Raw genomic sequence first — 56,115 nt, forward strand, 5'->3', positions numbered from 1 at the left:
TCTACGGCGACTTGGCGTTGGACGCGGTGGAGGCGTTCACCGAGTCGTCGCCGTACCGGCCGCGCACCCCCTACAACGCGAGCAAGGCCGGTGCGGACCACGCGGTCCGGGCGTACGCCGAGACGTTCGGGCTGCCGGTGACGATCACCAACTGCGCCAACAACTACGGGTCGCACCAGTTCCCGGAGAAGGTGTTGCCGCTGTTCACCACGTCGGCGCTGGACGGGCGGGAGTTGCCGGTCTACGCGTCGAAGGACAACCGCCGCGAGTGGGTCCACGCGCTCGACCACTGCCGGGCGATCGACGCGGTGATCCGGCGGGGACGGGTCGGGGAGACCTACCACGTGGGCACCGGGGACGAGGCGAGCGTCGAGCGGATCGCGGACCTGGTGCTGGACGAGCTCGGCTTGTCGCAGGGGTTGAAGACCACCGTGCCGGACCGGCCGGGGCACGACCGGCGCTACCTGCTGGACTCCACGAAGATCCGGCGCGAGCTCGGGTGGGGGCCGTCGATCGGGTTCGAGGACGGGATGCGCGAGACGATCCGCTGGTACGCCGCGAACCGGGCGTGGTGGGAGCCGTTGCGGGACCGCAGCCCGGTGTCCGAGCGGAGCGCCTGGGCGGAGTAGCGGAAGGGCCCCTGCGGGGGAGACGCCCGCAGGGGCCCTTTCGGTGTTGCAGGGTGTGGCTCGTGTTGCGGTCTTGCCAGGGTGTAGCCGGTGTTGCAGGGTGTTGCGGGTGTGGCTACTTCAGGCCGTTGCCCATGGCGGTGATCAGCTCACCGTTGGTGGTGTCGCCGGTCAGTTCCCAGAAGAACGCGCCGCCGAGGTTCTGCTGCTTGGTCCACTGCATCTTGCTGTTGATGGTCGCCGGGGTGTCGTAGCTCCACCACTGGTTGCCGCAGTGGGCGTACGCGGTGCCCGCGATGGTGCCGGTGGCCGGGCACTTGGTCTTGAGGATCTTGTAGTCCTCGATGCCCTTCTCGTACGTGCCCGGCGCGCCGTCGGTCGCCGTGCCGCCCGGGGTGGACTGCGTGACGCCGGTCCAGCCCCGGCCGTAGAAGCCGATGCCGAGCAGCAGCTTGGACGCCGGGACGCCCTTGCCCTTCAACTTCTGGATCGCCGCCTCGGTGGTGAAGCCCTGCGTCGGGATGCCCGCGTAGGAGGTGAGCGGGGAGTGCGGGGCCGTCGGGCCCTGCGCCGCCCAGGCGCCGAAGAAGTCGTAGGTCATGACGTTGTACCAGTCGAAGTACTGCGCCGCGCCGCCGTAGTCGGCAACGTCGAGCTTGCCGCCGTCACTGCCGTCCGCGCTGATCGCGGCGGTCACCAGGTTGCTGGAGCCGAACCGCGAGCGCAGCGCCTGGGCCACGTTCTTCAGCGCAGCCGGGCCGCTGGTGTCGCAGGTCAGACCACAGGCGTTCGGGTACTCCCAGTCGATGTCGATGCCGTCGAACACGTCCGCCCAGCGCGGGTCCTCGACCAGCTTGTAGCAGGACTCGGCGAACGCGGCCGGGTTCTGCGACGCCTGGCCGAAGCCGCCGGACCAGGTCCAGCCGCCGAACGACCACAGCACCTTGATGTGCGGGTACATCTTCTTCAGCTTGCGCAGCTGGTTGAAGTTGCCGCGCAGGGCGCCCGCGTCCCACGAGTCCGACGTGCCGTCGACGCTGGTGTCCGCGCCGTAGAACTTGTCGTAGTCGGCGTAGGTGTCGTCGTTCGCGGTGCACTTGCCGCCGGTCACGTTGCCGAACGCGTAGTTGATGTGCGTCAGCTTCGAGGCCGAGCCGGAGGTGTGGATGTTCTTGACGTGGTAGTTGCGGCCGTAGACGCCCCACTGCACGAAGTAGCCGAGGTTCTTGTAGCCGCTCGGCGGGGTCGTGGTGGTGGTGGAGGTCGTGGGCGTCGTCGTGGTGGTGCTGGTGCTGGTGCTCGTGCTGGTCGACGTCGTGGTCGTGGTCGTCGTCGTGGTGGTGGTCGTGGTCCCGCCGGCGTCACAGGACGCGCCGTTCAGCTTGCAGTTCGCGGGACCGGAGAACGCACCCGAGTAGGCGACGTTGAAGCCGAAGCTCAGCGAGGCACCGACGGCGAGGCTGCCGTTCCAGGTGTTCTTCACCGTGACGTGCTGGCCACTGGTGGTGTAGCTGCCGTCCCACAGGGAGGCGACCTTGTGCCCGGCGGGCAGGTCGAACTCCACCGTCCAGCTGGAGATGGCCGCCGCGGAGGCGTTGCGGATCGTGTACTTGCCCTCGTAACCGGCGCCCCAGTCCGAGCCCTTGGTGAAGGTGGCCGACAGACCACCCGCGCCGCTCGCGGCGGGCACCAGGACCAAACCGAGGACCATTGTGGCGACCGCCACGAACAGCGCTGTGAGATGCCATCGGATCTTCGACATCGTGCTCCTCGTCAGGGAAGGAGTGCAGGGTTGAGAAGAACATGTGGTTCAGACCACTTGACGGTCAAGGTCTAGACCACTGCGTCACTCGAACGGACTAGTGGATCGGGCCCTGGGAGCGGTTCCAACCGGGTCCGACCACTAGGGGTGCGCAACGCCGTAAGTCAACGTCCGCGTCACCCCTGAGATGGTCGCCGGACCACCCGCGGACTGACCAGACTCGGGTTCCTCGACGTCCGAGAGGGAGGAAGCGTTGATGCGCAAGAGGGGAATCGCGTTAGCCGCGGTCGTGGGGCTGACGGCGCTGGGGATGGGCGGAACGGCGGTCGCGGAGCCCACCGGCTCCGCCGGCCGCATCGACCGCGAGGTCGTGCAGCAGGCGCTGGACAAGCTGACCGGTGAGGGCGGCGCGGCGGGGGTGCAGGTCCGGATCACCGACGGGCGGCGGCAGTTCACCGCGCGCAGCGGTGTCGCGGAGGTGGGCAGGACCGAACCGGTGCCGCTGGACGGCCGGTTCCGGATCGGCAGCATCACCAAGACGTTCGTCTCGACCGTCGTGCTGCAGCTGGTGGGCGAGGGCCGGGTCGGGCTGGACGACCCGGTGGACCGGTACCTGCCGGGCCTGCTGCCGGACGGCGACGAGATCACCGTGCGGATGCTGTTGCAGCACACCAGCGGTCTGTTCAACTACACGCGGGCGCTGCCCCTGGACCCGGCCGGGTTCGAGGGCATCCGGTTCAAGCACTGGGAGCCGCGCGAGCTGGTGGGGATCTCCACGGCCGAGCCGCTGGACTTCCCGCCCGGCACGTCCTGGAGCTACTCCAACACCAACTTCGTGGTGGCCGGCCTGCTGGTCGAGAAGGTCACCGGGCGGCCGTACGAGGTGGCGGTGAACCGGCGCATCCTGCGCCCGCTGGGGCTGCGCGACACCTCGGTGCCCGGAGACCGGGTGGACGTCCCCGGCCCGCACGCCCACGGCTACTACAGCGTGGACGGCAAGGCCGTGGACGTCACCAGGCTGAACCCGTCGGTCGCCCACGCCGCCGGGGAGATGATCTCCACGACGGCCGACCTGGACCGGTTCGTCGACGCCCTGCTGGACGGCCGCCTGCTGGCGCCGGCGCAGCAGGCGGAACTGACCAGGACCCTGCCGTTCACCGAGGGGTACGGGCTGGGCTTCCAGTCGACCGAACTGCCCTGCGGTGTGACCGTGTACGGCCACGGCGGCGGCATCCCGGGCTACACCAGCTACCTGGGCAGCACGAAGGACACGAAGACCCGCCTGGAGGGCTCGTTCACCTCCTCGCCCGCCGGGGGCACCGGCGCCGGGCTGGAGGAACTGCTGAACGAGGTGTTCTGCTGACCCGACCCGTCCGACGAGGGGGCTTCCCGGGTTCCGGGGAGCCCCCTCACCGCTTCAGGAACAGCTCCAACTGCGCCACCACGAACGCGTGGTCCTCGGCCTGCGGGAGGCCCGACACCCCGACGGTGCCGACCATGCCCACGCCGGCCACGTTCACCGGGAACACGCCGCCGTGCGCCGCGTACACGCGCGGGTCCAACCGCGAGTCGTTCTCGAAAGTCTGACCGCGCGACCGGAACGTCTCGCCGACCCGGAAGGAGCTGCGCCCGTACCGGTCCACCACGCGGCTCTTCCGGTCGATCCACTCGTCGTTGTCGGCGGACGTCCCCGGCAACGCGGCGTGGAACAGGCGCTGCTGCCCCCGCCGCACGGACACCACCAAGGGCAAATACTGCTCGCGTGCCGCGTCGAGCAGGAAAGCGCCCAGCGCCAACGCGTCCTCGTTGGTGAACGACCGGAACACCAACCGCGCTTCCTGCTCGGCCAACGTCTCCAACAGACTCATACCGCCACCACCTGTCCGGTCCGGGCGGACGTGAAGGCCGCCTCGATCACTTCCGGCGCGCGCACCGCCGACTCCGGGTCGACGGGCACGGGGCCGCCGGCAGTCAGAGCTTCCACCAGGAGCCGGTAGAACACCGAATGCGCGCCGGGGACGCCCGGCACCGACTCGAACCCGGTGACCTCCCCGGGTGAACCGTCGTCCAGATGTGATTTCACAGTCAAGAAGTCGCCGTCCCGTCGACGGTTCCGGAAAACTGTCAATGGAACACCCCGATATCGCGCCGCTTTCACCACGCGCCGGGCGTCGGCGGACGTCCCGGCGATCGGCTTGTCCGCCACGACCGGAATGCCGGCCTCGATCGCGGTGAGCGCCGACGGCACGTGGGTGCGGTTCGGGGTGGCCGCCACGAGCAGGCCCAAGTCCAGCTCGAACAACTCCTTCACCGAGTTGACCAGCGAAGACGTCAGATGTTCCGCGTGCGCGCGGTCCCGGCGGGACGGGTCGCCGGTGACGATGGCGGTCAGGTCCAGGCCCGGCGTGGCGGTGATCAGCGGGGCGTGGAACACGCGGCCGGCGATGCCGTAACCGGGCAGTCCGGTGCGGAGAACCGTGCCGAACATTAAAGCAACGTCGTTTAGTAAACACTGCTCGTGCCATCATGCGGAAGTGCCGAACTTGCGCTTCCTGCGCGGATACAACGACGCGGTGGTGTTGGGCCTGGCCAGGTCCGGCGCCGTCACCAGGGTCGACCTCGCCGAGCGCAGCGGGCTGACACCGCAGGCGGTGTCCAAGGTGGTCGGCAGGCTGATCGCGGACGGCCTGCTGGTCGAGTGCGGCACCCGCAACGTCGGCGTCGGCAAGCCGCGCACCCTGCTCAAGCTGGTCGCCGACAGCCGGCTCGCGCTCGGGGCCCAGGTCGAGCGGGACGAGTTGCGGGTCGTGCTCACCGACCTCGCGGGCGACGTGCTGGACCGCGCGGTCGCCCCGCTGCCGCCCGACTTCGACCCCGCCACGTTCGTCGCCGAGCTGACCCGGCTGGTGGACGGGATGCGCACCGAGCGGCTGCTCGGCGTCGGCATCGGGTTCGTCGGGCCGCTGGACCACCGGACCGGCGTGGTGCACGACGCGACGGCGCTGGCGAAGTGGCACGACGTGCCGCTGCGCGAACTCGCCGAGCAGCACCTCGGCCTGCCGGTCGTGGTCGACAAGGACACCAACACCGCGATCGTCGCCGAGTCCTGGCGGCGCGGCGAGCAGCTGCGCAACGCCGTGCTCGTCCTGGTCGGCACCGGCCTGGGCGTGGGGCTGCTGCTGGACGGGCAGGTCTACCGGGGCGCGCGGACCAACGCGGGCGAGTTCGGGCACACCACCATCCAGCTCGACGGGCCGCGCTGCGTGTGCGGGCGGACCGGGTGCGTGGAGGCCGTGCACAACGCCGCCGCACGGGCCGGCGACCTCGCCGCCGCCACCTCCATCGTGGGCACGGCGGTGTCGGACCTGGTGCAGCTGCTGGACGTGGACCACGTGGTGCTGGCCGGTCGGGCGGTGCTCGCCGCACCCGACGAGTACCTGGCCGGCGTGCGCGCGAAGCTGCCCACCGCGGACTGGCTGCCGGTCGACGTGGTGATCACCCCGCTGACCGACGACGTGGTCGCCGCGGGCGCCGCGATGCTCGTGCTGAGCGAGTTCTACGGGCGTCCCCGGTAGCCGATTTGGACAGCGCCGCTCCCCGGCACCCGTGCGGGTGATTCACTATCCGGCATGTATGCGCTCCGCCACGCCGTCGGGACCGACCCCGGCCAGCGCCGTGAGGCGAACGAGGACTCGGTGTTCTTCAGCGAGCGCCTGTACGCCGTCGCCGACGGCATGGGCGGCCACGCGTACGGGGAGGTGGCCAGTTCCATCGCGGTGGCGGTGCTGGCCGAGCTGGACGTCGACGCCGACGACCCGCTGTCCGCGCTGGCCGGCGCCACCAGGGAGATCGCCGTCCGGCTGACCGACCTGGCCGAGGAGAACTTCGACATGCGCGGCATGGGCACCACGCTCACCGCGCTGCTCTGGGACGGCGAGCGGTTCGCCGTCGGGCACATCGGCGACTCGCGCTGCTACCTGGTGCGCGACGGCGAGCTGACCCAGATCACCCGCGACCACACCATGGTGCAGGCGCTGGTGGACGAAGGGCGGATGGCCGCCGAGCAGGCCGCCGAGCACCCCGGCCGGTCCATGCTGATGCGGGCCTTGCAGGCGGGCAGCGCACACGACCCCGACCTGTTCTTCCAGGACGTCGAAGCCGGCGACCGGTACCTGATCTGCTCCGACGGGCTGTCCGACGTGGTGACCGCCGAGGAGATCGCCGAACTGCTCACCGCGGACCCGGACGGCGACCAGACGGTGCGGGCGCTCATCGCGGCGGCCAACGCGCGGGGCGGACCGGACAACATCACCTGCGTGCTCGTCGACGTGGTGCCGGCGGGCAACGCGTCGTGGCTGCCGACGTGGCTACAGCCCTGAGATCCCCAGCAGGTCCTCCAGTGCCCGCTCGCCGGCCGGCGTGACCTTGACGGCGCGCCCGGTGCCGACCTTGCGGACCCAACCCTGCGCGTGCAGGTGGGCGCAGATGTGCGCGCCGGCCGCTCCGGCGAGGTGGGAGCGGCGTTCGGTCCAGTCCAGGCACGCCTTGCCGATCGGGCGGCGGGTCGTGGAGAAGTCGGCGTGCAGGTGGTCCGCCAGCCAACCGATGCCTTCGTCGGTGACCAGGAGGTCGGCGTCGAGCAGGTTCCGGCCGGCCATGGCGTCGGTGATGGCCACCCCCAGGCGTCCGGCGAGGTGGTCGTAGCAGGTGCGGCCCCTGGCCAGCGCGGTGGAGGCGGTGGACGCCTTGAGCGACCGCCCGGGCGTGGTCGGGCCGACGTAGCCGAGCAGGTGTTCCAGCAGGTCGGCTACCCGGGGACCGGCCAGTTGGAGGTAGCGGTGACGGCCCTGCCGGCGTTCCCCGAGCAGACCGCCGGCCACCAGGCGGGTCAGGTGCTCGCTGGCCGTGGCGGGGGAGACCCTCGCGACCTCGGCCAGTTCGCCCGCCGTCCACGCGCGGCCGTCCATCAGGGACAGGCAGAACTGGGCGCGGCTGCGGTCGGCGAGCAGCGCGGCGAGTCTCGCTAGTTCGTCTGCGGCCATACCGCCATTGTGCGCTCCGGACACTTCGGCGCACACCGAAGTGTCCGGCGTCTAGCGTCTGCCGCATGGATCACGACGTGCTGCTCGACCCGGCTTACCCGGTTCCCGCCGTGCCGTTCGCCGCGCGGGGGATGGCTTGGCTGCGTTGCCACGTGGCGCGGTTCAGCGAGGGCGCGGACCACGTGCGTCGACGTGCGCTGGCGATGGAGCAGTTGTCTACTGTGGACATTGCTGTGTTGCGGCGGCCGGGGAACGCGGTCGCGAAGCTGGCTGCTGCCTTGGGGCTGCCCCGGGACGTCGTCGCGGACGTGTCGGTGATCGCCCGGTCCTACCCGCCGCACACGGCCGTCACCGAGGAGGCGGACGAAGCGGTCGCCCGACTCGTCACGGCGTGCGGCGGCACGTGGGACGAGTCGGCAGCCGCCCGCATCGGCCTGCTCGTGCAGGCCAGTGCCTCCACCGACGCCATGATCGCCGGACGCGTCCCGCCGGTACCGACGACCCGGCGGATCGCCCCTGACGGCTCGCTGGTGGAGGTCCCGCTGGACGCGGTGCCGTTCGGCGCGGGACGTCACGAATGCCCCGGCCGCTCCCACGCCGAGGCGATGGCCCAAGGAACCTTCCACCGCCTGCACCACGCCCCGGAACCGCTGCTGCTGCCCAACGCCTGGGACTTCGCATCGGCCGCCGCCCTGGTGGACGCCGGTTTCCAGGCGATCGGCACCACCAGCCTGGGTGTCGCGGCGGCCGGCGGAACCCCGGACGCGGCAGGGCTGGCACGGGAGGAAACCCTCGCGCTGGCCCGGAAGCTGGTCCGGCTGCCGGCGGCGGTGACCGTGGACGTCGAAGCCGGGTTCGGCGACGTTCGCGGCCTCGCGGCGGAACTGGCCGACCTCGGCATCGCGGGCGTGAACATCGAGGACGGCCGGGGCGAAGGGCTGGCCGACCCGGCGGAGCAGGCGGCCCTGGTGCGAACGTTCAAGGAGACCGCGCCGCACCTGTTCGTCAACGCCCGTGTCGATACCCATTGGCTGCACGTCGACCAGGACAGCACGGTCGAGCGGGCACTGCGGTACGTGGACGCGGGCGCGGACGGCATCTTCGTCCCCGGCCTCCCGCTGGACCGGATCGCCGGGGTGGTCGAGGCAGTGCCGGTGCCGCTGAATGTGCTGGCACAGCATGACATCAACACGTTGGCCGACCTCGGTGTGCGACGCGTCAGCACCGGTTCGCTGCTGTTCCGGGCGGCACTCCAGGCGACCGTCGCAACCGCCCGCGCGGTGCGTGACGGTCGGCCTGTGGGTGAGGTGCCGGACTACGACGCCGTGCAGGACCTGGTGGCGCGGCACCCAACGGTGACCCGGTGAGGTCGGCGCACGACCGTTGCGTTTCCACACCAACCAGGCGTCTCACCCGCCCGGACCGGCTACCGGGTCGATCCTCCGAGGCGCGCTACCAGGCGGCTCCTGATCCGACCTCCGGACTCGCAACGCGTAGGGCAGCACCAGCGCGAAAGCCAGGATCACCACGGACACCAGCGACAGTCCGCCGAACACCCAGGCCGCGTACACGCCATAGGCCGCGACCTCGCTGCCCAAGCCCGCGACCGACGTGACGGTGGCCCGTGCCGAGCCGGTGATCCTTTCCTGCAGACGGGTTTCCGCCACGACGAGCACCAACCGGTAGAGCCCGTAGAAGACGGCGACCGCCGCCAGCCCGGCCGGGTGGCGGAGCAGACCCGCCGCTCCCAGCAGCAGCGCCGACGCGGCGAGCAGTCCGCCGAGGGGCAGTCTCGTCCCGCCCAACGCCGCGCCCGCCGCACCGGCCAGCGGAATCGCCAGCACGGCCAGCGGCACGAGCGCCACCGGCACGTCCCAATCCCGTGCCAGCAAGGGGAAGTACTCCTCCAAGGCGTCCAGGCCGGCCAGCACGGCGACCGCCGGCACGGCCCGGCGCACGGCAGGAACGGCCGCCGTCTCGGCCAAGCCCGAACGCAGAGTGGCGAAGTAGTCCTCCGGATCACCGCGCGGGGTTTCCGGCAGTCGCAGGGCCATCAGCGCCGAACCCAGGCACGTCGCCACGCTCACCCATCCGACCAGGGCGTAGCCACCGGTCGAGAACAGGAAGGTCGCCGCCACGGCGGACGGGATCTGGCCCAGCAGCCCGACCGCCGTCACCCGGCCGAGCACGGTGCCGAAGTGGTCGGCGGCACCGACCGCCGTCAGCCCGTCGTGCAGCAGGGCTTCCAGGGCGCCGGAGACGAGCGCGCCACCCAGGCCCCACAGCACGAAGCCGCCGGCGAACGACCAGAAGCCGGGCGACGCCGTCCACAGCGCGTAACCCAAGGCCTGCAACAGACCCGCGGCGACCAGCGACCACCGGCGGGAGAACCGGTCGGCGAGCGCGCCGAACGGCACCTCGGCCACGACGGCGACCGTCGACCAGATGGCGAACAGCGCGGAGATCTGCCCGTCCGACATCCCGTTGTCCGCGAACAGCAGCGCGTACATCGGGTAGAGGGGCACGACGTCGGCCAGCAGCGCCCACCCGACGGCGAGTCGGGACAGCGGCCGAGCCGGGGGCGGTACAGGGCGTCAACCGAAAGGCATGGCCCAGACTAACCCCATCCGGCCCGGCCGCTCCGCTGATTTCCGGGGCACGGGGCACGCGGCGCCACCACGACGAGCAGTACTTCTCCCTCTACGAGGTCGGCGAACGCTCCACCTCCCGGCGCGCCACCACCCCGGCCGGGGTGGTGGCCGCGGAGGAAGTCGGGACTGCGGGGAGTGCCCCACCGACCGGGTTCTGCGACGGGATCCCGTCCGGCTACGGCTGCCGCGCCGCATCGGACCCGGCGCCGAGGTGGCCCGAGCCGGCGGACCTCTGCCGCAGCGCCTGCGCGGTCCCGGCGTCGGCCGGGTAGAACGCCTCGACGGTGAGTTCGGCGAGGACGACGTCCAGGGCGGTGCCGAACGTGGTGATGGTGCTGAGGAAGCTGAGCACCCGCTCGCCGTCGCGGATGCGGATCGGCAGCGCGATCTCGTGCGTCGGGTCGTGCCGCGCTCCGTCGGACGACGTGCGCGCGGCGCCGTACCGGGACAGTTCCCGGTGCAGGTCGGCCAGGTCGGTGTCGGCGGTGTAGGACGCCTCCCGGGCCAGCCGCTGGAGCAGGTGGTCGCGCACCTCGTCGAGGTTGACCAGCCTGGGGGCGAGCCCGTGCGGGTGCAGGGCCAGCCGCAGCACGTTGACCGGTGGGCGCAGCAGTTCCGGCGCGGCGCCTTCGAGGAGCAGGTCCGCGGCCGGGTTGGCCAGGAGCAGGTCCCACCGCCGGTCCACGACGAGGGCGGGATTGGGCTGGTGGCCGGTCAGGACGGCGTCGAGCACGTCCCGGGCGGGACGCATCCGCGGGGAGTCCAGCGACCGCTCCGGGTGGACCGGCGCGTAGCCGGCCGCCAGCAGCAGGTGGTTGCGCTCGCGCAGCGGCACGTCGAGCCGGTCGGCCAGGCGCAGCGCCATGTCCCGGCTGGGCCGGGCGCGGCCCGTCTCCAGGAAGCTCAGGTGCCGGGCGGAGATGCCGGCCTCCACGGCCAGTTCGAGCTGGCTGTAGCGGCGCTGCCGCCGCCAGTGGCGCAGCAGGTCCCCGAACGGGCGGATGGCGGTGTCCACGTTCTTCCTCACGGGTTCCGCCGGGACCGCGGCACGGTCCCGGCGTTCGTCCCCCCTCACAGCTTGCCGTAGAGCTCTCGCACCTTGTCCGGACCGGCGATCAGCGGCAACGTGTCGAACGAGAGCGTCCAGCCGTGCCGGCCGTCGAACCGCTCGATGATCCCGAAGGAGGTCGGGGTCGGGCGCTGCGGGGTCGTCATCGTGCCGTACCACTCCTGGTAGGTGGCCTCCCCGGTCCGGACGGTCTGCCCCGGCCGCAGGTCCAGGCTGTCGACCTTGTCGAACAACCGCTGCAGGTAGTCGGCCTTGCCCTTGGGCGTGCGCAACCGGCCGTCGCCCAGGCCGGTGCCGGTCAGCGGGACGCCACCGGTGGGCGCGACCAGGGCGGCGGCGTCCTGGCCGTTCCAGGCCGCGGCGCGGGCCTTCAGGTCGTGCCACCGGCCGCCCGGAGCGGTGACCTTCCCGGCCGTGTCGCGCACACCGTCGAACACGTCCTCCAAGCCGGGGTCGAGTTCGGCGAACCAGGTGTAGCGGTCGTAGTAGCGCCGCCCTTGGATCACCCGACCGTCGTCGCCGAGCACCACCCGGTAGATCGCCGGGTAGCTGAGCGTGGTCCCGTGGACCTCGACCTCGTTGTGCGCGCCGTACATGACGACGTTGCCGTCCACCGCGACCCGCGTCGGGTGCATCCGGAACGAGGGGAGCTTGTTCAACGTGCCCGCGATGGCGGCGCGGATCGCCTCGCGGCCCTGGATCACCGATCCCGCGGCCTCCCAGAGCGTGGCGTGCTCGTCGAAGATCTCCTCGGCGTAGAAGTCGATCCGCTCGGGCCCGGTCCGCATCGCGCCGAACCGGGTCTGCCGGTCGATGAACGCCCGGGCGTTCGGCGACACCTCGCCCTCCACCCCGGACCCGGCCGGTGCCGGTTGTGCGGGCGCGTCCGTGACGCCCGTCCCCAGCATCGTCGCGACGCCGACCAGCACGCCCAGCGCCTTCAGCACCTGGTTCTTCAACTTCGCTCCTCGTGGAGGTGGGTGATGTGATCACCTTCTCCCGACGGCGTAGTGCTGTCGATTACCTCACGGGTAAAGCCGGCTGACCGGAGCCCGGACCGGTCGGGGCCGGACGACATCCGGTCAGCCGCCCCGTACCGGCCCATTCCGCTGAGAAAACCGAATTCGGCGGTCGTCGACCACATGACGACCGGTCGACGTCCAAAGGGGTATCGAGTGGTGAACCGTCACGTGATCCCAGGCGGAATGTTTCCGTGAAATCGCGTGACGAAATCAGTGCGGTGTCGATCGTCGCCGGCGGAATCGCCGGACCTGCCGCCACCGCGCCGGCACTGCGCGAAGCCGGTCAGTTGTAGGGCATTCCGCCGAACGGGCCGGATGCCACCTGGGCGGCGGTGGTGAAGAAGGCCACCAGCAGGACGGCGATGAGTACTCGTCCGATTCGCATGTGCGCTCCAGTCACGGGAGATCGGAGGGAATTCAGGCAAATTCGGCGCCGACGGATACGGTGGCAGCAGCGGGTGAAACGCGGCGGTGATTCCGGTGAACAACCGGCGAACTGTCCGAACGTGGCGTCAATTCGAAATACCGAAACACCTTGTTAACCTGCTGTTGGCCTTGTATTCTCTCGGTGTGCGCGCCGTCACCCTGCGTCTCGTTGGCCGCGAGCGTGAGCTGGCCCGCCTCCTGGACCGGGTCGACGCCTTGGCCGAGGGGCGGGGCACCGCGCTGGTGGTCGAGGGCGAGCCGGGGATCGGCAAGACCGCGCTGGTCAGGGTCGTGTGCGAGGCCGCCGCCGAGCGCGGGTTCCGGGTCTGCAAGGGCACGGGGGACGAACTGGGCCGCTCGCTGCCGCTGTTGCCGCTGCTCGACGCGCTGTCCACGGCCCGCTCCGACCCCGGCGCGACGGCCACCGCCGAACGCCTGCTGGCCCGCGTGGACGATTTCTGCGCCGTCGGCCCGGTGCTCCTGGTGCTGGACGACCTGCACTGGGCGGACGCCGCCAGCGTGGCGGTGTGGAAACGGCTCGCCCGGCTCGTGCCGCAACTCCCGCTGCTGTTGATCGGCGTGCTGCGGCCGTTGCCGCGCCGGGACGACCTCTCCGCGCTGCGCAACGGCGTCGAACGCCTCACCGTGCCGAAGCTCGCGGACGCGGCGGTGGCCGAACTGGTGGGCCTGCTGGCGGGCGGCACCCCGGACGACGCGCTCGTCGCGCTCGCCGCCGACGCCGGCGGCAACCCGCTGTACCTGGTCGAACTGGTGGAAGCCCTGGTGCGCGGCAACGCGGTCGAGGTGGACGCCACCGGCACCGCCCGGCTCACCGAGGCGGACCTGCCCGCGTCGCTGTCCGCCGCCATCGCCGACCGGATCGGCTTCCTCAGCGACGACGTGCGCCGCGTGCTGGTCGCCGCCGCGCTGCTCGGCGTGGGCTTCCCGGTCGCCGACTTGGCCGCCGTGCTCGGCCGCCGGGTGGTCGACCTGCTGCCCGCGTTGCAGGACGCGACCGTCGCCGGCGTGCTGGAGGACCGTCCGGCGGGCCTGAGCTTCCGCCACCCGCTGGTCCGCGCGGCGCTGTACGACGAGGTGCCCGAATCCGCCCGCGGCGCGTGGCACGGCGAGGCCGCGCGGGCGCTGGCCGAGAGCGGCGCGGGCGTGGACCGGGTGACCCGGCAGCTGCTGGCCGCCGACGACCGCGTGCCCGACTGGGTGGGCGGCTGGCTCGACGAGCACGGCGCGACGCTGGTCGCGCACGCCCCCGAAGCCGCCGTGGACCTGCTCGGCCGGGTTGTCGTCACGCCCGGCGCCACCACCCGGCGCGGTGTGCTGCTCTCCCACCTGGCCGAAGCCCGGTTCCGGCTCGGCGACCACCACGGCGCGGAAGCCGTGGCGCTGGCCGGGCTGGAACACGGCACCCTGGTGGACCTGCACTGGACCCTCGCCCAGTGCCGTTCGATGACCGGCCGGTCCGCCGAGACGCTGGTCGAGCTTGACCGCACCCTGGCCGCGCCCGACCTCACCGAAGGCGACCGCGCCCGGCTGCTGGTGCTCGCCGCCCGCGCGCACTGGGACGTGGGCGAACTCGACGCCGCCGAACAGCTCGCCGACACCGCGCTGCGGATCGGCGACCGCGGGGCGACCAGCTGGGCGCTGCACGTCCGCACCATCGTGGCCATGGCACGCGGCCGGATGGCCGAGGCGCTCCCGCTGTTCGACCGGGCGCTGGCGGTCGCGATGGGCGACCCCGCGACCGCGGACCTCCGACTGCTGCTGCAGATCAACCAGGCCGTGACGCTGGGCGAGCTGGACCGGGGCGAGGAGGCCATCGCGTCCGCCAGCGTGGTCCGGCACGCCGCCGACCAGACGGGCAACATCGTGCGGCTCGCCCAGGCGCAGAGCGCGCTGGGGCAGCTGCTGCTGGACGCGGGCCGGTGGGACGAGTCGCTGGTCGACGTGGACCTGCTCGCGGACGACCTCAAGCACCCCATGGTGTCCCGCTGCGACCACGGCGTGGCGGCGCTGATCCGCCTGCACCGGGGCGACGTCGAAGGTGCGCGCCGGGACCTGGACGCGGCCGGCGCGGGGGTGCGGGGGCACGTCGTGGGGCCGTTGGCGTCGGCGACCAGCCTGGAGCTGGAGCAGGCGGGACGGCGGTCCGAGGCGCTGGCCGTGCTGGTCGACGGGTTCGAGTCGGTGGAGGACCTGCTGCCCGACGCCGTGCGGCTGGCCGTGGAGCTGGGTGCGGACCCGTCGGCGGCGGTGGCCCGTGCCGAGCGGCTGGTCGCGGAGCTGGACGTCCCGCACCGCCGCGCGTCCGCCGCGTACTGCCGTTCGCTGGTGGCCGGCGACCCGGTCGGGCTGCTGCACGCCGCCGAGGAGTACCGGGCGGCGGGGCGTCCGCTGTTCCGGGCCAAGGCGCTCGCGGCGGCGGCCGTCGCCTTCGCGTCGGCGGGCGACGGCACCTCGGCCCGTGCCGCGCTGAGCCACGCGGTGGACGTCTACACGGCGCTGGGTGCGGACTGGGACGTGACGCTGCTGCTGGCCCGGATGCGGGAACTGGGCATCCGGCGCGGCCCGCACGCCAAGCACCGGCGGGCCACGCACGGCTGGGAGAGCCTCACCCCGATGGAACTCAAGGTCACCGAACTGGTGGTGACCGGCCTGTCCAACCGGCAGATCGGCGAACGCCTGTTCCTGTCCGGTCGGACGGTGGCCACCCACGTGTCACACGTGCTGGCGAAGCTCGGCGTCCGGTCGCGCACCGACATCGCCCGGGAAGCGGTCCGGCACCGGGTGGGCTGACCGCGCGCGGTAGCGCAGCGGCAGCACGAACCACCAGAAGCCGAACCACAGCACCAGCCCCGTGGTGATCCACACCGCCGGCCACAGGCCCAGCACCACGTCCAGGATCAGCAGCAGGGCGGTGGCCAGGGCCAGCTTCAGCAGCACCAGACCGGCCAGCAGCAGCCGGCTGGACGTGCGCACCAGCTCGTCCTTCAGCCGGCGGCGGAACACCAGCCGGTGGAACGGCGCGGGCGCGATCAGCAGGGCGGTGGCGGTGGCACCCAGGACCAGGCTCAGCACGTAGACCTGGAGCTGGAACGCGCTGAGCGTGCCGAACCGGGGCGTGAAGGCCAGCGTCAGCAGGAACGCCAGCAGTAGCTGCACGCCCGTCTGGGCGACCCTCATCTCCTGGAGGATCTCCGCGTAGTTCCGGTCGTTGCGCTGGGCCGGGGTCTCGTTGCGAGCCCGGGCGTTCCACTGGTCGTCGGTCATGGTCCTACCGTGCTCTCCGCACTGGTGCGGAGACATCGGTCGGCATACCGAGGTTGTCCGCGATGTTGGTACCGGACGTGGACCTGCGCACCTGGGTGACGGACGTGGCTGTGGAGACGGTGCCGCCGTCCGGAACCCAGGCGAGTCCGCCGGACCCGGCGACGACGTTGGTGTTCTGCTCGGCCGCCGAGGAGGCGTTCGTGGTGGGCCCGCAGACCCGCGGCAAGTACTTCCGAGGGGCCGAAGCGCACCGGTTGAAGGTGCGGCTGCGTCCGGGCCGGGCGCGGGCGGTGCTGGGGGTGGCGGCGCACGAGTTGGTGGACCGGGTCGTGCCGCTGCGGGACCTGTGGGGATCGGCGGTCGCGCCGGGGGAGCTCCGCCGGGTCCTGGCCGAGCGGCTCGCGGCCGTCGACCCGCAGCGGGACGCGTTGGTCACCGAGGCCGTGCGGACCGTGCCGTCGTCGGGGGTCGCGGCCACCGCGCGGGCGTTGCACGTCAGCGAGCGGCACCTGCGCACGTTGTTCAACGACGCGGTCGGGTTGTCCCCCAAGCAGTTCACGCGGGTCGAACGGGTGCGGCGGGTGGTGGCGTCGGGGAAGCCCGGCTCGTGGGCGCGGTTGGCGACCGAGTTGGGCTACTACGACCAGTCCCACCTGAGCGCCGAGTTCCGGGCGACGATGGGAGTCGCGCCGGGAGCCTTCGCGGCCGGGCGGTTCCCCGAGGCGCAGCCCTGTTAGAGGGGCTTCGCCAGGTACAGCGCCACCTCGCCCTCGGCCGGCGTGCCCCGGTAGAGGGTGGTGTCCAGACCGGCGAGCGCGAACCCCATCCGCTGGTAGGCGCGGATCGCGGGCACGTTGACGTTGGAGGTCTCCAGCCAAACCGTGCGAGCGCCGTTGTCGCGCCCGTGGTCCAGTGCCAGTTCCATCAGCCTCCGGCCGACGCCTCGGCCGCGGTGGCTCGGCGCGACCGTGAGCTGCCGGACGACCAGCCGGCGGTGCCAGTCGGCGATCTCCACCGAGATGAAGCCGCGGAGTTCGTCGTCCACCGCCACGAAACCGTCCGCGGGCGGATCGTCGTCGTCCGGGGGGAAGACCTTGCGGAGGGGCGGGTCGACGGGGGTGGGTTCGAGCTGGAAGCCGAGTGGGGCCGAGCGGACCTCGAAGACGGTGTCGGTGGTGAACGAGTCGTCCAGCGTCAGGTCGTCGGCGGGGCTGATCGGGCGGTAGTGAAGATCCACACCGTCGATGGTGCCCGAGGCTCCCGGGCTCGGGCTTGAGGGCCCGGTCCCGGGATTCAGCCGCAGGCGGCGGCGCGGTCCAGCAGGAGGGTGCGTTCGCGCTCGTTGCGGGTCATGGTGGCGGCGCGTTCGAACTCCGCGCGGGCCTCCGCGGCGCGGCCCAGTCTGGCCAGGAGGTCACCGCGCACGCTGGGCAGCAGGTGGTAGCCCTTCAGCGCGGGCTCGTCCACGAGTTCGTCCACCAGCTCCAGGGCCACGGCGGGGCCGAACGCCATGCTGGTCGCCACCGCGTGGTTCAGGTCGACGATCGGGGACGGGGCGACCAGCGACAACGCCTCGTAGTACCCGACGATCCGGGTCCAGTCGGTCTCCTCGGGCGTGCGGGCGCGGGCGTGGCAGGCGGCGATCCGCGCCTGCAACGAGTACGGACCGCCGCCCGCCTTCTCCAGGGCCGCCAGGCCGCGCCGGATGAGCAGCTGGTCCCACCGCGCCCGGTTCTGCTCCAGCAGCAGCACCGGTTCGCCGTTGGGGCCGATCCGGGCGCGCGAGCGGGACGCCTGGATCTCCAGCAGCGCGACCAGGCCGTGCACCTCGGGTTCGCGGGGCATCAGGCCGGCCAGCACGCGGGCCAGGCGCAGCGCGTCCGCGCACAGCGCCGGGCGCATCCAGTCGTCGCCGGCGGTGGCCGAGTAGCCCTCGTTGAAGATCAGGTAGATGACGCCCAGCACGGACGCCAGGCGGGCGTCGCGCTCGTCCTCGGCGGGCACCTCGAACGGCACGCCCGCCTTGGCCAGGGTCTTCTTCGCCCGCACGATCCGCTGCGCCACGGTCGACTCGGCGACCAGGAACGCCCGCGCGATCTCGTCGGTGGACAGCCCGCCCAGCATCCGCAGGGTCAGCGCGACCTGCGCCTCGGTGGAGAGCACCGGGTGGCAGGCGGTGAACACCAGGCGCAGCAGGTCGTCGTCGATGTCGCCGACGGACGAGCCCGCGTCGGGCGCGTGGTCCTGCTCCTGGTCGCGGCCGATCTCCGCGAGCTTGCGCTGGTAGTTCCGGCTGCGCCGGATCTGGTCGACGGCCCGGTTCTTCGCGGCGGTCATCAGCCACGCGCCCGGGTTCCGCGGGATGCCGGTCCCCGGCCACTGCTCCAGGGCGCTGACCATCGCGTCCTGGGCGAGTTCCTCGGCCAGGCCCACATCGCGCACCACCCGGGCGAGGCCCGCGATCAGCCGTGCCGACTCGATCCGCCAGACCGCCTCGACAGCACGACGCGCATCGGAAGCTGTCACGACCTGGGATCAGATCAGCTTCCGATGCGCGTCGGCAAGGCGGGGTCGGTCCCCGGGTGTTCCCCCGGGGTAGGCGCCCGGCGTGGGGTTACTTGTCCGCCTGCTGGGCGGCGATCTGCTGGCGCAGGCTCTCCTCGTGGTCCAGGACGTCCTGAGGGGCCTCGAAGTCCTCCGCCGAGAACACCTGGCGGATCTCGATCTGCGACTCCTCGCCGGTGGGGTTCGGCACCCGCTTCACCCACTCGACGGCCTCCTCCAAGGACTTCAGCTCCAGCAGCCAGTAGCCCGCGATGAGCTCCTTGGTCTCGGCGAACGGCCCGTCCACCACGGTGCGCTGGTCACCGTTGAAGTACACCCGCGCACCCTTCGCGCTGGGGTGCAGGCCTTCGCCGGCGAGCAGGACGCCGGCCTTCACCAGCTCCTCGTTGAACCTGCCCATCTCGCGGAGCACCTCTTCGCTGGGCATTGCGCCGGCTTCGGATTCCTGCGTGGCCTTGACGATCACCATGAAACGCATCTTCGTAGTCCCTTTCGGAGTGTTGACGTGCTCATCTTCGCTTGCGGGCGGGTGGGGTCACCGTGCGGTGGGGGTCGGGGAGCGTGTGGGTCGGGAGGTAGGTGGTGGGTCGGGAGGGGAGGTGGGTGGTGGGTCGGGCGAGGAGGCGGGTGGCTCGGGTCAGCGGCGGAACGCGCGGCTCAGCGTGAACGAGCCGGGTCCGAGCACCGCGATCAGCAGGAACGCCCAGCTGTAGATGGCGGCCAGTTCACCCATGTTGTGCATCGGCAGCAGAGCGGTCGGCTGGTGCACCACGAAGTAGGCGAACGCCATCGCGCCGGAGCACAGCACCGCCGCGGGCCGGGCCGCGACGCCGACCAGCACCAGGACCGAGCCGACGAGTTCGATCACGCTGCCCCACCAGCCGGGGAAGGAGCCGAACGGGACCGCCGTGCCCTGCCCGTCGATGCCGCCGAGCAGGCCGAACCCCTGGAGGCCGTGGCAGGCGAACAGGAAGGACACCACGATCCGGAAGGCGGCGAGCACGAGGTCGTTGCGCTTGGCGGTGGCGCTCTTGGTGGTGGCGGTCGTGGTGGTCTGCGGAGCGGTGGTGGTCATCTCTGCGGTCCCTTCTCGGTCGTCTTGCTTACGCGACGATCGGGGGTGGCACCGGATCGACACGGACCTCGAAGTTTTTTCGAGAATTTTGTTTCCGCAGGTCAGGCCGGGTGAGGGGGATGAGGTTGGGTGGATGAGGCGGGATGGGGGGTGGGTGGATGAGGCGTAGGGGTGGGTGGACGAGACGGGATGGGGGTGGGCGGATGCGGACGAACGTCGGAACCGGCAGCGCCCTGCGGGTGATCGTGTGCGGCCGGTGGGCGGACTTACAGTGACGCGTGAACGGCCATCTGTGGGTACGTGCTCGCTCCGTGCCCGACCACGCCCGCCTGCTCCGCAAGCTCGACCTGCCCCGTGTGCTGGCGGTGGTCGACGCGCACGCGGAGCCGGGTAGCCCGTACGCGGCGACGGGCGCGTTGCTCAGAGCCGTGGGGTCGGATCTCGCCGACCTGTCGTCCGCGGCGTTGGAGGAACCTTCCCGGGTCGCCCACTTCCTGGCGGGACTGCTCCGGGTCGAGGCGCCGTGCGCGGTGGTGGTGGAGAACGCCCAGCACGCCGATGTGGCGGACGCCGAGGTGCTCGCGGTGTTGCTGCACCGGGATGACGTGAGGCTGGTCGTGTGCACGGGGATGGAGCCGGTGTTCGATCCGCCTGGTGGGCTGCCCGCGGTGTCGTTCCGGGGTGCGTTGGCGTCGAGGACCGTGCTGGTCGAAGGGATCTGAACCACGGCCGGACCGGCCACGGATATTCCCGCCGCACGCGGAGATTCCTGACCCTTCCCACAGGATGGTCGACCCTGTGACCCGGTTCCCCGCTGCCGCAGAATCCGAAGGAGGTCGAAGGGAGTCGGGACATGGGAACTGGTCTGCACCTCGCCGTGGCGTTGGAGGGCACCGGGTGGCATCCCGTGACGCCGCCCGACGACGCGCGGTTCACGCCGGGGTACTGGGTCGACCTGGTGCGGGAGGCCGAGCGCGGCCTGCTGGACTTCGTCACGTTCGAGGACGACCTGGGTCCGGTCGGGCGGTTGGACTCGGTGCTGGTCGCGTCCCGGGTGGCGCCGCTGACCTCGCACATCGGGCTGATCCCGACCGCGGTCTCGTCGTTCACCGAGCCGTTCCACCTGTCCAAGGCCATCGCGACGCTGGACTACCTCAGCACCGGCCGCGCGGGCGTCCGGGTGCGGGGCTCCTGGTCGAACGAGCACGCCCGGCACTTCGGCCGGCGGACGTTCCCGGAAACCCCGGACGGCGTGCTGCCGGACGCCGCGGTGCAGGACGATCTGGTGGACGAGACCGCCGACTACGTGGAGGTGCTGCGCCGGCTGTGGGACAGCTGGGAGGACGACGCCGAGATCCGCGACGTCGCCACCGGGCGGTTCATCGACCGGGACAAGCTGCACTACATCGACTTCGCGGGCAACTGGTTCAGCGTCAAGGGGCCGTCGATCACCCCACGGCCACCGCAAGGTCAACCGCCGGTCGCCGTGCTGTCGCACGCATCCCGGATCCACGGCCTGGCCCGTCGCTCGGCGGACCTGGTGTTCACCACGCCGCACAGCGTGGACGACGTGCGGTCGATCGGCGCGGAAGTGCAAGGCCTGCACCACTTCGCGGATGTGGTGGTGTTCCTGGGCGCCGACGGGAAGGCGCGGGTGGAGGCGTTCGAAGGGCTGTGGTCGGACGCGCTGGTGTTCGGCGGGACGGCGGCGGAGTTGGCCGACTTCCTCTTGGAGTGGCACGAGGCCGGCGTGTCCGGGTTCCGGCTGAGGCCCGCCGCGTTGCCGGACGACCTGGTGGCGGTCACGTCGGAGCTGGTGCCCGAGTTGCAGCGGCGTGGCGTTTTCCGCACCGCGTACGAGGCTTCCACGTTGCGGGGGCACCTGGGTCTGCCCCGACCGGCCAACCGCTACGCCGCCTGAACCGCCCGAGAGGACGCGAGATGAAGCAGATCCACCTGGCCGCGCACTTCCCGGGCGTCAACAACACCACCGTGTGGAGCGACCCCCGAGCCGGCAGCCACATCGAGTTCTCGTCGTTCGTCCACTTCGCACAGACGGCGGAGCGGGCGAAGTTCGACTTCTTCTTCCTGGCCGAGGGTCTGCGGCTGCGGGAGCAGAACGGGCTGATCTACGACCTGGACGTGGTGGGACGGCCGGACACGTTCACCGTGCTGGCCGGGTTGGCGGCGGTGACGTCCCACCTGGGACTGGCGGGGACGATCAACTCGACGTTCAACGAACCGTTCGAGGTGGCGCGGCAGTTCACCTCGCTGGACCACCTGTCGGAAGGGCGGGCGGCGTGGAACGTGGTGACGTCGTGGGACGCGTTCACCGGGGAGAACTTCCGGCGGGGCGGCTACCTGCCCGAGTCGCAGCGGTACGAGCGGGCGAAGCGGTTCCTCGACGCGGCGACCGCGCTGTTCGACTCGTGGCGGGAAGGCGGGGCTTTCTCGTACCGTGACGAGTTCTTCGACATCGCGGGGAAGTTCGACCTGCCCCGATCACCGCAGGGGCGGCCGGTGATCCTGCAGGCGGGGGACTCGGACGAGGGGCGGGAGTTCGCCGCGGCGAAGGCGGATGCGATCTTCAGCCGGCACGCCACCCTGGCCGAGGGGCAGGCGTTCTACCGGGACGTGAAGGGGCGGCTGGCCAAGTACGGGCGTACGCCGGACCAGCTGGTGGTGCTGCCCGCGGCCACGTTCGTGCTGGGGGACAGCGACTCGGAGGCCCAGGAGCTGGCGCACGAGGTGCGGCGTCAGCAGGTGAGCGGGCAGACGGCGATCAAGTTCCTGGAGCAGCTGTGGAACCGTGACCTGTCTTCGTACGACCCGGACGGGCCGTTGCCGGAGATCGATCCGGTGGTGGGGGAGAACACGATCGCCCGTGGGCGGGCCAGTGTGCGGCAGTACCGGGATCCGTTGGGCAAGGCGCGGGAGTGGCGTGAGTTGGCGGCGGCGAAGAAGCTGTCGATCCGGGAGCTGGTGATCGAGACCACGGCCCGGCAGACGTTCATCGGGTCTGCTTCGACGGTGGCGACGCAGATCAACGAGCTGGTGCAGGCGGATGCCAGTGACGGGTTCATCTTGGTGCCGCACGTCACGCCGGGTGGGTTTGATGCCTTCGCGGATGCGGTGGTGCCGTTGTTGCAGGAGGGTGGGGTGTTTCGGTCGGAGTATGTGGGGTCCAGTTTGCGGGATCATCTGGGGGTGGGGCAGGGGTGAGGGTGGGGCGGGGGTGAGGGGGTAGCAGCGTCCTGCTGGGCGGGTGGCCTCGCCGGACGGGGCCTCGTCTGAAGGGCGTAAGGGCGTCCTCGCCGGACGGGCAGACCGCCAAGGATCCCTACAAGAGCCCTGCAAAGCTCTTCGAGCTTTGGAGGGCGGTGGGTCTGCGTGTCATCCCCGTATGGCCAGGTCAAAGACAACCACATGCGTCAAGGGCAGATCGATCATGTGTGTGCGGTGGTCGCGGGTGTCGATCTGCCCTTGACACATGCGGTTCCCTGCGGGCAGGCCATACGGGGATGACACGCAGGCGGAGAGGTGTGCGCTGCGCGCGGGTTAGGCGTTCGGGTGGCGTGTGGTGGCTTGTGTCGAGGAGTGTCGCGGGGAACCTGTGGTAGGTCCCGCGACACTCCTCTCCGTACCTCATTGGCTCCAGTCGCCGATGACGGGCGGGGCGGTGGTGCCGGGGGTGCCGAATACCTCGTCGGGGTCGGGTTCGACCAGGTAGGACGGGGTTTCGTGCTCGATGTCCTCTTCGCCGCGCGCACCGGTTGGTCCGACGCCGGGCATGCCGGGCATTCCGCCTGGTCCGGTGGTGCCGCGTCCGGTGGCTGCGGTGGTGCCGGGGCCGGTCGGTCCGCTGCGGGGTGCGCCTGGCGTTGCTGCTCCGGGGTTTCCGGCTGCGCCGCCGGGTGGTGTGCCGGTACCTGGCGGGAACCCGGCTGCGCCTCCGGTGCCGAAGGCCCTGGCTGCTGCGGCGCCGCCGGGTAGGCCTCCTGGTCTGCTGCCGGGGGTGCTTGGCCTGGCGGCCGGTGTGTTGCTTCGGCCGGGTGGATGGCCTGTGCCGCTTGGGGTTCTGCCTGGCGCTCCACCGATGACGGGTAGTGGGCCGGTGCCGGGGCCGTTCTTCGGGTTCTGCACCGGGGCGTAGGTCGGGGTGAGGGAGGCTCCGCTGGTTTGCGTCGAGCCGCCCGGGGTGTTGGCCGATTGGCTGCTGGGATCGGCCTTCGGGATGCTGGGCTGCGCGGTGGCGGTCGAGGTTTCCGTGGTGCCGTTGACAGTGGGGGTCGGTGTGCGGCCGGGTGGGGTTTCCGGGGTTGGTCGGGGGGCCGGGGTCGGGTCGACGCGTTCCTTCGGCGGGGTGGGAGCGGGGGCGAATGCGGGTTGGGCCGCTGAGGTCTGGGCTACCGTGCGGTCGTAGGTTTCTACTACGCGGGCGGCTTCCTGGTGGTCCTTCTGCTGTTGTTCGAAGGCTGCGCGGTCGGCGGCGGCCTGTTGGGCCAGTTGGATCGGGTCGGTGATGGACAGGAGCCTGTCGTTGGCCGCTCGCACGTCGAACGGTTCGGCCGGTGGTGGGGGCACGGTGTTCTTGGCGTCTGCCAGCGCTCTTGACTGTTGGGTGAACAGGGTTCCGGCCAGTTGCGCCGAGACACCCGTCTCGCCGGCGCGGTTCCCCATGTCCGCCAACGCCTGTCGTGCGCCGTTGCCGGCCTCGCCCACCCAGTCGGCCTCGCTGTTGCCGATCGCGGTGGCGATGGCCTGGTGGAAGGTGGCCAGTTTGTTGCCCAGCTCGGTCCAGTCGGTGCCCATGTCGCCCACCCGCCCCGGATCCACGCCCTCGTGCACGCTGTCGTACAGCCGCTGGTGCGGGATCCCCAGGTAGAAGACGCCGGGGTCGGCCGGTGCGGAGCGGGTGAGCACGCCGTCTTTCAGTTGCGCTGCTTGACGGTCCAGCAGGTCGTCGACGCGGCCGGGGTCGACCAGACCACCGATGTAGGGACCGAACGGTCCGTACTCCGTCTTGTACTCGCGGTCGACGCGCTGCTGCAACTCCTCGCCCGTGCTGCTCTCGGAGTGGTGGTCCAGGCGGTAGCGGCGGTACACGTCTGATGGCTGCCCGGGAGCCCCGTGCGTCATCGCTCTGTCCTCTCCCTGCCGGTCACGGCAGTCTCGGCTCGACCAGCTCCGCTATCCGCAACGCGAGTGGACACGGGTCCTGGCCGGTCGCGTTCAGCACTACGTCCACGCGCGAGGAATCGGTGACGCCCAAATAGATCCCGCAACTGCCGGTCGCACCGAGCAGTTCTTTCGCGGCGCGGTCGCCGACCTTGATGTCCTTGATCACGCCCCCGTTGGGCTGCACGCCGGACAGTCCCACGTTGGTGCGGATACCGACCGCGAACGTGGCCGGCTTGGGCGCGAACACGCAGGACCTCGCCGTGCCGATCACCTCCTTGGTCGGCTCCTTGCGCAGCGCTCCCAACGCGTCGGTCACCTCGTCGGTGGTGACCAGGGTGCAGGGATCGGTGTCCTCCAGGGAAACCGGTGAGCCGGCGTTGCCCGACGGGCTCGCCGAGGTGCTGCCGGACGGGCTGGGCGAGGTGCTGCTGCCCGCGGTGCTCGCACCGGACGCGGGTCGGGCGTCCCCGGAGACCGGCCCACCGCAGGCGGCGACGGCGAGCAGTGCGGTCAGCAGGACGGCCAGGCTGGTTCGAGAGTTCACGGGTGCTCCCCGGTCGGTTAGGCGCTGAGGGTCGAGCCGCCGATGTTCTGCAGGCCTTGCGCGCGGTCGTCGTCGGTGGACCGGTAGCTGCCCATCGCCTGCTCCACGTTGGTGCGCAGTCGTGCCAGGTCTTCCTTGAACTTGTCGATCGCCGGTATGAAGCCCTGCGCGGGATCGGTGGCGATGGACGCCAGGAACGGCTTGTAGACCTGTGCCGCCGGTGTCGTGCCGAGCGGGGGTTCCTGGGCGAGCATCTCGGCACGCATCAGCGTTTCCTCAGCGGCCTGGATCATGTCGTCGATCGCGTTGAGCAGTGCCTGGCCGCCTGACTGGCTGATGGTGAACCCGGCCGCCGTGGCGGCCTGGAATCCGGCGACCGCGTGGGACATCCCGCTGAGGCCGGCGATCACGCCGTCTACCGCCATGCTGTTCTCACTCCCCTGGAGGACACCTGATCTGACGCTCGGTACAGTCTTTGTGACAAAGAGTGATGGCACGATCCGGTGGGTCGGACGCGCGGTTCGCGGAGTCGGTGCCGGGTCATCCGGGTGAATCCAGCAGACGGGTCAGCCGGCGGCTCAACGTCGCCTGGTCGGCCGGCGTGTAGGTGGCGGACGGCGGCCCGTTGCGCTCGGCGCCGGGGATCACGGCGTACCGGCCGACGTCGGTGTCCAGGTAGCCCACGGTGCCGAGGTCGGTGCCGTTCGACGTGACCGCCGTGAAGTAGCCCGCGCCCAGCCTCGGGCGGCGCAGGATCTCCTCCACCACCGCGCGCGACGACGGCGCCGCGGGCTTGAGCCTGGTGGTGAAGCGGAACTCGGAGAAGTCCTCGTCCACCGGGCGGATCGGTGCCGAAGTGTCCGTGACGGTGACCGACGAGCCGGGGCCCGGGCGGACGGCGGGGAGCAGGTCGACCAGCGCCCGCACGACGGTGTCCGGGTGGCGCGGCTGGAACTCGACGGACTCGCCGTGCTGCACCGCGAGCACGCCGGCCCGTCGGTCGCGCACGGCCAGCGCCACCGGACGGCTGTCCCCGGACGTGCCGACCAGCGCGACGGCCGCACGCCCCCCGGCGAACAGGCGCAGCGGTTCGACCAGCTCGGGCGCGAACTCGTCCCCCCGGACGAGGTCGCGCGCCGTCAGGGAGCGGTGCACCGCGGCCACCACGGCCAACCGCTCCTCGCGGGTCGAGCCGTGGTGGCCGATGGTGAACGGGAAGCGCCGCACGTTGATCCGCAGCGCCTCGCCGAGTGCGTCCAATTCGGCGAATGAGCACACGATCCCCGTCGCCACGCGGAAACCCCACCCTTCCCCCTTCGGCCGTGGGCCATACTGGCAGGGCGGGTGTCGAAACCACGTGCGACAAATGCGGATTTCACTCGAAGCCTAACCGTTCGGGCGAACGTCTCAGGCTTCAATCACTCTGTGTCGGGTGTGATTGCCGGGATAACCCACGGTCCTCATCTTCGCAGGCCACCGACTGGCGCGTCACTCCTTCGGATGCCACCAGGACGGGTGACGGCAGGTCGGCGCCATTCCGGGCGACTATGACGACGGATGGCTCGGCCGAGGTCGAGAGGGGCGTTGCGGCAATACGAGTTTCCGTCAATTCCAGGCGAATGTGGAACGTTGTCCCAACACGGTTTGTTCGTCGCATCAACAGTCGAGGCGGCGAGTGGCACCTGTGAGCACGCACCACGTCGCGGGCGGCTAGGGGTAGTAGCCCTCCACGGGCACGCGGGCCTCGTCGAAGAGCGCGGGGCCCTCGGTGGGCACCTCGGGGAAGCCGCCGGAGGTCTTCAGGCTGTTGAGCTGCTCGGTGGACAGCGCGAACACCACCCGCCCCAGCCCGGAACGCGCCAACGCGCCCGCGCACATCCCGCACGGCTCGCAGCTGGTGTACATCGTGGTGCCGGCGGCGGTCTCGGCGTCGAGTTCGCGTGCCGCCCAACGGGCCAGCTTCAGCTCCGGGTGGGCGGTGATGTCGTCGTCGGTGAGGCTGGAGTTGCGCTCCTCCGCCAGGACCGTCCCGTCCGGCCCCACGAGCAACGACCCGAACGGCGGGTTCCCGCCCGCGCGGGCTTCGGCGGCGAGTGCCACGGCACGGCGCAAGTGCTGGTCGTTCAACGGAATTCCTTTCGTACGGTGGCAAGTGCGTGCCACGCCTGTTCGGGATGCCGGGTCTCCTCCGGATCGCCCGCGAACGGATCCAGCACCACGGCCTGCGCGCCCTGTGCGCGCAGCTCTGCCAAGTCGGCGACCACCTGCTCGACGGACCCCTCGCCCATCCGGCGGTCCGCCAACGGCTCGTCGGTGATCCGCAGCAGGATTCGGGGAGCCAAGGCGGGCAACGGTTTCTGCTCCTCCTCGGCGATGACTTCCAGCCGTGCCAACGCGGTCCGCCACGCGGTGTGCGTGAGTCGCAGGCTGTGCCAGGCGTCGCCGTGCCGGACCGCGCGGCGCAGTGCCGCGTCGCTGTGGCCGCCGACCCAGATCGGGATCCGTCCCGGCCCGTAGTCGGCTTCGTCCTGCCACGCCCCGCGCACCGCCACGATGAGTTCCTCGGTGAGCTTCCCCCTTCGCGCGTAAGGGACTCCGAGCGCCTCGAACTCCTGCCGGGCCCACCCGACGCCGACGCCCAGCACGAACCGGCCACCGCTGAGCTGCGAGAGGTTCGCCGCCATCCGGGCGACCAGCAGCGGGTGCCGGTACGGCGCGATCAGCACCGTGGTGCCCAACGTGATCCGCTCGGTCACCCCGGCCAGCCACGACAGCGTCGTGAACGGCTCGTAGAACGGAGCGGGGTACTGCTCCGCGACGTCCGGCGTCACCGCCACGTGGTCGGACACCATCAGCAGGTCGAACCCGAGCCCCTCCACGGTCCGGGCCCAGTCGCGCAGCACGGCCGGTGAGGTGCCGGGGCCGAAGTTGGGGACGTTCACACCGATCAGCACGTGATCAAGGCTATGCGTCGGCGCACGATTCCTGAAGGGGCTCCTCACGGCGTTGACCGGCCAAGACCGTGGATTCCCCGGTAGATTGACCGGATGACCGAGACCCTGGACGCGACCGACTGGGCGATCCTGGCCGAGCTGCAACGGGACGGCCGGATCGCGCTCACCGAGTTGGGTCGCCGGGTCAACCTCAGCGCGTCGGCCACCACCGAACGCGTCAAGCGGCTGGAGTCGGCGGGCGTCATCACGGGCTACCGCGCCGCCGTCGACCTGGACAAGGTCGGGTTCACCGTGCTGGCCGTGGTGCGCCTGAAGTACCCGGGCAACCAGCACCAGCCGCTGAGGAAGCTGCTGGGCGAGCGCACCGAGATCCTGGAGTGCCTGCGCACCACGGGCGAGGACTGCTACACGCTGAAGATCGCCGCCACCTCGATGCCACACCTGGAGCGGGTGGTCAACGAGCTGACGGCGTTCGGCAGCACCACGACCAACATCGTCTACAGCCAGACGTTGCCGTACCGGGGTGTGGCCGGAAGGCCGCCGGAGCGGCCTTCCTGACCGGTCACCGCCAGCGGGTCGCCGGCGCGCAGGTCGCCGGGTCGGCCCCGTTCGACCCGCTGTGGATCACCTTCCGGTCCTCCGGCGTGACGAAGCACCGGCCGTTCAGGTCGTTGCTGGAGCCGAGCTGCCTGCCCACCGAGTCGTACGCGCGGATCTCGCCCATGGTGTCGTCCTCCGGGATGGCCCACGTGGTCGGGTGCACGATCCGCGCCACGTAAGTGCCGTTGGCGACGGTGGCTTCCACGGTCCGGCCGTCGTTGGTGTACGTCACCCGGGCCACCTCCGGAGAGACCCGCCCGGACACCGCGCGCCAACCGTGCTGTCCCCGGTAGACGCTCTTGTTCCCCGGCACGTCGCCGCCGGCCATGCCGCTGTTGTGGTCCACCGAGAAGTGGCCCGGCAGCCAGTCGAGGGCGAGCCCGGCGGCGAGCCCGGAGTTGAACGGCATCGCGGGACCGTCGATCGTGCAGTCCAGCGCGGTGTCCCGCGTGTAGAGCAGACCGAACTTGCCCGCCTCGTCCTCGACGTACTGGTACAGGGTGGCCTGCCCCTGCACGCCCGCGACGGTCGGGCAGCCTTCCTCGATCTCCACGACCCGCTGCGGCGACAGTCCGGGGATGACCGGCCTTGTCTGCGCGGGCGTGGTCGCCGACGCGGTGCCGGTGGTGCTCTGGGCAGGGGCGACGGTGTTGTTCCGCTGCCACGGCGCGAGGAACGCGACGGCGGCGACCACCGCGACCACGGCGACCGTGGCGGTGATCAAAGGCGCGTAACGGAAAGCCCGGCGGGCGGTGACGGCGCGTTCGAGCTGAGCGCGGATCTCGGCCTGACGACCGGGCGGCAGGTCCCGGGCCGGGGGCAGTGTGCGGTTCATCGGTCCTCCACGGGGATCGCGGTGAGCGGGACGACCTCGCGCTGCGCGTCGAGCAGCTTGCCGAGCCGGGCCTTGGCCTTGCTGACCCGCGCCCGCACGCTGCCTTCCGCGATGCCGAGCACGGCCGCCGCGTCGGCGTACGACACACCCGACCACACGCACATCGCCAGCGCCTCGCGTTCGTTGCGCGGCAACCGGTTCACCGCGCCCAACAGCTCCTCCATCCGCCGTTGGTCGTCCACCCTGGCCGCCACCTGGTCCGCGTGGTCGGGGATCGGCTGTTCCACCGGCACGCGGTGGAACAGCCGCAGCCGGCGCGCCACCGTGCGCCGGTCGCTGCGCACCACGTTGGTGGCCACGGCCAGCAGCCACGGCAGCGCGGAGTCGCGCTCCAACCGCAGCCGGTCCCGCTTGCGCCACGCCACCAGGAACGTGTTCTGCAAGTGGTCCTCGGCGGCGGACCAGGACGCGGTGAGCCGGAAGCAGTGGTTGTAGACCGCCTTCGCGTGCCGGTCGAACAGCACCCCGAAGGCGAACCCGCTGCCCCCCGCTGCCTGGGACCACAGCGCGCGGTCGTCAGGGTCTTCGGTCGTCATGCCTGTTCGTGTCCACCCGGAGCGGAAGTGTTGCCTGGATATCGCCGAAATCCCAGGCTACTGCGCCGCTGCCACCAGCGCGGACCCGGAGACGTCCTCTTGACCTGCGGGGAAGCGCTCTCATGAAGGTCTTGACCGAAACAGTCCACGCGAAGAGGATCGGCACGACAACGCCGTCGCTCCCCGCCGAGGAACGGACCAGCAGATGTCCCGCAGACACCTGAGCACCGCACTCGCCGCCCTGCTCGCCACCGGTTTGCTCACCGGGGCCGCCGGCGCCGCACCCGACCCGTCACCCCGCCGCCCGGTCATCGGCGAGCCCCGCACCGAACACGGCTGCGCGCGGATCGAGAAGACCCTGCCCACCCTGGCCGACTGGCCACAGGTCCGCAGCCGGGTGCGGTCCACCCCGGCCGACGAACGGCGCATCCGCCGCATCGTCGAGTCGATGACCCTGGCCGAGAAGGTCGGCCAGATGACCCAGCCGGAGATCGCCGCCATCACCCCGGACGAGGTCCGCGAGTACGGCATCGGCTCCGTGCTCAACGGCGGCGGCTCGTGGCCCGGCCGCGACAAGCACGCCGCGCCACAGGCCTGGCTGGACCTCGCCGACGCCTACTGGGACGCCTCCAGGGCCACCCGCACCCAAGTCCCGGTGATCTGGGGCATCGACGCCGTGCACGGCAACAACAACGTCTTCGGCGCGACGGTCTTCCCGCACAACATCGGCCTGGGCGCGGCCCACGACCCGTGCCTGGTCCGCGACGTCAACGAGGCGACCGCCGAGCAACTCCGCGCCACCGGCCAGGACTGGGCGTTCGCGCCGACCCTGGCCGTGGTCCGCGACGACCGCTGGGGCCGCACCTACGAGGGCTTCTCCGAGGACTCGAGGATCACCCGCGCCTACGGGTACGAGGCGGTCAAGGGCCTCCAGGGCGAGGGCCGCCGCCGGGTGGACGTGCTGGCCACGGCCAAGCACTTCATCGGCGACGGCGGCACGACCGGCGGCAGGGACCAGGGTGTCAACGCGTCCTCCGAAGCCGAGATGATCAACCTCCACGGGCAGGGCTACTACGGCGCGCTGGCCGCCGGCGCGCAGACCGTCATGGTGTCGTTCAACAGTTGGAAGAACGACGATCTGGGCATCGACGAAGGCAAGCTGCACGGCAGCAAGCTCGCCCTCGACGACATCCTCAAGGGCAAGATCGGCTTCGACGGCCTGGTGGTGTCGGACTGGAACGGCATCGGCCAGGTCGCCGGCTGCACCAACGCGAGCTGCCCGCAGGCCGTCAACGCCGGCATCGACGTGGTGATGGTGCCCAACGACTGGAAGGCTTTCATCGCCAACACCACCGCGCAGGTGGAGAGCGGCCAGATCCCGATGGCCCGCATCGACGACGCGGTGACCCGCATCCTGCGCGTGAAGCTGCGCAGCGGCGTGCTGGACGGCAGGAAGCCCTCCGAACGCGAGCACGCCGGTTCGGCGCAGGCGTTGGAGGCCCGGGAGCTGGCCCGTGAAGCGGTGCGCAAGTCGCAGGTGCTGCTGAAGAACGACAACCACGTGCTGCCGCTCAAGCCCCGCTCCAAGGTGCTGGTGGTCGGCAAGAGCGCGGACAGCCTCCAGAACCAGACCGGCGGCTGGACGTTGACCTGGCAGGGCACCGGCAACACCAACGCGGACTTCCCCGACGGCACCACCATCCTCGGCGGCCTGCGCGAAGCGTTGGGGGACGGCGACGTCGTGTTCTCGGAGACCGGCGACGTCGACCCGGCGGGCTTCGACGCGGTGATCGCGGTGATCGGCGAGACCCCGTACGCGGAGGGCGTCGGCGACATCGGCAAGCGCACGTTGGAAGCCGCGAAGCTCTACCCGAACGACCTCGCGGTGCTGGACAAGGTCAGCGGCAGGGGCGCACCCGTCGTCACGGTCTTCGTGTCGGGCCGCCCCTTGTACGTCAACAAGGAGCTGAACCGCTCGGACGCGTTCGTCGCCGCGTGGCTGCCGGGCACGGAGGGCGGTGGTGTCGCGGATCTGTTGGTGCGTGGGCGTTACACCTATCCGGGATTCACCGGCACGCTGTCCTACTCGTGGCCGCGCAGCGCGTGCCAGACACCGCTCAACCCCGGCCAGGCAGGCTACGACCCGTTGTTCGAGCCGGGCTACGGCTTGCGTTCGTGGCAGACCGGCAACGTCGGCCGACTGGACGAGACGTCACCGGACTCCGGCTGCTCGGGCAACGGTGGCGGTGGCACGGCGACCGAGGACCTGGAGCTGTTCAACCGGCGGGACATCGCGCCGTACAAGGGTTTCATCGGCTCGCAGGACAACTGGGGCGGTACCGAGATCGGTCCCGACGGCGAAGCCGCGCACAGCCCGGTCAACGTGCTCCCGGCCGACGTCAACGTGCAGGGCGACGCGCTGAAGACGACCTGGACCGGCACCGGTCCGGGCCAGCTCTACCTCCAGGACTCGGCCGGTGGCAGTGATCTCCGGGGTTACCTCAACGCCGACGCCGCCCTGGTGTTCGACGTGATCGTGCACCAGGACCCGGCGAACCGCACGGTGGTCAGCGTGCACTGCGTCTACCCGTGCTTCGCCGAAGTGAACGCCAGCAACCTGTTCAGCGGTCTGCCGAACGGGACGAAGGCGACGGTGAAGATCCCGGTGTCTTGCTTCGCGGCCGGGGGACTGGACCTGGAGAACGTCAACACCCCGTTCCTGGTCTACACCGACGGGCCGTTCCAGGCGTCGTTCGCGAACGTCCGGTGGGTGCCGAAGGCGGCACTCGACCCGGACGCGCGAACGTGCGCCGAACTCGGCTGACCGAGGGGGACCAGCCGAAGGGGACTGACCGAAGGGGCGGGCGCCGACCGGCCCGCCCCCGACTCGGCAGCCGACCGGTCCTCCCTCGGGTCTGCGCGACGACCAGTGCGGCAAGAACGACAACGGCTCCGAACGCCTGTGCCACGGTCAGGTCCTGGCCCAGCGCGAGCCACCCCACGGCGGTCGCCACCACCGGGCTGAGCAACCCGAGGAACGTCACCTCGGTGGCCGGCAGCAGACCGATGCCCCGGAACCACAGGCTGTACGACAAGGCCGCGCCGACGGTGGCCAGGTACGTGTACCCGGCCACGTTCGTCGCCGACAGCGCCGGCGGGGCACCTTCCACCAGCAGCGTGACCGGCAGGAGCAGCAGGCCGCCCGCGACGAGCTGCCAGCCGGTGGAGGCCAGCAGCGGTGCCGGTGAGCGCCATCGCTTGCTCAGCACGGTCCCGGCCGCCATCACGGCCGCGCCGCCGAGCGCCGCCGTCACGCCGATCCAGTCGAGTCGCGCGTCGGCCCGCAGCACCAGCAGGCTCACCCCGGCCACGCCCGCGACCGCCGCGAGCGCGACCCGCAGCGTCATCCGCTGACCGAGCAGCCCGGCGGCGAGCCCGGCCACCATCAGCGGCTGCACCGCGCCCACGGTCGCCGCCACCCCGCCCGGCAGCCGGTACGCGGCCAGGAACAGCAGCGGCAGGAACGCGCCGATGTTCAGCGCGCCCAGCACCAGCGAGCGCCACCACCAGTCGCCGGCGGGCAGTCGCCGGGTCACCGCGACCAGCAGCAGGCCCGCCGGCAGCGACCGGAGCAGGGCGGCCAGCAGCGGGCGGTCCGGCGGCAGGTACTCGGTGGTGACGAGGTACGTCGTGCCCCAGGTGGCGGGGGCCAGCGCGGTGAGCAGCCGGTTGCTTAGCACTAAGTCAAACTAGCTCATCGCTAAGGTAGTTCTGCGGTGATTTGCCTCACCGCTAAGGTAGTGGCGTGACCGACCACGTGGACCTCGTGCTGGAGCAGTGGCACGCGCAGCGCCCTGACCTGGACGTCTCGCCGATGGCGGTGATCGGCCGGCTGTCCCGGCTGGCTCGTCTGGTCGACGGGGAACTGCGCAAGACGTTCGCCTCGCACGGCCTGGACCGCGCGTCGTTCGACGTGCTGGCGACCTTGCGGCGCAGCGCCCCGCCGCACCGGCTGACCCCGACCGAGCTGATGCACGCGTCGATGGTCACCTCCGGCGCGATCACCCAGCGGCTGGACCGGCTGGAAGCGCGCGGCCTGGTCACCCGTGAACCGAGCGAGGTCGACGGTCGGGGTGTGGTGGTCGCGCTGACCGCCGAAGGCCAGGCCCTCTTCGACCGGACGCTGCCAGACCATCTGGCCACCGAGCATCGGCTGCTCGCGGCGTTGAGCCCCACCGAACGGAGCGGGCTCGCGAACACCCTGCGGGCGGTGTTGGAGTCACTCGGCGACGTCCGGGGTTGATCCCGTCCGATCCGGCCGCAGATCCCTGGCATGGTGAGCGGGTAACCGACCTACGTGTCCAACGGGCTCCCAGCCACGACCGCGCTGTCCGACCGGCTCATCCCGATCCCGGGTTGACCGCCGCCCGCCGCGGACCCGCCGTCCGTCGCAGCCACAGCAGGCCCAGCACCGGCAGCACCAACGGGATGAAGACGTACCCGCTGCCGAAGTCGGACCACACCGTCGCGTCGGGGAACCACGACGGCACCAGGAGGCTGACGGCGCCGACCACCAGCACGCCCGCCAGTTCCACCGCGCAGGACAGGAAAGCCACCCGCCGCGACGCACGGCTGCCGACCGCCAGCGTGACCGTGGCCAGCAGGTAGACCACGGCCGCCAACGCGGACAGCAGGTAGGCGACGGGGGCTTCACCGAAGCGCGTCGCGATCTGCACGGCGGATCGCGACGTCGCGGCGATCGCGAAGATCCCGTACACGGCGATCAGCAGCCGTCCCGGCCCGGAGCGCGTCGCGAGGGCGAGGTCGTCAGCCATGGCCGGCCCACACCTGGTGCAGCCGCAGGATCATCACCGGCACGCTGAGGCAGCCCACCAGCAGCACCGACGCACCCCACCGCGACCGTTCGGCCAGCGCCCAGAACCCGGCCAGCGGCAGCACCAGCACCGGCGCGACCAGGTAGCCGACGAACGTGGGGCCGGAGATGTCCCGGTCCAGCCCCACCAGCCGCACGACCCCGATCACGGCCTGCACCAGCAGCCCGACCTCCAGCAGCACCACCACGCCCGCGATGCCGAGCGTCAGCTTGGTCTCCAGCGTCAACGGCTTGTCGAGCACCACGAGCAGCAACGCCCAGGCAGCCGCCACCAGCGCCAGCACGGTCAGCGCCACGGCCAACGAGTCGATCATCGGGTCAGGTCCTCCAACGGCGGGTCCACCGGGAATCTATCCCCGCCTGCCCCGCCGGTCGTCGGCGGCCGTTCCGGAACCCCGGCCGGACCGGCCGCTCGCCGGGTGGCGCCCCAGCGTCCGGCGACGCCTCCGGGTGGTCCTTGGCCGGCACCGACCTGCCATCTCGTCGTCGGTGACGATTCACTCGACAGTGGCCACTTTCGTGCGATCCTGCCTGGGTGATCAGCACCGGTTGATCACGCACAGTCAGGTCCTGGTCGGCGGGCCGGCACCCTGCGCCGCCGCTCTCGGGGAGAGGACACCCAGCCGTGCGAAAGTTCCCTTGGCGCTTGACTGGCCTACTGGCCGCCGGCGCCACCGTTGTCGCCACCCTGCTCGTGCCCACCACCGCCGCAGGAGCCGCGCCGATCACCGTCGCGCAGGCCATCGGTCAGCAGAACGGCTCTTCGGCCACCGTGCGGGGCTACGTCGTCGGGCAGCCGACCGCGGCCACCACCGTGGTCCGGTCGAACTTCCCCTCCGACTACGCGTTGGCGCTGGCCGACACACCCGACCAGACCAACTCCAGCCAGATGATCTACGTGCAGATCACTTCGTCGTTCCGCTCGGCGTGGGGGCTGCGGACCAACCCCGGCCTGCTCGGCGCCCGGATCGACGTGACCGGTCCCCTCACCGCGTACTTCTCGCATCCGGGACTGACCTCGCCGACGGCGTTCGCGTCGGCCGGCACCGCGCCCACCACCACGTCCACCACCGCGACACTCCCGCCGACGAGCACGACCGGCGCACCGGGCGGCGACTACGACCCGACGTACTACCGGGACGCCATCGGCAAGTCCGGGTCGTCGTTGAAAACCGTCTTGCACCAGATCATCAGGACGAACACGAAGTTGTCGTACGACCAGGTGTGGAACGCGCTGAAGGTGACGGACGAAGACCCGGGCAACGCCGCGAACGTGGTCCTGCTCTACAGCGGCCGGTCGCAGAGCAAGTCGACCAACGGCGGCAACGCCGACGACTGGAACCGCGAGCACGTCTGGGCCAAGTCCCACGGCGACTTCGGTACGGCCACCGGACCCGGCACCGACCTGCACCACCTGCGGCCGGAAGACGTGTCGGTGAACGCGAACCGCGGCAACAAGGACTTCGACCTGGGCGGATCGGTGGCGGCCGAGGCGCCGGGCAACTACACCGACGGCGACTCGTGGGAGCCGCGCAACGCGGTCAAGGGCGACGTGGCCCGGATGCTCTTCTACATGGCGGTCAGGTACGAGGGCGGCGACGGCTTCGCGAACCTGGAACTGAACAACAACGTCGGCAACGGCACCGCGCCGTACATGGGCCGCCAGTCGGTGCTCCTGCAGTGGCACGCCCAGGACCCGCCGGACGCGTTCGAGAAGCGCCGCAACCAGGTCATCTACGACGCCTACCAGCACAACCGCAACCCGTTCATCGACCACCCGGAGTGGGCCCCGTCGATCTGGAACTGACCGCCGGCGCCGGACTCGCGACCGGGCTCCGCGACCGGGTTCCGGAACCGACCGCAGGTCGTTGTCACACGGGGCAGGTGTTTTCGGGCGCGGCACCTGCCCCGTGTACGGCCGGAAGGGGACCACGTCCCCCGTACTCCCCGTCCGGCTCCCCTTGCAACAACGGAAGGACACACACCCTCCAGGAGGAGGTGTGGTAACGCTATGCCAGTACTGGCTAGTTAACACCTACGACAATTGAGTGAATCACCAGGCGGGTGCCACTCGACTACTCTCAGAGAGTGACTGCTCCCCGGCGGTCGAAGACGAGATCGCGGGCCGACCGCAACCCCATCGCGATGGCCCCGCTGAGCACCGCGCCGTCGCCCAACTCGCCCGCCACGATCCGAGGCGCGAGCGGCGTCATCCTGCGCAGCGCCGCCTCCAGCGGCTCCTGCAGCAGCCCGGTATTGCTACCGATGCCGCCGCCCAGCACGACCAGTTCCGGATCTATCACGGCGGCCACCGAGGCCACCAGGTACGCCAGCCGCCCGGCCTCGTCCCGCACCGCGCGCAGCGCCCGTTCGTCACCGGACTTCGCCAGCGAGAACACGTCCCGGGCGGACTTGGCGGTGGTGACGCCGTGTTCCTTCGCCAGCGCCACGACGGATTCCGCGGCCGCGGCGGCCTCCAGCTGGCCGCGCACCTCACGGTCCACTTCGGACGGAGGACCGTAGGGCAGGTAGCCGACCTCGCCCGCCGCGCCGTGCGCGCCCCGGAACAGCCGGCCGTCCACGACGATGCCCATGCCGATCCCGGTGCCCACCGTGACGCACACGAACACGTCCACGTTGCGCGCCGCGCCGTACGCGCGTTCGCCCACGGCCGTCAGGTTCGCGTCGTTCTCGACCACCAGCTCGGGGCCGAGTTCGGCCTCCAGCTCCTCCAACAGGCCCCGCCGCTCCAAGCCGGGTAGGTTCGGCGCGTGGTGCAGGGTCTGGTTGCGCGGGTCGGGCACGCCGGGCGTGCCGATGACCTTCACCACCAGGTCGTCCAGCGACAGGCCGGCGTCGGAGGCGGTGCGGGCGGCCAGTTCGCGGACCGTGCGCACCAGCGCACCCGCCGACCGGCACCGGTTGCGCTCGTCCACCCGCGCCTTGACCGAACCCGCGAGGTCCGCCACGGCGACCCGGATGCGCTGCCGGCCGATGTCGATGCCCAGCACGTGCCCGGCAGCCGGGTTCGGCTCGTACACCATCGCCGACCGGCCCGGACCGGCCGTGGTGCGACCGACGGTGCGCACCAGGCCGTGCTGCTCCAGATCGAGCAGCGCCTGGCCCACGGTCGGCTTGGACAGCCCGGTCTCCTTCGCGATCTGCGGTCTGGTCGCGGGACCACCGCGGCGCAACCGGTCGAGCACAGCGCGCTGGTTGAGCACGCGCATACCAGCGGGTGTGCCCACCTGGGGCGACTTGCGGACCGTCACAGCGAGCGAGTGTAGATCGGGTGGAGCAGTGATCGGACAGGCTTGCGGACAAGCTGCCCGGACGGTCTTGACAACGATGTCAACCGGCGGTTTCGCTGGCCCGCGAGGCGGTTGCCGAGGTGAGAGGCGTGCGCGATGGGGCACCTGCGGAGATCACTGGTCGTGGCGACGACGGCTGCGGTGGTGCTGTCGGGCGTGGGAGGCTGGTCGTCCGCGACCGCCGCACCGGGGGAGCCGACCGTGAGCGAAACGCTGTTCGCCACATCGTTCGAAGACGGGCAACCGCAGCCCAAGTGGGCGAGCACGGTGGAGACGGACGCGAACGGCACGCCCAAGACCTCCGGCGTCGACGGCACCGACTCCACCGGCATCCCGGGCAACGTCACCGACCGGGTCGTCGACGTCGCGGCCGGCTCGGAGCACGCCGAAGCCGGTGAGGTCAAGGAGAACCTGGTCGACGGCAACACCGCGTCGAAGTGGCTGGCCTTCGCGCCGACCGGGTGGGCGCGGTTCACCTTCCCCGAGCCGGTCGCGGTCCGGCGGTACGCCCTGACCTCGGCCAACGACGCCCCCGAGCGCGACCCGAAGGACTGGGCGCTGCGCGGCTCGAACGACGGCTCGGCGTGGACGACGATCGACACGCGGGCCGGTGAAGCGTTCGCCTCGCGCTTCCAGACCAAGCTCTACGACATGCCGAACACCACCGAGTTCCGCTTCTACCAGCTGGACATCACGGCGAACCACGGTGACGCCGGACTGATGCAGCTGGCCGAGGTCCAGTTCTCGGACGGCTCCACCACGCCGCCCGCGCGGAACATGCGCACCACCGTGGGCAGGGGCGCCGTCGGCGGCTACAACGCGAAGGCGGGCGCGGGCTTCACAGGCGTGAAAGCGTTGCGGTACCAGGGAACGCACGTCGCCACCGGGCGCGGGTACTCGTACAACAAGGTGTTCGAGGTCGACATCCCGGTGACGTCCTCGACCGAGCTGTCGTACCTGATCTTCCCGTCGTTCATCACCGACGACCTGGACTACCCGAGCACGTTCGCGTCGGTGGACCTGGCGTTCTCGGACGGCACCTACCTGAGCGGGCTGGGGGCGCGCGACCAGCACGGGTTCGAGCTGTCGCCGGGCGGCCAGGGCGCGGCGAAGTCGTTGTACACCAACCAGTGGAACCGGGTCGCGTCCGTCGTGGGATCGGTGGCGGCGGGCAAGACGATCAAGCGGATCCTGGTGGCGTACGACAACCCCGAGGGGCCGGGCGCGTTCAACGGCTGGATCGACGACATCACCGTGAGGTCCGCGCCGGTCGTGGTCGAACGGGCGCGGCCGACGGACCACGTGCTCACCACCCGCGGCACGAACTCCAGCGGGAGTTTCTCGCGCGGCAACAACTTCCCGGCCACGGCCGTGCCGCACGGGTTCAACTTCTGGTCGCCCATGACGAACGCGGGCTCGATCAGCTGGCTCTACGAGTACGCCAAGGGCAACAACCGGGACAACCTGCCGACGTTGCAGGCGTTCACCGCGAGCCACGAGCCCAGCCCGTGGATGGGGGACCGGCAGACGTTCCAGGTGATGCCGTCGACCGGCACGCCGACCGCCGACCGCGCGCTGCGGTCCTTGCCGTTCAAGCACGAGAACGAGACCGCGCGGGCGCACTACTACGGCGTGGAGTTCGAGAACGGGATGCGTGCCGAGATCGCGCCGACCGACCACGCCGCGCTGTTCCGCTTCACGTTCACCGAGGGCACGTCGAACCTGGTGTTCGACAACGTGAACAACAGCGGTGGTCTCACGCTGGACCCTGCCTCCGGCGTCGTCACCGGCTTCTCCGACGTCAAGAGCGGCCTGTCGACCGGTGCGACGCGGCTGTTCGTGTACGGCGTGGTGGACCGCCCGGTGAAGGCGAGCGGGCGGCTGACCGGCGCGGGCCGGGACGACGTCGCGGGCTACCTCCAGTTCGACACGTCGGCGGACAAGACCGTGACGCTGCGGATCGCCACCTCGTTGATCGGCGTGGAGCAGGCCCGTCGCAACCTGGAACTCGAAGTGTCCAGTTCGGACACCTTCGAGTCGGTGCGCGACCGGGCACAGCGGGCGTGGGACGAGATCCTGCGGGTGGTGGAGGTCGAAGGCGCCACGGAGGACCAGCTGACCACGCTGTACTCCAACCTGTACCGGCTCTACCTGTACCCGAACTCCGGCTTCGAGAACGTCGGCACGGCTGCCGAGCCGGAGTACCGGTACGCGTCGCCCGTGCAACCGGCCGGGCCGTCGACACCGACCCGGACCGGCGCGAAGGTCGTGGACGGCAAGGTCTACGTCAACAACGGGTTCTGGGACACCTACCGCACGACGTGGCCCGCCTACAGCCTGCTCACCCCGTCGAGAGCGGGGGAGCTGGTGGACGGGTTCGTGCAGCAGTACCGCGACGGCGGCTGGATCTCGCGCTGGTCCTCGCCCGGCTACGCCAACCTGATGACCGGCACCAGTTCGGACGTGGCGTTCGCGGACGCGTTCGTCAAGGGCGTCGAGGGCTTCGACGTCAAGGCGGCGTTCGACGCGGCGGTGAAGAACGCGACCGTCGCGCCGCCGAACGCGGGCGTCGGCCGCAAGGGCCTGGACACCTCGATCTTCACCGGCTACACCGCCACCGCCACCGGCGAAGGCATGTCGTGGGCGATCGAGGGCTACGTCAACGACCACGGCATCGCCAACATGGCCAAGGCGTTGCACGAGCAGACCGGCCAGGCGGACTACCTGGCCCAGTACGAGTACTTCGCGAACCGGGCGCAGAACTACGTCCACCTGTTCGACCCGAACACGAAGTTCTTCCAGGGACGCAAACCGGACGGCTCCTGGCGGGTGCCGGCCGCCGAGTACGACCCGCGCGAGTGGGGCCACGACTACACCGAGACCGACGGCTGGAACATGGCGTTCTCGGTGCCGCACGACGGTCAAGGGCTGGCGAACCTGTACGGCGGGCGGGAAGCGCTGGCGCAGAAGCTGGACGAGTTCTTCGCCACGCCGGAGACCGCGAAGTTCCCCGGCTCGTACGGCGGCGTCATCCACGAGATGACCGAGGCGCGGGACGTGCGGATGGGGCAGCTCGGGCACAGCAACCAGGTGTCGCACCACATCACCTACATGTACGACTACGCCGGGCAGCCGTGGAAGACGCAGGAGAAGGTCCGCGAGATCCTGTCCCGGCTCTACCTGGGCAGCGAGATCGGCCAGGGCTACCCCGGTGACGAGGACAACGGCGAGCAGTCGGCGTGGTACCTGTTCAGCGCCCTGGGCTTCTACCCGTTGCAGATGGGCAACCCCACCTACGCGATCGGTTCTCCGCTGTTCACCAGGATGACGGTGAACCTGGAGAACGGTCGCAAGCTCGTGGTGAACGCGCCGAAGAACAGCGCCCGCAACATCTACGTGCAGTCGTTGAAGGTCAACGGGAAGCAGTGGGACAAGGCCTACCTGCCGCACGCCGAGATCGCGCAGGGCGGCACGCTCGACTTCGAGATGGGCTCCACGCCGTCGAAGTGGGCCACGGGAGCGGACGCCGCGCCGCCGTCGCCGACCACCGGCACGGAACCGGCCAAGCCGCTGCGGGACGTGACCTCGTCGGCGACCGTCACCGGCTCGCGTGCGGTGACCTCGTTGCTGGACAACACTTCCCAGACGTCCGGCAGCGTGTCGTGGCTCCAGGTCGACCTGCCGGACAAGAAGGAGAAGGCGGAGTTCTACACGCTGACGTCCGGCAAGGACTCCGGCGACCCGGTTTCGTGGGTCCTGAAGGGTTCGTACGACGGGAAGAACTGGTCCACCGTGGATGAACGCTCCGGTGAGGTCTTCGCGTGGCGGCAGCAGACCAGGGCGTTCAAGATCCCGCAGGCCGGGCACTACCGGCACTACCGGCTGGAGTTCCCGTCCACGGCCACGTTGGCCGAAGTCGAGTTGCTGGCGAAGCCGTTCGTCACGTGCACGACAACCATCACCGACGAGCACCGGGGGCCGTTACAGGTGCGCGGCGTTACGTGCGTGGACGGCGGCACGGTCACCGGCCCGGTGGTGGTGAACGCCGGCGCGTCGCTGTACGTCTTCGGCGGGAAGCTGCGAGGGCCTGTGTCGGCGTCCGGCGCGGCGGCGTTGGTGCTGGTGGACACCGAGGTCCGCGGTCCGGTCACGGTCACCGGCTCGACCGGTGAGGTGGCGGTCGAGCACTCGGCGGTCGGTCCGGTCGACCTGGTCGCCAACCGGGGCGGCACGGTGGTCGCGGCGAACACCGTGGGCGGGCCGCTGTCCTGCACGACCAGCGACCCGCCGCCGGTGGACAACGGATGGGCGAACGAGGTGCGTGGGCCGAAGATCGGCCAGTGCGCGAAGCTGTGACGACCGGCGCCGTGATTTCCAGCGCCGTGACGACCGGCGCTGTGACGACCGGCGCGGCTGGGGCTCCGCTCGGGCCGCGCTACGCCTTCCGCCCGGTGAGGCCGAGCACGCGGTCGAGCATCGGCGCGTCGTCCGGGACGGGCACCTCGGGGCCGTAGAGGCCCAACTCCCGGCCCATCCCGGCACTGCCCAGCAGGTCGCGGTGCACGAACGCCAGCAGGTCCCCGTCCCACACCGGCCGCAGGCCGACGGCGGTGGCCAGGTCCCAGCCGTGGACCAGCACCTCGGTCACCGTCATGCCGCCGACCACCTCGGCGGGCAGCTCCTGCGGCGAGCCCACGCTCGTCACGCCCGTCCAAGCCGCGGGTGCGCTCCACGCCGTTGCCGTGCGTTCGAGCTGCTCGGCCAGGCGCGGCTGCCAGCCGTCCAGGTCGACGTCCGCTTCCGCGCCGGCGGGCGTGAAGGGCGGCTCCTTGCGGGCGGCGGCTTCCAGGGCCGGGCCCCAGAACAGCAGGTGCCGGATCAGCCGGCGCACGTCGAACTCCGCGCACGGCGTCGGGGCGTCCAACTGGTCGGACCGGATGTCGTCGATGATGCCCAGGACGGGAGCCGCGGCCTGTTCAACCAAGTTCATGCCGGCACGGTACGGGCCGGGCTCGTCGGGGGTATTGAACAAACGCGACATACCCTGACCTGGTGCGGGACGAGCGGGAACTGGACTGGCGGAGGCATCAGCGGCACGAGTTCCGGCTGCCCTCCGACGATCTCGCGCCCTACGTCGTCCGGTACTGGATCGTGGAGTGGTCCTACGAACGGCCGTACCGGCAGCTGATCGTGCCGTACCCGAACGTGCACCTGGTCTTCCGCGACGGGCAGGCGTCGGTCAGCGGGGTGGCGAGCCGGCACGCGTTCCGGGAACTCGACGGCGACGGTCGGGTGCTCGGCGTGATGTTCCGCCCGGGCCGCTTCCGGGCGTTCCTGGGTGCGCCGGTCCGGTCGCTGACGGACCGGACCGTGCCGTCGGCGTTCCCCGACCTGCCCGGTGCGGTGGACGTGCCGGCGGTGGAGGCGATGCTGCGATCGTGCCTACCGGCGGACCCGGACCCGGCGGCCGAACTCGCGGCCGGGATCGTGGAGACGATCATCGCCCGGCCGGAGATCACCAGGGTGTCCGTGCTGGCCGAGGAGACCGGGCGCAGCCCGCGGCAGTTGCAGCGGCTGTTCGCCGAGCACGTCGGCGTCGGCCCGAAGTGGGTCATCCGGCGCTACCGGCTGCACGAGGTGACCGAGCGGATGGCGGCCGGCGGGCGGATCGACTGGGCGGCGCTCGCGGCCGGCCTCGGCTACGCCGACCAGGCGCACTTCGTCCGCGACTTCACCGCGATGTTCGGCGAGACCCCGACCGGCTACGCGGCCCGGTATCACCAGGAGATCTCCCGGCACCGCTTGGCGGAATCGCCGGGCTCGACCTGAAGCGTGGCGTGCTCGATGTGGTACCGGTCGGCGAGCAGCGTCTGCGCCGCCTCCAGCACCACGACCGGGTCGGCGTCCGCGTGGGTGGTGAGGTGCGCCGAGGCGACCTCCATGCCCGACGTCAGCGTCCACACGTGCAGGTCGTGCGCCTCCTCCACGCCGTCCAGCCGGCCGAGTTCGGCCTGCATCGCGTCGATGTCGAGCCGCTCCGGGGCGTGCTGGAACAGGATCCGCAACGCGCCCGCGGCGAGCTTCCACGTGCGCGGCAGCACCCACAGGCCGATCGCGACACCCATGACCGGGTCGGCGTAGCGCCAGCCGAAGACCAGCGTCACCGCGCCGCTGACGAGCACGCCGACCGAGCCGATGAGGTCGGCCAGCACCTCCAGGTACGCGCCGCGCACGTTGATGCTGTCCTTCGCGCCCTCGCGGAGCATCAGGAACGAGGCGACGTTCGCCACCAGCCCGGCGGCGGCGGCCAGCACGACCGGCAGGCCGGGCACCTCGGGCGGGTTGCCGAACCGCCCGAAGGCCTCGAACACCACGTACCCGGCCACGCCGAACAGCAGCACGGCGTTGGCCAGCGCGGCGAGCACCTCGGCCCGGTACAGGCCGAACGTGCGGCTGCCCTGGAACGAGGCGCGGCGGGCCAGCAGGATCGCGGTGAGGGCCATGCCCACGCCCAGGACGTCGGTGAGCATGTGGGCGGCGTCGGAGATGAGCGCAAGCGATTGCGTCGCGAAGCCGACCGCGAACTCGAGGACCATGAAGGCCGCCCCGATGCCGAACGCGATCCACAACTTGCCGAGGTGCTTCGCGCTCCCCGAGGAGACCCCGTGGCCGTGACCGTGACCCATAGGGGAAACATATAGTCACATGCGCATGAGTGCAACCGGCCGTTAGACGGGGTTGACCACCCGTCCCAGCGCACGGACGAGGCGAGGTGAGACCCGGTTCGCGAAGCGCACGAACTTGGCCTCCGCGGTCACCGGCACGATCGTCCTGTTGCGTTGTACCGCCCGCAACACCTGGTCGGCCACCCTCTCCGGTCGGAAACCACGCAGTCGATAAGCCTTGCCGGCCTTCTGCCGCTTCGCAACCTGTTCTGCGTCACCCGTTCCGGCGAACCGCGTGGTCGCTGTGATGTTCGTGTCCACCACACCCGGACAGATCGCGCTGACCCCGACGCCGTGCGGCCGGAGTTCGGCGGCGAGGCACTGGGCGAGCATCAGGACGGCGGCCTTCGTGGTCGAGTAGGCGGGCAGCGCGGGCGTGGGGAAGAACCCGGCCATCGAGGCGGTCACGACCAGGTGGCCGCCCTGGGCGCGTTCGACCAGCAGGGGAGCGAACGCCCGAAGCGTGTGCACGACCCCCCAGAGGTTGACGTCCACCACCCTGCGCCAGTCCTCCTCCGAGGTCTGGAGGAACGGGCCGGCCAGCCCGACCCCGGCGTTGGCGACCACCACGTCCGGCACGCCGTGCCGCTGCTTGATCCGTCGGGCGAGCTCGTGCGTGGCCGCGCTGTCCGTCACGTCGAGCCCGTACGCGTGCCCCCGTGCCTCTGCTGCGGTCTTCTCGGCGGTGTCGAGATCGATGTCCACCGCGATGACCTCGGCTCCCTCCCGCGCGAACCGCAACGCGGTCGCCCTCCCGATGCCGCTGCCCGCCCCCGTGACGACGACAAGCTGCCGGCGGGCCTTGCCGTCGATGAAGTCCTCAACCATCCGTGCGACCTGCTCGGGGTGGGTTCGCGGAGCCCAGTGCCCGGCGAACAGCGGGCGGCGCGTGAGGTCCGCCGTCCACGGCTCGGCGGCCTCCAGGTGCTTCTCCGACACGTACGGGTCGTTCTGCAAGGCGATCTGCTGCACCCGGACCGCGACCCGACGAGGCGCCCCACCGTGTCCGATGTTCGCCCGGTACAGCTCCAGCCCGTTCACCAGCTCCCGGTGGCCGGCGTTCAGCCGCCGCCGGACCCAAGGCATCCGCCACACCAGCTCGGGCACCACCGGAACCTTGAACCCGGCGATGTACCAGGACTTCCACACCAGCCCCAACACCGCGGCCGGGTTGTGCCGATGCCGCCGCACCCAGTCGCCGACATGACCGAGGTCGGGCCCGGAGATGCTGGTGAAGGACAGGAACGCCTCAGGGTGCCGGGCAACGGCCTGCCACCCGATGACAGATCCCCAGTCATGCCCGACCAGGTGAACCGGCCCCCGATCCCCGACCACCCGCAACAGGTCCCCGACCAACGCCCCCATCCGGTACCCACTGCGCTCCGCGGGCCGCCCGGACCCACCGGCTCCCCGAACGTCGAACCGAACAACCCGGAACCGCCCCCGAAGCGCCCGAACCACCCCGTCCCACACCCGGAGGTCGTCCGGGAAGCCATGCGCCAACACCACCGCAGGCGCCCCCTCCACCCCCTCCTCCCAAACCCGAACCCGCAGCTCACCAACCTCGACGAAACGCTCACGCGCCGGATCCATGATCCGGAGGGTAGGGGGTGCGAACCCCCTCGCCCACCCCTGCTAAGCTTCTTCCCGTAGCTGCGGCCCCCGTAGCTCAGGGGATAGAGCACCGCCCTCCGGAGGCGGGTGCGCAGGTTCGAATCCTGCCGGGGGCACCACCTCTTGACCTGGCGTTCGAGGATTCGAGCGCCTCCCATGAAACCCGCGCCGTGACATCACACATGACGCGGGTTTCAGCTTATCGTCCTCCTCATGGCTCGTCCGGACGGCGCAACGCGCAGGGAGCGCGGCAGCATCGACTCGCTGCCGAGTGGCGCTGTGCGCGTTCGTGTGTATGCCGGTCTGGACGTGATCACCAAGCGCCGCCACTACCTCGTCGAGGTCGTCCCGGCGGGCCCGGACGCCGAGCGCCTCGCCCAGGAGGCCCGCGACCGCTTCCTCCGCGAGATCGACGAACGCTCCCATCCCCGCACCAACGCCACGGTCGGCTTCATGGTCGCCGCCCACATCACCGCAGCCCGGTTGGAGCGCACCACCCGCGAGACCTATGACGGCTATGCCCGCAAGCACATCTACCCGATCATCCGCCCCTGGCGGTCAAGAACGGCTGGACATTGCACGGCACCACCTGGGCGGTGAACTGCCTGGCGCGAGGGATCCCACGCCGAGCGTGCACTCCGCCAGCGTCAACGCACCTGTCACCGCGAGCACGGCGGGCTGCGGCAGACTGGCCAGCCCGTCGAGGGCGTCGGTCACGAAGGTCATGAGTTCTCTTCGGCAGCAACATCAATTGTGCAGAAGGCTCACCGGAACCGCCACACCTCGCACATCGGCCCGTGGGGATGAACTGGCAGTACACCTCTGGGTAAGGGTGAACCCGACTCGCGGACGACTTCCCGGCAGGGCGGCCCTGTGTCGCAGCCGATCGGCCGCTTGCAACGGCTTGCAGCGCACCATCCTCGTGACGCGGCTGCTGATGGGGCAGACGTTGGTGCGTTCGGAACCGATGATCGCGCCTCGCGCTGCCCGACGCCGGATCGCACGCCTCGACCTGGTTCTTGATCCCACCGTGCGCTACATCGGCCTGGGGCGTGCCCGTACCGAGCCTTCCCGGCCGCCCCGACGACGACTTCGGGAAGAGCGCGCGCGAATATCGGCACTGGTGGATTGTGCGGGCGCTGGCGCAACCAGTACTGCCCCAGCCGAAACGACCACCGCCCCATCTCGATCGACCCGTACTTCGCCGGTCCGGAGGACAAGCCGTTGCTGGGCGGCGGGCGCGTGAACGTCCTGCGCCGATCACACCACTCCCTCCGCTCGACCACCGACCTCAAAGTTCGCGCCGACGTGCGGTTGACCGCGTCGGAGAGCGGGTCTTCGTGCGGGGCACGGTGCTCCCGCTGTGACGGGTCAGCAGCGTTGTGACGTCGTCGGGGCCGCCGCTTGACATCATTTGTAATACAAACCATACTGGGTTTAGTTGGTAATGCAAAGTATCGCTACGTGCCCGGAAGGTCCCCATGCGACGAAGTATCGGAACCAAACTGGCCGCTGCCGCGGCCCTGGCAGCCATGCTGGGTTCGACGGTCAGCTCACCTCTGGCAGGAGCCGACGACAGGAACCCCGCACCCGCGGGGACGGTTGCCGCCGGCGGGATCCCGGCACTGGTGGATCCGGCCGCGGATCTCGGCGCCAAGACGCCGGGTCCGGAGGACGACTGGGCCGACTCGATCTACTTCACCAGTCGAGTGAACTCCGGGGGTCACGACATAGGTCTGCTGGTGCACACCGTGCGCATCCCGAAGGGGCCGGGCAACCTGCTGCTGTTCTCCGTCCACGACGCGACCACCGGCTGGTACAAGAGCCACGCCACCAGGGTCGACGCGAGCGACTACGCCTGGAGCACGACGGGCCTCGACATCACGGCGCCCGGTCTGAAGTGGACGGGGAACGCACAGCGGATGTCCGTCTCCCTCGACGTGCCGTGGGGCTCCCTTGATGTCGTGCTTCAAGCGCGCGGACCGGCCCTGAACTACGGCGGCACCGGAGCGTTCTCCCTCTTCGGCCAGACCAACTACGAGTTCGCCCTTCCCGACCTGCGGACGACCGGCACCCTCACCCTCGACGGGCGCCCCCGGCAGATCACCGGCCAGTCCTGGCTGGACCGTCAGTGGGGACCGACCGACGGGGCACCGGGCAATCACTGGAGCTGGATGAACCTCAACATGCCCAACGGTGATGCGGTGGCCGTCTGGGACGCCGTCCGAGCCGACGGTGAGACGCACACCTGGGCAACGGTTTTGCGCAAGGACGGCTCCTACGAGGTGGCATCCGTCGTGCCGCTCGCTGACGACGCGGGTGAGTACTGGACCAGCCCCACGACCGGACAGAGGTACCCGACCCGGTGGATCGTCAACATCCCGGCGCTGAAGACCCGTCTCACGGTGCGAGTCACCGGCAACCCGGGGCAGGAGATCATCCTCGGCGGCAACGGGCGTCTGGAAGCCACCGCCGCGTTCGAAGGCACCTACCACGGCGCCAAGGTCACCGGTAGGAACTTCGTCGAAATGTTCGGCGACTGGCACTCCTGAATCTCCTGCGGCGCCGGGTGTTCTCTGCTGTAGCCGACAGGCGGCAGGGGCCGCCCGGCGTCGCCAGCTGTGTTGCGCACCGGCCAGACTGAATAGGTCTGATAGGAGCTTGGTCCGACGCCGTTGCAAGCCTGTCGCTCCGCCCGCCGGTTCGCCGCTATCCGTTGGCGCAGCCTCACGAAGCACGGACCTCTCAACCGTCCAGATGGGCCGCGAGCCCGTCCAGGACGATGCCGAGTTGTCGTTCGAACCGCTGGTCGCCCTCGTCGTGAAGGTGCGCGGCGTCCTTGACCAGTGCGACGCCTCCTCCCCGCCAGGCCTCGCGCTGGACGATCGAGTACCGGTCCGGATCGGTCTCGGCGGCTTGGCGGCGTTCCTGTTCTTCGATGACGAAGCCGACGACGAACGCGGTGACCAGGTCGACGGCGTCGTCGACGTCGGCGAGCTTCCAGCCGGACGTGCTCCACCGTTCGAACCACGGCTTCTTCATGCGGACCACTTGGGGTCGGTGAGCCGCGTGCCGCTCAAGACGTGGGCCCCGTCGCGGTGGAGCAGGTACTCCGCGCGCAGCACACGGGCGTGGGAGGCCAGGTCGTCGCGCCACGTCCTGTCGGTCCGGCCTCTGGTCGGTCCGCACGACCTGCCCGACCACATCGTCAAGATCGACATGGACGGGCGGGCGGGGATCGGCGCGATCCTGTTCGCCGGCCCCCGTGACATGCTGCCCTCCGACACACCGGATCTCGCCGGACTCGGCCCCGATGGCGGAGTCTGGGTCACCCGCGCGACGAACACGCCGGCACCCGACAACGCCCCACCGCTGTACATCGACAAGGCCACCCTGACCCAGTTCCCCCGCAGCGCGGCCCTGCCCCTGACCGTGTGGCGACGGGCACTGCACGAACTCGCCACCACCGGGCTCCGACCGCCCAGCCTCCAGTGGCAAACCTCCGAGTACTACTGATGCGTTGACCACACGGCGTTCGCTGCGGTTGCGTGCTCGTTCGTGGCCTTGGGCGGCGAGGAGGTCGGGGTGGCGGGCGATGGCGTTGCGCCAGCGCACGGGTGTCTGAAGCCCACATGCCGGCCCGGTGTGGTTGGGGCGGTTCGAGTGGGCGATGACGAAGATCGCAGCGGCCCGGACTGGACCTCGAAGGCCTAGGTTGGGCTCAGACACATCTCAAAGTTGTTGAGCTGGCTCACTTGAGGTCTTCGGTGGCTTGTTGGCCGACAGGCTGTCCATGATGACGTAGATCGGTGCGCTGTCCGTCTGGCCGCCCTGATCGACCTCGGCCGCAGCGCTGACCTGCATCAAGCAACTCGCCAAAGCCATCACGTGAGATCAGCTCTGAGTGCACTTGGTACCCGTGATCGTGCCCGGAGTGGTGAGCGGAGATCACATTCTTGTCGGTCATGGTCGGTGTCTCGTCTCAGCATCGGAACCTTTGGCTCTGAGCCCTTTCACTCAGAAGAGTGGTTTTTTAGGAAGGGTCGATCTTCGATGTGATCGCTGTCGTGACATCGCGCGTGACACGAAACAAGGTCAAGCGTGAAGGTTCATGAGCTGCATGTGATCTCGAATGCGAGCGTCGTCGCAGGTAGATGATGGTGTGGCCACTGGTGGCCGCCCTCCGCACAGCGCGAGAACTAGTCGTCACCTGGTGAAACGAAGGAAGCGGTGAGGATTACCGTCGACCAAGGCGCGGTGGTGTCATGCCGGCTGCCGGGAGGACTTGGCCCGGCACGGCGACCTCGCCTGGAGGCATCGCGCCGATCCGGAACTGCTCGACGGTCAGTGTGCCGAGCAAGTCGTCGCCAGGCTCGGCGTTCTTCCTGAGTACCAGCTCTTCCAGGTAGGCGGCAGCTCCTGGCCAGCGGCCATGGCCTGTCCGGGGTCGGGCTCGTCAACAGGGCGTCGCTGAAACCGGTCCCGCAACACCTGTGGATCGGGTACGGGAACGTGACGCCCGCAGTCCGAGCACAACGGCGAGCGACCACCGCAGCGATCTGCCATCGGGTCACCCCGTAGAACCCTCCGTGCCACGGACGGTGGGGTGACGTCGCTCGTCACTCCCGCGTCCGTGACCGGCACGACGTCCACTTCGACCGGACCGGGTAATTTACCGCCACCATAGTTGTTTTCGCCGCTCGCAGATCCTGTCCGGCGCTTCTACTTGACGGTGCACGCGAACACCGTCACCGGAAGGAAAAGCGAATGAAGTTCGGACGAATCCCTGCCGCCGTCGTCGTGGCTGCTTCGGCGCTGCTCATCGCACCGACCTCCAACGCCGACCCGCTCGACACCCCACAGGACGAGTGGGTGCTCGAAAGCGTCGCCCGGCCGGGCGATGTGTGGGACCAGACCAACTGGGCCTGGGATCCCGAATACCCGGTCATCCCCCACCCCTCCCACGGAGAGGACAACCAGACCTGGTTCATCTCCGACGACGGCACCGTCAGGGACAAGAGGTACGGATGGTGTGCGACGGCGATCGACGACAAGCTGGCAGGCCGACCCTGCGACGGCTCCGCGGATCAACGGTGGGTCGGCAATTCCCCTGACGGCTACCACTCCTGGCTGTTCGAGTTGGGGAACACCGGCCGTTGCGTCACGCACAACGGCGTCTACAAGGAACTGATCCTCACGTCGTGCGACTCTGAGCGGCACGACCAGCGCTGGATCATCCACAAGCGATAGCCGGGAGCGCGTCGGCCGGGTGCGTCCCGGTCGACGCGCCGCGATCGGTTCACGCCCGTCGAATCGGTCGCCGTCACCGGACACACGGCATCACCCAGCCTCGATGCCGGGGGTGGGTTCGTGCCGGCGGCCGGTCGTAGGGGGCGTCGGTCGGCGGACTCGTGTCGCGCCGACGTCGCCCCCGCGTGGCGATCCGGGCATTCCCTGTAACCACAACGAACTCCGGGTGACCCGACTCACCGCTGTCCCATGGTCCGATCGCATCCCACATGAGGTGGAATGCCTGTGGGGGTGGATACCCCCGCGTGACGGTGACAGGTGATCGAGGAGTGGGTACGTGCCGATCCTGGACGAGAAGTTGGGCGACATCTACGACGAGGTGTTGCGCCGGAACCCCGGTGAGGACGAGTTCCACCAGGCGGTGCGCGAGGTGCTGGACAGCCTCGGTCCGGTGGTGGCCAAGCACCCGGAGTACACCGACGCCGCGGTGATCCGCCGGTTGTGCGAGCCCGAGCGGCAGATCATCTTCCGCGTCCCGTGGGTCGACGACTCGGGTGCGGTGCGGATCAACCGGGGTTTCAGGGTCGAGTTCAACTCCGCCCTCGGGCCGTACAAGGGGGGCCTGCGGTTCCACCCCACCGTGTACCTGGGGATCGTCAAGTTCCTCGGTTTCGAGCAGATCTTCAAGAACTCGCTCACCGGCATGCCCATCGGGGGTGGCAAGGGCGGGTCGGACTTCGACCCCAAGGGCCGTTCCGACGGCGAGGTCATGCGCTTCTGCCAGGCGTTCATGACCGAGCTCTACCGGCACATCGGCGAGCACACCGACGTGCCCGCCGGCGACATCGGGGTCGGCGGCCGGGAGATCGGCTACCTGTTCGGCCAGTACAAGCGCATCACCAACCGCTACGAGTCCGGCGTGCTCACCGGCAAGGGGCTGACCTGGGGCGGTTCGCAGGTGCGGACCGAGGCGACCGGCTACGGCACGGTGTTCTTCGTCGAGGAGATGCTGAAGGTCCGCGGCGACTCGTTCGACGGCAAGAAGGTGGTGGTCTCCGGGTCCGGGAACGTCGCCATCTACGCGGCGGAGAAGGTCCGGCAGCTCGGTGGCACGGTGATCGCCTGCTCCGACTCCAACGGCTACGTGGTCGACGAGCACGGCATCGACCTCGACCTGCTCAAGGAGGTCAAGGAGAAGCGCCGGGCCCGCATCTCGACCTACGCCGAGACACGTTCCGGGGCCCGGTACGTCGAGGGCGGGTCGGTCTGGGACGTCCCGTGCGACATCGCGCTGCCCTGCGCGACGCAGAACGAGCTCAACGGGCGTGACGCCGCCGTGCTGATCGACAACGGGTGCGCCATCGTCGCCGAGGGCGCCAACATGCCGTGCACCCCGGACGCCGTGCGGCTGTTCGCCGAAGCCGGCGTCCTCTTCGCCCCGGGCAAGGCCGCCAACGCGGGCGGTGTGGCCACCAGCGCCCTGGAGATGCAGCAGAACGCGTCCCGGGACTCCTGGAGCTTCGACCACACCGAACGGCGGCTCGCGGACATCATGCACGGCATCCACGACCGCTGCCTGGAGGCCGCCGACCGCTACGGCAAGCCCGGGAACTACCTGGCCGGGGCGAACATCGCCGGCTTCATCCAGGTCGCCGACGCGATGCTCGCCCTCGGTGTGATCTGAACCGCGCGACTCCTCCCGGTCGTGGGCCGGGTGCCGATCCGGGCGTCCAGCCCCGGTGCGACGGGCCTCTGACAGGATCGGCGCGTGCGCTCGTCGGACGGACTCGGCTCGGCCCACCTGCTGCCGCTGTGGAGGGTCGTGCACGACCGGCTGTCGTCGGGGCGGCAGGTCACCCGGGTCAAGGTCGGCCCCCTCGACGACGAGCAGCGGTCGGCCCTGGCGGACCTGCTGGGTTCGGAACGCCTGCCGGGCGAGTACGCGACGGTGTCCCTCGCCGCGCTCGACGAGCTGCTGCTGTCCTCCGTGGGTGCGGGCGTGCGCGAGGTCGTGGCGTCCCTGCTGGGTCCGCTGGACGACCGGGCCGGCCGGCGGGCGCTCGGGGACGCGGCGCGAGCCGAGCTGTGGGCCTGGCTGTCCGGGCACCCCGTGGTGACCGCCCAGCCGGCGCTGCGGGAGTGGGTGGACGCCGTCCGGCGGGCGGGGCTCGTCGGCGGTTCCGTCGAGCGCACGCGGGCCGATCTCGACCGGGCCTTGCGGGTCGTCGGCGCGTTGCCCGGGGCGGGGGTGCCGCTGCCGGTGCTGGCCGAGCGGGTGCTCGGTGACCCGCACGCCCTGGACGAAGGAACCCGGTGCGCCGGGCTGGTCCTGCGCGCGTTGGCGGCGGTCTACGGCGTCGACCCGTCTCGGGACGCGCAGGAGCGGCGTGCGCTGTGGGAGCGCACGGGGGTGGTCGAGGACGAGCTGTCGTCGGTCGTCCTGGCGGCGGGTCTGCGGTTGCGCGGTGATGATGTCGGCAGTCGGGTGCTGCACGCGTGCGCGGACTCCGGACACGTCGCGGCGTTGACGTTGGCGCAGGTGCGGGCCACGTCGTTCGTCGGGGTGCCGGGGGACGTGTGGGTGTTCGAGAACCCGAGCGTGCCGGCGGTGGCGGTCGCCCGGTTCGGTGGTTCGTGCCCGCCGGTGGTGTGCACGTCGGGCTGGCCGAACAGCGCGGTGATCGCGCTGCTACGAGGTTTGTCCGTAGCCGGGGCGGCTCTCCACTACCACGGCGACTTCGACGGCGAGGGCGTTCGGATCGCCGCGCACGTGATGGCGCGCACCGGCGCCGCGCCGTGGCACATGGCCACCGACGACTACCTGCTGGCGCTGCGCGACGCACGCGTCGGCACGCCCGTGGGGCGGGTCACCGAAGCGCCCTGGGACGGTGGACTGGCAGACGCGATGCGCGAGCACGGATCGGCGGTGCCGGAGGAGCGGGTCACCGCGCGGCTGCTGGACGAACTCGATGATTGCGGAGGGCCTGTCGGTGGCCTGCCGTAGCGTGCTCGGCGCGTGGGAAGGGGGCGTTCGTGGGGGCCATGCGCGTGCCGCCGGAGATGTTCCGGTTCACCAGCGGCGAGCGGGCCGAGCTCTACGTCGCGATCCTGCACGCGTTCGGTGAGGCCAACGAACGCCTGGAGACCACTCTCGGGGTGGACGACGTGCGGACGAGGCTCCGGTCGGTCGGGTGGCTCGACTCGCTGGACGACAAGGACCTCATCGAGGCGCTGGGTAGCCTGCGCGACTGGAAGCTGCTCGACGTCACCCAGAACCACGCCGAGAACTACCGGACCGCCGACGAGTACGAGCGGCGCAACCTCCAGTACTCGCTGACCAGGCGCGGTGAGGCCGCCCTGGCCGGGGTGGTGCACGCGATGAGCGTGCTGGCCTCGACGGGAGCGCTCCAGACGGCTGTGCTGGACGCGATCGCGGATCGGCTCGGCGAACTGGCCGCGCACCTGGGTGACCCCGCTGTGCCGGATCGCAGGATCTTCAGCACGCTGGTCGAGCTCGAAGGTCACCTGGAGGCGCTGCGGGGCAACACCAAGCAGTTCAACGGCGCGCTGCAACGCCTGCTGCGTGCCGAGGGCGCGGACCAGGAGACGTTCCGCGAGGTCAAGGCGGCGACCGTGGCCTACCTGCAGGAGTTCACCACGAACCTGGAGCAGCGGGCGCACGCGATCGCCAACCGGATCGAGCGGGTCGAGGACCACGGGGTGGCTCTTCTCCACCACCGCGCGCTGATCGGCGCCGAACTACCGCCCACCGCCGGGGACGATCCGGGCGTGGCGTGGATGGAACTGCGCCGGACCAGGTGGGAGGGGTTGCGGGCGTGGTTCTCGCCGGTGGACGGCAGCGTGCCCAGAGTGCAACAGCTGTTCGTGGTCGCCAGACGGGCGATCATCGCGTTGTTGCAGGTCCTGGACCGGATCACCGAGTCGCGACGCAGGTCGACCAGCGCGGCGGCCGACTTCCGCGAGCTGGCGCGCTGGTTCGCGGCCGCACCGTCGGAGGAGGACCTGCACCTGCTGTGGTCCACCGCCTTCGGGCTCGGTTCGGCCCGGCACGCGCACCTCGCGCA

The 56,115-nt window shown here is 70.6% G+C and carries 53 protein-coding genes, 1 tRNA gene and 1 pseudogene (2 of these 55 running past the window's edge); 25 read left to right on the forward strand and 30 right to left on the reverse strand.

What is annotated here, in order from left to right:
• A protein-coding gene (rfbB, locus tag FHS29_RS34035) for a dTDP-glucose 4,6-dehydratase (RefSeq protein WP_184698424.1) crosses the window boundary here: on the forward strand, positions 1 to 629 show its 3' portion. It extends 379 nt beyond the left edge of the window; only the last 629 of its 1,008 coding nucleotides appear in the window; the start codon falls outside the window, past its left edge; it ends in the stop codon at positions 627 to 629.
• Between the two features lie 115 nt (positions 630 to 744).
• Here the strand turns inward: rfbB and FHS29_RS34040 are convergent, their stop codons facing one another.
• The gene (locus FHS29_RS34040) at positions 745 to 2,391 is read right to left on the reverse strand and encodes a glycosyl hydrolase family 18 protein (protein WP_184698426.1); all 1,647 of its coding nucleotides are present in this window, start codon (positions 2,389 to 2,391) and stop codon (positions 745 to 747) included.
• A 256-nt stretch (positions 2,392 to 2,647) separates the two neighbouring features.
• Here FHS29_RS34040 and FHS29_RS34045 point away from each other — a divergent pair, with 256 nt between their 5' ends.
• Positions 2,648 to 3,754: a serine hydrolase domain-containing protein gene (locus FHS29_RS34045; protein ID WP_184698429.1), complete on the forward strand. Its 1,107-nt coding sequence runs from the start codon at positions 2,648 to 2,650 to the stop codon at positions 3,752 to 3,754.
• A 46-nt stretch (positions 3,755 to 3,800) separates the two neighbouring features.
• Here the strand turns inward: FHS29_RS34045 and FHS29_RS34050 are convergent, their stop codons facing one another.
• A complete protein-coding gene (locus FHS29_RS34050; protein WP_184698431.1) occupies positions 3,801 to 4,259 on the reverse strand; it encodes a heme-degrading domain-containing protein in 459 nt (152 codons plus the stop codon).
• A complete protein-coding gene (locus FHS29_RS34055; RefSeq protein ID WP_184698433.1) occupies positions 4,256 to 4,879 on the reverse strand; it encodes a Gfo/Idh/MocA family oxidoreductase in 624 nt (207 codons plus the stop codon). The genes FHS29_RS34050 and FHS29_RS34055 overlap by 4 nt, the downstream gene beginning before the upstream one ends.
• Positions 4,880 to 4,925: 46 nt before the next feature.
• Here FHS29_RS34055 and FHS29_RS34060 point away from each other — a divergent pair, with 46 nt between their 5' ends.
• Positions 4,926 to 5,966 carry an ROK family transcriptional regulator gene (locus FHS29_RS34060; protein WP_312865224.1) on the forward strand — a complete coding sequence of 347 codons (1,041 nt, stop codon included), beginning with the start codon at positions 4,926 to 4,928 and terminating at the stop codon, positions 5,964 to 5,966.
• A 54-nt stretch (positions 5,967 to 6,020) separates the two neighbouring features.
• Positions 6,021 to 6,770 carry a PP2C family protein-serine/threonine phosphatase gene (locus tag FHS29_RS34065; RefSeq protein ID WP_184698435.1) on the forward strand — a complete coding sequence of 250 codons (750 nt, stop codon included), beginning with the start codon at positions 6,021 to 6,023 and terminating at the stop codon, positions 6,768 to 6,770.
• Here the strand turns inward: FHS29_RS34065 and FHS29_RS34070 are convergent.
• Complete coding sequence (locus FHS29_RS34070; RefSeq protein ID WP_184698437.1) at positions 6,759 to 7,433, reverse strand: ArsR/SmtB family transcription factor; 675 nt, start codon at positions 7,431 to 7,433, stop codon at positions 6,759 to 6,761. The genes FHS29_RS34065 and FHS29_RS34070 overlap by 12 nt on opposite strands.
• Positions 7,434 to 7,498: 65 nt before the next feature.
• On the opposite strand from FHS29_RS34070, the gene FHS29_RS34075 reads away from it, so the two are divergent.
• A complete protein-coding gene (locus FHS29_RS34075; RefSeq protein ID WP_184698439.1) occupies positions 7,499 to 8,800 on the forward strand; it encodes an isocitrate lyase/PEP mutase family protein in 1,302 nt (433 codons plus the stop codon).
• A gap of 42 nt (positions 8,801 to 8,842) precedes the next feature.
• On the opposite strand, the gene FHS29_RS34080 is transcribed toward FHS29_RS34075, so the two are convergent.
• From FHS29_RS34080 to FHS29_RS34090, 3 genes are all read right to left on the reverse strand, one after another.
• On the reverse strand, positions 8,843 to 9,943 hold the full coding sequence (locus tag FHS29_RS34080; protein ID WP_221457171.1) for an MFS transporter: 1,101 nt from the start codon (positions 9,941 to 9,943) through the stop codon (positions 8,843 to 8,845).
• A gap of 316 nt (positions 9,944 to 10,259) precedes the next feature.
• On the reverse strand, positions 10,260 to 11,111 hold the full coding sequence (locus tag FHS29_RS34085; RefSeq protein ID WP_184698443.1) for a helix-turn-helix domain-containing protein: 852 nt from the start codon (positions 11,109 to 11,111) through the stop codon (positions 10,260 to 10,262).
• Between the two features lie 44 nt (positions 11,112 to 11,155).
• Positions 11,156 to 12,112, reverse strand: coding sequence for a nuclear transport factor 2 family protein (locus tag FHS29_RS34090; protein ID WP_184698445.1), 957 nt, complete (start codon positions 12,110 to 12,112; stop codon positions 11,156 to 11,158).
• Between the two features lie 633 nt (positions 12,113 to 12,745).
• Here FHS29_RS34090 and FHS29_RS34095 point away from each other — a divergent pair.
• Positions 12,746 to 15,412 (forward strand): ATP-binding protein, encoded by a 2,667-nt coding sequence (locus FHS29_RS34095; protein ID WP_312865225.1) that lies wholly within the window; start codon positions 12,746 to 12,748, stop codon positions 15,410 to 15,412.
• Here the strand turns inward: FHS29_RS34095 and FHS29_RS34100 are convergent.
• Positions 15,335 to 15,886, reverse strand: a complete 552-nt coding sequence (locus tag FHS29_RS34100) for a DUF6328 family protein (RefSeq protein WP_246441148.1) — start codon at positions 15,884 to 15,886, stop codon at positions 15,335 to 15,337. The two genes, FHS29_RS34095 and FHS29_RS34100, sit on opposite strands and share 78 nt — an antisense overlap.
• 62 nt (positions 15,887 to 15,948) lie before the next feature.
• Here FHS29_RS34100 and FHS29_RS34105 point away from each other — a divergent pair, with 62 nt between their 5' ends.
• Complete coding sequence (locus tag FHS29_RS34105) at positions 15,949 to 16,623, forward strand: helix-turn-helix domain-containing protein (protein WP_184698449.1); 675 nt, start codon at positions 15,949 to 15,951, stop codon at positions 16,621 to 16,623.
• Here the strand turns inward: FHS29_RS34105 and FHS29_RS34110 are convergent.
• The 4 genes from FHS29_RS34110 to FHS29_RS34125 form a co-directional block, all read right to left on the reverse strand.
• On the reverse strand, positions 16,620 to 17,123 hold the full coding sequence (locus tag FHS29_RS34110; RefSeq protein ID WP_221457177.1) for a GNAT family N-acetyltransferase: 504 nt from the start codon (positions 17,121 to 17,123) through the stop codon (positions 16,620 to 16,622). The genes FHS29_RS34105 and FHS29_RS34110 overlap by 4 nt on opposite strands.
• A 56-nt stretch (positions 17,124 to 17,179) precedes the next feature.
• Positions 17,180 to 18,412 carry an RNA polymerase sigma factor gene (locus FHS29_RS34115; RefSeq protein ID WP_184698451.1) on the reverse strand — a complete coding sequence of 411 codons (1,233 nt, stop codon included), beginning with the start codon at positions 18,410 to 18,412 and terminating at the stop codon, positions 17,180 to 17,182.
• An 88-nt stretch (positions 18,413 to 18,500) separates the two neighbouring features.
• Positions 18,501 to 18,929 carry a YciI family protein gene (locus FHS29_RS34120; RefSeq protein WP_184698453.1) on the reverse strand — a complete coding sequence of 143 codons (429 nt, stop codon included), beginning with the start codon at positions 18,927 to 18,929 and terminating at the stop codon, positions 18,501 to 18,503.
• A gap of 159 nt (positions 18,930 to 19,088) precedes the next feature.
• A complete protein-coding gene (locus tag FHS29_RS34125) occupies positions 19,089 to 19,526 on the reverse strand; it encodes a DoxX family protein (RefSeq protein WP_184698454.1) in 438 nt (145 codons plus the stop codon).
• Between the two features lie 311 nt (positions 19,527 to 19,837).
• On the opposite strand from FHS29_RS34125, the gene FHS29_RS34130 reads away from it, so the two are divergent.
• The 3 genes from FHS29_RS34130 to FHS29_RS34140 all read left to right on the forward strand — a co-directional run bounded on the left by FHS29_RS34130 (position 19,838) and on the right by FHS29_RS34140 (position 22,748).
• A complete protein-coding gene (locus FHS29_RS34130; protein WP_184698456.1) occupies positions 19,838 to 20,248 on the forward strand; it encodes a hypothetical protein in 411 nt (136 codons plus the stop codon).
• A gap of 131 nt (positions 20,249 to 20,379) precedes the next feature.
• On the forward strand, positions 20,380 to 21,447 hold the full coding sequence (locus FHS29_RS34135; RefSeq protein ID WP_184698458.1) for an LLM class flavin-dependent oxidoreductase: 1,068 nt from the start codon (positions 20,380 to 20,382) through the stop codon (positions 21,445 to 21,447).
• A 20-nt stretch (positions 21,448 to 21,467) separates the two neighbouring features.
• Positions 21,468 to 22,748, forward strand: coding sequence for an NtaA/DmoA family FMN-dependent monooxygenase (locus FHS29_RS34140; RefSeq protein ID WP_184698460.1), 1,281 nt, complete (start codon positions 21,468 to 21,470; stop codon positions 22,746 to 22,748).
• A gap of 423 nt (positions 22,749 to 23,171) precedes the next feature.
• On the opposite strand, the gene FHS29_RS34145 is transcribed toward FHS29_RS34140, so the two are convergent.
• From FHS29_RS34145 to FHS29_RS34170, 6 genes are all read right to left on the reverse strand, one after another.
• Complete coding sequence (locus tag FHS29_RS34145; RefSeq protein ID WP_184698462.1) at positions 23,172 to 24,665, reverse strand: hypothetical protein; 1,494 nt, start codon at positions 24,663 to 24,665, stop codon at positions 23,172 to 23,174.
• Between the two features lie 22 nt (positions 24,666 to 24,687).
• A complete protein-coding gene (locus tag FHS29_RS34150; protein ID WP_184698464.1) occupies positions 24,688 to 25,251 on the reverse strand; it encodes a DUF3558 family protein in 564 nt (187 codons plus the stop codon).
• 17 nt (positions 25,252 to 25,268) lie between these two features.
• Positions 25,269 to 25,676 carry a hypothetical protein gene (locus FHS29_RS34155; protein ID WP_184698466.1) on the reverse strand — a complete coding sequence of 136 codons (408 nt, stop codon included), beginning with the start codon at positions 25,674 to 25,676 and terminating at the stop codon, positions 25,269 to 25,271.
• Between the two features lie 115 nt (positions 25,677 to 25,791).
• Positions 25,792 to 26,544, reverse strand: coding sequence for an ESX secretion-associated protein EspG (locus FHS29_RS34160; RefSeq protein ID WP_184698468.1), 753 nt, complete (start codon positions 26,542 to 26,544; stop codon positions 25,792 to 25,794).
• 417 nt (positions 26,545 to 26,961) lie between these two features.
• Positions 26,962 to 27,378, reverse strand: a complete 417-nt coding sequence (locus tag FHS29_RS34165) for a nucleoside deaminase (RefSeq protein ID WP_221457179.1) — start codon at positions 27,376 to 27,378, stop codon at positions 26,962 to 26,964.
• The gene (locus tag FHS29_RS34170; protein ID WP_184698470.1) at positions 27,375 to 28,205 is read right to left on the reverse strand and encodes an LLM class flavin-dependent oxidoreductase; all 831 of its coding nucleotides are present in this window, start codon (positions 28,203 to 28,205) and stop codon (positions 27,375 to 27,377) included. The genes FHS29_RS34165 and FHS29_RS34170 overlap by 4 nt, the downstream gene beginning before the upstream one ends.
• Before the next feature lie 93 nt (positions 28,206 to 28,298).
• Between FHS29_RS34170 and FHS29_RS34175 the strand changes: the two genes are divergently transcribed.
• A complete protein-coding gene (locus FHS29_RS34175; RefSeq protein ID WP_184698472.1) occupies positions 28,299 to 28,763 on the forward strand; it encodes an Lrp/AsnC family transcriptional regulator in 465 nt (154 codons plus the stop codon).
• 4 nt (positions 28,764 to 28,767) lie between these two features.
• On the opposite strand, the gene FHS29_RS34180 is transcribed toward FHS29_RS34175, so the two are convergent.
• Both FHS29_RS34180 and FHS29_RS34185 read right to left on the reverse strand, forming a co-directional pair.
• Positions 28,768 to 29,640 carry a hypothetical protein gene (locus tag FHS29_RS34180; RefSeq protein ID WP_184698473.1) on the reverse strand — a complete coding sequence of 291 codons (873 nt, stop codon included), beginning with the start codon at positions 29,638 to 29,640 and terminating at the stop codon, positions 28,768 to 28,770.
• Entirely contained in the window at positions 29,637 to 30,236 is a 600-nt protein-coding gene (locus tag FHS29_RS34185; RefSeq protein WP_184698475.1) for an RNA polymerase sigma factor, read from the reverse strand. The genes FHS29_RS34180 and FHS29_RS34185 overlap by 4 nt, the downstream gene beginning before the upstream one ends.
• Before the next feature lie 205 nt (positions 30,237 to 30,441).
• Here FHS29_RS34185 and FHS29_RS34190 point away from each other — a divergent pair, with 205 nt between their 5' ends.
• The gene (locus FHS29_RS34190; protein WP_184698477.1) at positions 30,442 to 33,060 is read left to right on the forward strand and encodes a glycoside hydrolase family 3 protein; all 2,619 of its coding nucleotides are present in this window, start codon (positions 30,442 to 30,444) and stop codon (positions 33,058 to 33,060) included.
• Here FHS29_RS34190 and FHS29_RS34195 read toward each other — a convergent pair.
• Positions 32,942 to 33,976: an EamA family transporter gene (locus FHS29_RS34195; RefSeq protein ID WP_184698479.1), complete on the reverse strand. Its 1,035-nt coding sequence runs from the start codon at positions 33,974 to 33,976 to the stop codon at positions 32,942 to 32,944. The two genes, FHS29_RS34190 and FHS29_RS34195, sit on opposite strands and share 119 nt — an antisense overlap.
• Before the next feature lie 65 nt (positions 33,977 to 34,041).
• On the opposite strand from FHS29_RS34195, the gene FHS29_RS34200 reads away from it, so the two are divergent.
• On the forward strand, positions 34,042 to 34,539 hold the full coding sequence (locus tag FHS29_RS34200; protein WP_184698481.1) for a MarR family winged helix-turn-helix transcriptional regulator: 498 nt from the start codon (positions 34,042 to 34,044) through the stop codon (positions 34,537 to 34,539).
• Between the two features lie 97 nt (positions 34,540 to 34,636).
• Here FHS29_RS34200 and FHS29_RS34205 read toward each other — a convergent pair whose 3' ends face one another.
• Entirely contained in the window at positions 34,637 to 35,071 is a 435-nt protein-coding gene (locus FHS29_RS34205; protein ID WP_184698483.1) for a hypothetical protein, read from the reverse strand.
• Complete coding sequence (locus FHS29_RS34210; RefSeq protein WP_184698485.1) at positions 35,064 to 35,444, reverse strand: hypothetical protein; 381 nt, start codon at positions 35,442 to 35,444, stop codon at positions 35,064 to 35,066. The genes FHS29_RS34205 and FHS29_RS34210 overlap by 8 nt, the downstream gene beginning before the upstream one ends.
• Positions 35,445 to 35,824: 380 nt before the next feature.
• Between FHS29_RS34210 and FHS29_RS38560 the strand changes: the two are divergent.
• Positions 35,825 to 36,151: pseudogene (locus FHS29_RS38560) on the forward strand (DUF6359 domain-containing protein); the annotation flags it as partial.
• Complete coding sequence (locus FHS29_RS34215; RefSeq protein WP_376774506.1) at positions 36,143 to 36,937, forward strand: endonuclease I family protein; 795 nt, start codon at positions 36,143 to 36,145, stop codon at positions 36,935 to 36,937. The pseudogene FHS29_RS38560 and the gene FHS29_RS34215, both read left to right, overlap by 9 nt.
• A 274-nt stretch (positions 36,938 to 37,211) precedes the next feature.
• Here the strand turns inward: FHS29_RS34215 and FHS29_RS34220 are convergent, their stop codons facing one another.
• On the reverse strand, positions 37,212 to 38,360 hold the full coding sequence (locus FHS29_RS34220) for an ROK family transcriptional regulator (RefSeq protein ID WP_184698576.1): 1,149 nt from the start codon (positions 38,358 to 38,360) through the stop codon (positions 37,212 to 37,214).
• Between the two features lie 177 nt (positions 38,361 to 38,537).
• Between FHS29_RS34220 and FHS29_RS34225 the strand changes: the two genes are divergently transcribed.
• A complete protein-coding gene (locus FHS29_RS34225) occupies positions 38,538 to 42,797 on the forward strand; it encodes a GH92 family glycosyl hydrolase (protein WP_184698489.1) in 4,260 nt (1,419 codons plus the stop codon).
• A 79-nt stretch (positions 42,798 to 42,876) separates the two neighbouring features.
• Here FHS29_RS34225 and FHS29_RS34230 read toward each other — a convergent pair whose 3' ends face one another.
• Positions 42,877 to 43,431: a TIGR03086 family metal-binding protein gene (locus FHS29_RS34230; protein WP_184698491.1), complete on the reverse strand. Its 555-nt coding sequence runs from the start codon at positions 43,429 to 43,431 to the stop codon at positions 42,877 to 42,879.
• A 62-nt stretch (positions 43,432 to 43,493) separates the two neighbouring features.
• On the opposite strand from FHS29_RS34230, the gene FHS29_RS34235 reads away from it, so the two are divergent.
• Positions 43,494 to 44,270 carry an AraC family transcriptional regulator gene (locus FHS29_RS34235; protein ID WP_184698493.1) on the forward strand — a complete coding sequence of 259 codons (777 nt, stop codon included), beginning with the start codon at positions 43,494 to 43,496 and terminating at the stop codon, positions 44,268 to 44,270.
• Here the strand turns inward: FHS29_RS34235 and FHS29_RS34240 are convergent.
• Both FHS29_RS34240 and FHS29_RS34245 read right to left on the reverse strand, forming a co-directional pair.
• Positions 44,219 to 45,127 carry a cation diffusion facilitator family transporter gene (locus FHS29_RS34240; RefSeq protein ID WP_184698495.1) on the reverse strand — a complete coding sequence of 303 codons (909 nt, stop codon included), beginning with the start codon at positions 45,125 to 45,127 and terminating at the stop codon, positions 44,219 to 44,221. The two genes, FHS29_RS34235 and FHS29_RS34240, sit on opposite strands and share 52 nt — an antisense overlap.
• 42 nt (positions 45,128 to 45,169) lie before the next feature.
• On the reverse strand, positions 45,170 to 46,759 hold the full coding sequence (locus FHS29_RS34245) for an SDR family oxidoreductase (protein ID WP_184698497.1): 1,590 nt from the start codon (positions 46,757 to 46,759) through the stop codon (positions 45,170 to 45,172).
• 65 nt (positions 46,760 to 46,824) lie between these two features.
• On the opposite strand from FHS29_RS34245, the gene FHS29_RS34250 reads away from it, so the two are divergent.
• The 3 genes from FHS29_RS34250 (at position 46,825) to FHS29_RS34260 (ending at position 49,332) form a co-directional block, all read left to right on the forward strand.
• Positions 46,825 to 46,899: transfer RNA gene (locus FHS29_RS34250), tRNA-Arg, on the forward strand.
• Positions 46,900 to 46,993: 94 nt separating this feature from the next.
• Positions 46,994 to 47,380 carry a hypothetical protein gene (locus tag FHS29_RS34255; protein ID WP_184698499.1) on the forward strand — a complete coding sequence of 129 codons (387 nt, stop codon included), beginning with the start codon at positions 46,994 to 46,996 and terminating at the stop codon, positions 47,378 to 47,380.
• Between the two features lie 1,028 nt (positions 47,381 to 48,408).
• Entirely contained in the window at positions 48,409 to 49,332 is a 924-nt protein-coding gene (locus FHS29_RS34260; protein ID WP_312865227.1) for a lipocalin-like domain-containing protein, read from the forward strand.
• Positions 49,333 to 49,525: 193 nt separating this feature from the next.
• Here FHS29_RS34260 and FHS29_RS37935 read toward each other — a convergent pair whose 3' ends face one another.
• Positions 49,526 to 49,822 (reverse strand): TetR/AcrR family transcriptional regulator C-terminal domain-containing protein, encoded by a 297-nt coding sequence (locus FHS29_RS37935; RefSeq protein ID WP_221457182.1) that lies wholly within the window; start codon positions 49,820 to 49,822, stop codon positions 49,526 to 49,528.
• The gene (locus FHS29_RS38565) at positions 49,819 to 50,052 is read right to left on the reverse strand and encodes a TetR/AcrR family transcriptional regulator C-terminal domain-containing protein (RefSeq protein ID WP_376774505.1); all 234 of its coding nucleotides are present in this window, start codon (positions 50,050 to 50,052) and stop codon (positions 49,819 to 49,821) included. Before FHS29_RS38565 ends, FHS29_RS37935 begins: the two co-directional genes overlap by 4 nt.
• Between FHS29_RS38565 and FHS29_RS37940 the strand changes: the two genes are divergently transcribed.
• Entirely contained in the window at positions 50,000 to 50,296 is a 297-nt protein-coding gene (locus FHS29_RS37940; protein ID WP_184698502.1) for an Imm1 family immunity protein, read from the forward strand. The genes FHS29_RS38565 and FHS29_RS37940 overlap by 53 nt on opposite strands.
• A gap of 216 nt (positions 50,297 to 50,512) precedes the next feature.
• Here the strand turns inward: FHS29_RS37940 and FHS29_RS34275 are convergent, their stop codons facing one another.
• The gene (locus FHS29_RS34275) at positions 50,513 to 50,668 is read right to left on the reverse strand and encodes a hypothetical protein (protein WP_184698504.1); all 156 of its coding nucleotides are present in this window, start codon (positions 50,666 to 50,668) and stop codon (positions 50,513 to 50,515) included.
• Between the two features lie 879 nt (positions 50,669 to 51,547).
• Between FHS29_RS34275 and FHS29_RS34280 the strand changes: the two genes are divergently transcribed.
• From FHS29_RS34280 to FHS29_RS34295, 4 genes are all read left to right on the forward strand, one after another.
• Positions 51,548 to 52,030: a ricin-type beta-trefoil lectin domain protein gene (locus FHS29_RS34280; protein WP_184698506.1), complete on the forward strand. Its 483-nt coding sequence runs from the start codon at positions 51,548 to 51,550 to the stop codon at positions 52,028 to 52,030.
• A 343-nt stretch (positions 52,031 to 52,373) separates the two neighbouring features.
• The gene (gdhA, locus tag FHS29_RS34285) at positions 52,374 to 53,714 is read left to right on the forward strand and encodes an NADP-specific glutamate dehydrogenase (protein ID WP_446689074.1); all 1,341 of its coding nucleotides are present in this window, start codon (positions 52,374 to 52,376) and stop codon (positions 53,712 to 53,714) included.
• An 84-nt stretch (positions 53,715 to 53,798) separates the two neighbouring features.
• Positions 53,799 to 55,034: a TIGR02679 family protein gene (locus FHS29_RS34290; RefSeq protein ID WP_312865229.1), complete on the forward strand. Its 1,236-nt coding sequence runs from the start codon at positions 53,799 to 53,801 to the stop codon at positions 55,032 to 55,034.
• 38 nt (positions 55,035 to 55,072) lie between these two features.
• Positions 55,073 to 56,115, forward strand: the 5' portion of a protein-coding gene (locus FHS29_RS34295) for a TIGR02677 family protein (protein WP_246441167.1). It continues 511 nt past the right edge of the window; only the first 1,043 of its 1,554 coding nucleotides appear in the window; it begins with the start codon at positions 55,073 to 55,075; its stop codon lies beyond the right edge, outside the window.

This window comes from Saccharothrix tamanrassetensis (assembly GCF_014203665.1).
GTDB classification, from domain to species: domain Bacteria; phylum Actinomycetota; class Actinomycetes; order Mycobacteriales; family Pseudonocardiaceae; genus Actinosynnema; species Actinosynnema tamanrassetense.

Bases quoted from the DNA above. Each gene is read 5' to 3' on its own strand.
- FHS29_RS34045 (WP_184698429.1), top strand. From the start codon at position 2,648: ATGCGCAAGAGGGGAATCGCGTTAGCCGCGGTCGTGGGGCTGACGGCG.
- FHS29_RS34065 (WP_184698435.1), top strand. From the start codon at position 6,021: ATGTATGCGCTCCGCCACGCCGTCGGGACCGACCCCGGCCAGCGCCGT.
- FHS29_RS34100 (WP_246441148.1), bottom strand. From the start codon at position 15,886: ATGACCGACGACCAGTGGAACGCCCGGGCTCGCAACGAGACCCCGGCC.
- FHS29_RS34135 (WP_184698458.1), top strand. From the start codon at position 20,380: ATGGGAACTGGTCTGCACCTCGCCGTGGCGTTGGAGGGCACCGGGTGG.
- FHS29_RS34125 (WP_184698454.1), bottom strand. From the start codon at position 19,526: ATGACCACCACCGCTCCGCAGACCACCACGACCGCCACCACCAAGAGC.
- FHS29_RS34120 (WP_184698453.1), bottom strand. From the start codon at position 18,929: ATGCGTTTCATGGTGATCGTCAAGGCCACGCAGGAATCCGAAGCCGGC.
- FHS29_RS34040 (WP_184698426.1), bottom strand. From the start codon at position 2,391: ATGTCGAAGATCCGATGGCATCTCACAGCGCTGTTCGTGGCGGTCGCC.
- FHS29_RS34225 (WP_184698489.1), top strand. From the start codon at position 38,538: ATGGGGCACCTGCGGAGATCACTGGTCGTGGCGACGACGGCTGCGGTG.
- FHS29_RS34205 (WP_184698483.1), bottom strand. From the start codon at position 35,071: ATGGCTGACGACCTCGCCCTCGCGACGCGCTCCGGGCCGGGACGGCTG.
- FHS29_RS34245 (WP_184698497.1), bottom strand. From the start codon at position 46,759: ATGGATCCGGCGCGTGAGCGTTTCGTCGAGGTTGGTGAGCTGCGGGTT.
- FHS29_RS37935 (WP_221457182.1), bottom strand. From the start codon at position 49,822: ATGAAGAAGCCGTGGTTCGAACGGTGGAGCACGTCCGGCTGGAAGCTC.
- FHS29_RS34190 (WP_184698477.1), top strand. From the start codon at position 30,442: ATGTCCCGCAGACACCTGAGCACCGCACTCGCCGCCCTGCTCGCCACC.
- FHS29_RS34050 (WP_184698431.1), bottom strand. From the start codon at position 4,259: ATGAGTCTGTTGGAGACGTTGGCCGAGCAGGAAGCGCGGTTGGTGTTC.
- FHS29_RS34080 (WP_221457171.1), bottom strand. From the start codon at position 9,943: ATGTACGCGCTGCTGTTCGCGGACAACGGGATGTCGGACGGGCAGATC.
- FHS29_RS34280 (WP_184698506.1), top strand. From the start codon at position 51,548: ATGAAGTTCGGACGAATCCCTGCCGCCGTCGTCGTGGCTGCTTCGGCG.
- FHS29_RS34230 (WP_184698491.1), bottom strand. From the start codon at position 43,431: ATGAACTTGGTTGAACAGGCCGCGGCTCCCGTCCTGGGCATCATCGAC.
- FHS29_RS34075 (WP_184698439.1), top strand. From the start codon at position 7,499: ATGGATCACGACGTGCTGCTCGACCCGGCTTACCCGGTTCCCGCCGTG.
- FHS29_RS34180 (WP_184698473.1), bottom strand. From the start codon at position 29,640: ATGAACCGCACACTGCCCCCGGCCCGGGACCTGCCGCCCGGTCGTCAG.
- FHS29_RS34255 (WP_184698499.1), top strand. From the start codon at position 46,994: ATGGCTCGTCCGGACGGCGCAACGCGCAGGGAGCGCGGCAGCATCGAC.
- FHS29_RS34070 (WP_184698437.1), bottom strand. From the start codon at position 7,433: ATGGCCGCAGACGAACTAGCGAGACTCGCCGCGCTGCTCGCCGACCGC.
- FHS29_RS34155 (WP_184698466.1), bottom strand. From the start codon at position 25,676: ATGGCGGTAGACGGCGTGATCGCCGGCCTCAGCGGGATGTCCCACGCG.
- FHS29_RS34240 (WP_184698495.1), bottom strand. From the start codon at position 45,127: ATGGGTCACGGTCACGGCCACGGGGTCTCCTCGGGGAGCGCGAAGCAC.
- FHS29_RS34210 (WP_184698485.1), bottom strand. From the start codon at position 35,444: ATGATCGACTCGTTGGCCGTGGCGCTGACCGTGCTGGCGCTGGTGGCG.
- FHS29_RS34175 (WP_184698472.1), top strand. From the start codon at position 28,299: ATGACCGAGACCCTGGACGCGACCGACTGGGCGATCCTGGCCGAGCTG.
- FHS29_RS34105 (WP_184698449.1), top strand. From the start codon at position 15,949: ATGTTGGTACCGGACGTGGACCTGCGCACCTGGGTGACGGACGTGGCT.
- FHS29_RS34185 (WP_184698475.1), bottom strand. From the start codon at position 30,236: ATGACGACCGAAGACCCTGACGACCGCGCGCTGTGGTCCCAGGCAGCG.
- FHS29_RS34055 (WP_184698433.1), bottom strand. From the start codon at position 4,879: ATGTTCGGCACGGTTCTCCGCACCGGACTGCCCGGTTACGGCATCGCC.
- FHS29_RS38565 (WP_376774505.1), bottom strand. From the start codon at position 50,052: ATGTCACGGGGGCCGGCGAACAGGATCGCGCCGATCCCCGCCCGCCCG.
- FHS29_RS37940 (WP_184698502.1), top strand. From the start codon at position 50,000: ATGGACGGGCGGGCGGGGATCGGCGCGATCCTGTTCGCCGGCCCCCGT.
- FHS29_RS34220 (WP_184698576.1), bottom strand. From the start codon at position 38,360: ATGCGCGTGCTCAACCAGCGCGCTGTGCTCGACCGGTTGCGCCGCGGT.
- FHS29_RS34140 (WP_184698460.1), top strand. From the start codon at position 21,468: ATGAAGCAGATCCACCTGGCCGCGCACTTCCCGGGCGTCAACAACACC.
- FHS29_RS34145 (WP_184698462.1), bottom strand. From the start codon at position 24,665: ATGACGCACGGGGCTCCCGGGCAGCCATCAGACGTGTACCGCCGCTAC.